A 57,671-nucleotide genomic window follows, 5' to 3' on the forward strand; every position below is an offset into this window, starting at 1 on the left:
CCAGTATTAGGATCATCGGCAGGGGTGTTACTAATATTGGTGTAATCAAGAGTCGGCGGACAGTTATTTACATACTGATATTTTGTAAGTACTAACGCTGCATTCTGGTCAATGACTCTACCGAAGTCGTTACTTGGATAGTTATAGGTACTCGCTGCCAATGAGACAGTCTTTTTCTCACTACTAGTACGGATAGGATAGCTAGTATTGGGACGTGTTTCGATAATGCATACTGAACTTCTATTACCAATAGTACTCGGAAGTATATTAAATTGATATTTGCCAATTTGATTGGCATCCGTTGATGTCAAGGTTTGGGATGCGTATTCTATAGTAGGGTTAGCACAATCATTTACCAGTCTTATAGTACTGCCTGTAATCCCTTTCTCAGTTGTATTAAATATTCCGTTGAAGTAATCCGCATTATTATACATACCACCGATAGTACTAGCATTTGCGTTATTATCGTCTATACCGCCATTATCATTAAATACTGTACCTGAAAAGGTATATAAAGGTTCGCTCTCTACTCCAAAGCTAATCCATTCGTTATAAGTCTCACCCACCACGTCAGCTTCAAGTGCACTATTGCCTCTCATGATGCCTTCGTACGTTAAAGTTACCGACTCTGCATTCCTGACTGCGATTACATAATTGCTTTTTGAGTTTTCAACACCATAGCTGACGTAGCTACCGTTATTAGGGATAACGGTGCTGGTATTGAGAGCAGCGTATGTGTTTTGGTTATTGGGGTTGGTAGAGGTTTCTTTTAGAATATTGGTAAAGGTAGGCGTAGGGGGCAAGGTACCTCTTTTTTGACCAGATGCAAAAGATACTTGTCCATTAGCATTGGTAGTAGGCGTAAACGAGCTGCTATTGCCGCTACCGTTAAGCGCAGTGATTCCGTAATAATATAAACCACTATCCCCACCATTTGAGCTATCGAAGCGTAGCTGTGGCCGACTTAGCGTATTATTAGAACTAAAGCTATTTCCTGCCAGTTTTTTACCCATAAAGTAATCACCCATGGCACCAAAAAAGTAGCCAACATCGGGGTTTTCTCTAACCGTCGCTTGTACAGGCAGATTGATCTGAGTGTTTCTAGTAAAACTTAGTGTTTGGCGGGCAATTTCAGAGTTACCACCTGTGGTATAGCTGGTTTGACCAATTTTTATGGTATGTAAAGATGTGATGTCATCAGGCGTAATAGTTATCGTATAGGTAAACTTATCTTTGTCAGTAGTAGTATTTGCATCACTCTTAATCTCAACACCATTACCTCCAACTGTAACACTAGAGCCATTATAACCGTTTGACGGTCCTGCGGTAACCTTAAACTTACCAGTAGCATTTGCTGCTGTTCTGTAAGTACCTGAAGCAATACTGCCTGCGATTGTATTTGTGTCGCGAGTAAATGTTCCAAAACCTGTAGGGTTAGCTTGTGCAATTAAAGGTGTAGTAGTAATAACGACGAAAGCAAGGACATGTTTTTTCCATATTGAATAAGGTTTTACAATATTAAAAACAGAAATGAAACGGCCAGTCATGAAATATCCTACAAGCATATCTAAAAAATATTAGTTGATAACGAACGTTGATAAGTAATTATTAGTCTTAAAACCCACAAGGCGCATCAATGGATGCAATCACGCCGCCGCCTAAGCATACCTCGTCAATATAGAATACTGCTGATTGACCTGGAGTGACTGCACGTTGCAGTTCGTCAAATACGACTCGGACTTCACTGCCGTCTGTATTGGTTGCAAATACATAGCAGGCTTGATCTGGTTGACGATAGCGTGATTTTGCCATGCAACGTAAGCCTTCAGCGCCAAATATATCCGTAGGGGGCAGACCATCAATCCAGTCGAGCTTATAAGCTTGCAGCTCATTACTCATGAGCATCGGATGTTCATGTCCTTGACCGACGATTAGACGGTTTTTGTCCAAATCTTTTGCTAGTACAAACCATGGCTCTTCTGGACGGTCTTTAACACCGCCGATACCGATACCGCCACGCTGACCTAACGTGTAATACATGAGCCCATCATGAGTACCAATCACTATATTGTCGTCAGTGATAATGTCGCCTTTTTGGGCAGGCAAGTACTGCTGTAAAAAGTCTTTAAAACGACGCTCACCGATAAAGCAAATACCCGTAGAGTCTTTCTTTTTAGCGGTAGCTAGATCATGTTCTTCAGCGATTTGACGTACGACTGGTTTTTCAAGCTCACCAACTGGGAACAAGGTCTTGGCAATTTTGTCGCCGCCAACCGCATGTAAAAAGTAGCTTTGGTCTTTGTTGTTATCTAGGCCACGTAGTAGTCGGGCAACTTCTATACCATCCTCATTTTTATAGTTCACACTGCGACGCGTGTAGTGACCCGTAGCGATGTAATCGGCACCCAGAGTTAGCGCGTAGTCTAAGAACGCTTTGAATTTAATCTCTTTATTGCATAAAATGTCAGGATTGGGCGTGCGTCCAGCTTTATACTCCGCTAAAAAATGCTCAAAAACCCGATCCCAATATTCCATTGCAAAGTTAGCCGTGTGTAGCTTCATACCAATTTTGTCACAAACGGCTTGAGCGTCTGCTAAATCGTCCATTGCGGTACAGTATTCGGTGCCGTCATCTTCTTCCCAATTTTTCATAAATAGACCTTCCACCTTAAAGCCTGCTTGCTGGAGCAAAACGGCAGACACGGAAGAGTCGACCCCACCTGACATACCAACAATCACATGCTTGCTGCTAGGATTGTCGATATCGGCAAGCGTCAAAGGGCGCTGGGCGCTGAAAGAATCAGAAACTGGTATGCTTGATGTATTTGGCATGACTGACATAGAACGGCTCAACTTTTTATACCTTGACCAAATTTGAAATACTACTGAAATCAATACAACACCCGAGGTTAATAGGCTTAGTAAGTTGACAGGGTCATCTCATCTTTTGGACTTATCGCTTAGACTAGGTATTATGATAAAATAAGCGTCATATTATACCAGCTAATTGAAACTGGTGGCGAGCTATGGCATCTTAGAGTCGACAAAACCGCTTTGAAAATTCAGATAGTAGTTTTGAATTATTTTAATCATCTTTAATTTGGAATAATAATGATAAAAATTGGTCAAGGTATTGACGTGCATGCTTTTCATAATAATGGTCAGCAGCAGCAATATGTTATATTAGCAGGCGTGCCTATCGAGCATAGCCATAGTCTCCTAGCCCACTCTGATGGTGATGTAGTACTGCACGCGCTCGCGGATGCACTGCTTGGCGCATTAGCGCTTGGCGATATTGGCCAGCATTTCCCTGATACTGACGCGGCACATGCGGGTATGGACTCGCGAGTATTGCTACGCTATGTCTATAGCAAGGTACAAGAGGCAGGCTACATGCTGGGTAACGCTGACATTACCGTGATGTGTGAACGTCCAAAACTTGCACCACATAGCCAAGCGATGCGCGAAAACATTGCTAGTGATTTGCAAACAGCAGTCAATAATGTCAGCATCAAAGCCACCACAACTGAAAAATTAGGCTTTACCGGTCGGCAAGAGGGTATCATGGCCAATGCCGTGGTATTATTAGTCCCTAATGTCGTCGATCCTAAATAACGATTGTTGAACCAATATGTAGATTTTGCTTGTAATACAGTGGCAATCGCCCCATGTATCAACCATATCTCCATATAACTATTTTGTAATATAAATAATCATTTTCAATGAACCGCTTTATCAATAGGAGCTTTTATGAGTGAGCAAACCCCAAATACCGCTGCAAACGATGTTGAACAACTGATTCGTGATCAAATCAAAGACAACAAAGTTATCTTATATATGAAAGGTACGCCGCAATTTCCGCAGTGTGGTTTTTCAGCGCGCTCTATCGAAGTATTGACCCAAATCGGTCGTCCATTTGCGTTTGTCAATATTTTAGAAAATCCTGAAATTCGTGCAACTTTACCAAAAATTGCCAATTGGCCAACGTTTCCACAACTATGGATCGATGGTGAATTGATGGGCGGGTCAGACATTATTTTAGAGATGTATCAATCAGGCGAGCTTAAGCCATTGGTTGAAGCAAACAGCCCTGCTGCTTAATATTCAAGCGCTTTTATTGGACTGTATTAATGTCTAAATAAACGACCCATAATATTAAAGCACAGCAAACCCGAGTAGCCTTTCCTAATAGATTGGAATGGTTGCTCGGGGTTTTTTATTGTCTTGGTAATTGGTTGTTTTCATAGGTTTTAACCCCATATAGTGTTCAAGATAAATCCAGTTTAAATAATAAGAGATACTTATGAATAATCAATTAAATAATAGTGAATTAACCGAACAGCAAGCCATTGACCAAAAAAACGATCAGCAAAGTGAGCAACAAGAAGCGCTCGAGCAAGCTGCTATCGAAAAGCGCCGTGAACACCTAAAAAATGAATCTACGCGTATTATTGATATTGCGGGCAATGAGCCGAATTCAGCACTCAAATGTATCCATCAGCTTAGTGTGGCAGGTGGTGCGACTGAGAGTACATATGTCGCTATCGAACAACGTGTCATTGCGGATCAAGATACGGCGGGTGCTTATCACCTAGCATTGATGGCGCAAAATACACCAGATTTGCCGATTGATGCGCGTCAGCTAATTGAGTTGGTCGTCAATAAAGGCGATAACGATCAGCGCTTGGCATTACTCAAAAACTTACCACTGCCACCAGTTGAACTGATTAAAGATCAAATTTTAGCCAGTGATGACGGTGATGCGATCGGGCAGATGAATGCCTACTTGCAGATTAATCCAGAGGGTTATGGTAGTCAGCATATGCTAGGTAGTGGTCACGCAGATCGTATTGTGCCGCTGAGTCCTGGTAATAATTTAAGCTAAACCAAAATGATAATGATAATAACAATGACAATTAAACCTTAATTAGATGGCTCTTATGGCCTAACTTTTACTGCCACAGGTTAATTTTAATAGTTTTTACCGTAACGTTTTTTAAGCAGCGAAAAATTGTTATAATTGCCAGTTATCTATTTAGTTTCTTTTGCTTTTAAAGGTTTCTAACAACTTATCTTATCCGTTCTTAAAATACGATTGACGCCCCTCTATCACGCGACAAGTTATATTCAGTAATCGGTAACTTGTCGTTATAAACATCGTCATTCAAGTGAGGCATGCATGCAATATCCAAAACATTACGACGTGGTAGTCATCGGTGGCGGTCACGCCGGTACCGAAGCTGCTCTGGCAGCCGCACGTATGGGCGCGCAGACCTTGCTGTTGACGCATAATATTGAGACGCTCGGTCAGATGAGCTGTAATCCGGCGATTGGCGGTATCGGCAAATCACATTTAGTACGTGAGATTGATGCGTTGGGTGGTGCTATGGCATTGGCAACCGACAAGGCAGGTATCCAGTTTCGCGTATTGAATAGTCGCAAAGGTGCTGCAGTACGTGCCACCCGTGCGCAAGCGGATCGTATTTTGTACAAAGCCGCCATTCGTGAGACGCTTGAAAACCAGCCCAATCTTGATTTATTCCAACAAGGTGCTGATGATATTTTGGTAGAAAACGGTCGTGCGACTGCGGTTGTCACCTCGACAGGCATTATCTTTAAGACTGAAACTGTTGTACTGACTTCAGGTACATTCTTAGGCGGTGTTATTCACATCGGTCTTGAGAACTCAAAAGGCGGACGAGCAGGGGATCAGCCTTCCATTAAGTTGGCAGACCGTTTGCGTGAGCTCAAATTGCCAGTAGGTCGTCTAAAGACAGGCACGCCCGCTCGTATCGATGCGCGTAGCGTTGACTTTAGTGTGATGACCGTACAGCCCGGTGATACACCGTTGCCAGTGATGAGCTACATGGGTGATGTCTCTATGCATCCTGAGCAGGTCAATTGCTATATTACGCATACTAATGCGCGTACCCATGACATTATCCGTGAGAATTTAGACCGCTCGCCGATGTTCTCTGGCAAAATCGAAGGCGTGGGTCCACGTTATTGTCCATCGATTGAAGATAAAATTCACCGCTTTGCCGATAAAGACAGCCATCAAATCTTTATCGAGCCAGAAGGTCTGACCACGCATGAGCTGTATCCAAACGGCATCTCGACCAGCTTACCATTTGATGTGCAACTAGACTTTATTCATAGTATGAAAGGTCTAGAGAATGCGCATATTACCCGTCCCGGTTATGCGATTGAATATGATTATTTTGATCCACAAAATCTAAAACCGACGCTTGAGACCAAATCTATTGATCGCCTGTACTTTGCGGGTCAAATCAACGGTACGACTGGCTATGAAGAAGCGGGCGTGCAGGGTCTGCTAGCAGGGACGAATGCGGCGTTAGTGACCACTAATAATAGTGAGTTTGAAACTTGGACACCGCGCCGTGATGAAGCTTATCTTGGCGTGCTTGTCGATGATCTGATCACTCATGGCACTACTGAGCCGTATCGTATGTTTACTAGCCGTGCAGAGTATCGCTTATTACTACGTGAAGATAATGCGGATCAACGCTTGACTGAGACTGGTCGTAAACTTGGCTTGGTTGATGACGTGCGTTGGCAAGCTTATCAACAAAAAATGGAAGCCATCGCTACAGAATCCTCACGCCTAAAAGACATGTGGGCAACGCCTGCGAATGCTTTGGGACAAAAAGTCACTGAGCAAACAGGCGAAATACTTAGCAAAGAAGCGACTGCTTTTGATTTGCTGAAACGTCCGCAGATTCACTTTGCTGATATCGCTGCTATTACTGATTCGCAAGTCGCTGCACAGGTGGGTGAGCAGATTGAAATTTCTGTCAAGTACGCCGGCTACATTGATCGTCAGCAAGAAGATATTGATCAAATGAAGCGCTTAGAGAATACGGCGCTGCCAATCGATTTTGACTATAGTATCGTGTCAGGGCTATCAAATGAGATTGTGCAAAAGCTAACGCAAGTACGTCCTGCCACGCTTGCCCAAGCTGGGCGCGTGAGTGGTGTGACTCCTGCGGCTATTCAATTATTAGCCATGACAGTCAAAAAGCACAAAAAAGTCGCAGCAGCTTTGAATTTGTCGTAAAACATCACTAAAAAAAGAACACTGAATAAAGAATCTTAAATAGAGCTCATAACGTTGTTTAGTTATGGGCTCTTTTTATGGTCAAGCGCCTAACAATGCTCTTAACAATTTAAAAACAGCATAATACTGCTCTATTCTGTTTTGAGAACAAATAATAGGTAGAATAGGATTGTTAAAGATAATGGCGTTAGTCGATTATAGACAAGGAGTGCTTTTATGCCTTATGATAAATTATCAGACTTACCGGATGCGGTAAAAGACAACTTACCTAAACACGCACAAGAAATCTTTCGCGCGGCGTTCAATAGTGCGAGTAAACAGTATGATGAGGAGTCACGTTGGTTTGCTACCGCATGGGCAGCCGTTGAGAATGTCTACGAAAAAAATTCTGACGGTAAATGGGTAAAAAAACCAGATCATAAATAGATATGAAGTACACTGTAATGTCTCATTCTATAATGCTGTACTCTATGACATTTTAATCTTCCATTATTTAATCCGACCTATAACAAGTATATGCTCATGGCTTTGAAAACATAGCTTTGAGCATATTGCTGATCCGAGCTTATCTATGATCGAAGCCATTGTTTTTGCGATTACTATTGTACTGCCCAACCTTGCTTTAATGGGATTGGGCTTTTTTATGCAAAGACGCGGCGAGGCGAGTCAGACCTTTATCGATCAGTCCTCAAACTTCGTCTTTAATTACTGTTTGCCATGTTTGCTTTTCTTTAGTGTGGTCGATAGTGAGGTTGATTATGGCAAACAAATCACGCTGATAGTTGCTGGTATTTTAGTGACCTTTATTTTATTTATCGGTGCAGAAGTTTATGCCAAGCGTTTTGTCAGTCGTCCAGCGGATCAAGGGGTATTTGTACAAGGTATATTTCGCAGCAATATGGCTATTATCGGACTGGCGACAGTTGCTAACGCCTATGGAGAGCGAGGCTTAAGTATCGGTGCTGTATATATGGGCGTGGTGACAATATTATTTAATATCTTAGCCGTTATTACCCTCAGTCGTGTGTCCAAAAGCGTCGATGATACGTGGGCTAGTCGCAGCACCATGATCATTAAAAAACTATTTACCAATCCACTAATAATCGCCTTACTAGCCGCCTTTGCTTATAAGGCGTTGCCGCTACCACCGATAACTGGTGTTATTCATACGACTGGCGACTTACTAGCAGCTGTAGCATTGCCATTAGCACTGATTTGCGCCGGTGCTAGTATTGATTTAAAGTCGATGCTGCATCCTTCAGGATTATCCATGCAAGCCAGTATTGGTCGCATTGTTGTGGCGCCAATAATCGCTATCGCAGTAGGATTGGGCTTTGGGCTGACGGGTGTACATATGGGCGTGTTGTTTTTGATGGCAGCATCACCGACCGCTGCTGCTAGCTATGTAATGGCAAAGGCCATGGGTGGCAATGACGTGCTAGCAGCCAATATTTTGGCGTTTACCACGGTAGTAGGAATGTTTGGGATGGCGATTGGCGCGGCGATGTTACGTGCTTTAGGGTGGATGTAGTAACCATATGTAATGGCAATCTAGAGAAGCTACCTTCGTAAGTCGCATTTTTTAATTTACCTAAAAAACTGACAAGATTCTTATTTTGAAGTTTTTTTAATAATATAGTATTTACTGGGTGATGTTTCAACTTAGCATTAAAGTGTTATCGTTACGCCTATTGCCTTGCCTGATAGATAAAGGCATGATGATATGTATCTAAGTATTGAATAGATGGAAGTAACAATAACTTTATAATAAATACGATTATAAACTCACAAATTTAATAAACAAGGAGTGCTCATAGTGCAGTTATTAAACAAAGCGGTAGTGACCGAACATCTTAATATGCAAGCAGCCATTGATGCCATTGAAGAATTATTACATCAGCAAGCGGCGCATCCTAATTGGATTAAAGCGCCTGAACGTCTAGTCATTGAAACCTTTAGTGAAGATAAGAAGCATAGCTCAGGCTCGCATTTATCAATGCCAGCAACTATTTATGATGGTGAAAAAGAGTACACTGCCGTAAAGCTCGTCACTATTTGCCCTGATAATCCTAGTCGTGATATGCCAACGACCACTGCTATTATCACCGTATCAAACAATGATACCGGTGAGATATTAGCGATTATGGATGGCATTTATATTACGCAGGTGCGGACGGCAGCTTTATCAGGTATCGCTACTAAGTATATGGCAAAGTCTGATTGCCAAAGTGTCGCTGTTATCGGTTGTGGTGGTATGGCCTATGAGCAGTTAAACGCCGTATTAACAGTACGCCCTGAAATTAAAACAGTGTATTTATGGAATAGAAATCATAAAGGTGCAGAGCAATTTAAAACGAGTTTTGCCCGTGATTATACTCAGTGGGACGTTGAACTTAAGGTTTGCGCAGAGTTAAGTGATGCGGTCCGTGATGCAGATATTATTAACGTAGCAACGCGTGCTACTGAAGGTTTATTTAGTATTGATCAAATTAGATCTGATACACACATCAATGCGGTAGGCGCCTATCAAGCGACAATGAAAGAGATCGGTAACGACGTCGTTTCAAACAGTAGCATGGTTGTCGTTGATGATTTGGCTGGTAGCCGTCACGAAGCAGGCGATTTAATCCAAGCGCATGATAACTCTGATTGTGCATGGACATGGGATGATCTCAGTGGTGATTTGCAAGCGCTAGTAACGGGTGCACTAACAGAAGAGGCCACTAAATCTGATAAGGGAGTAACTTTGTTTAAGTCTGTAGGTGCGGCAAGTTTTGATGCGGCAGTTGCTCTATATGTTGCAAAACAAGCTGAACAAAAGAATCTTGGATCGTCAGTTGATTGGTAAGGCTATTTAAAAACGCTTTGTACTTTGTTATTTATTATAATTATTAGAACCGTAAAAAAGCCACCTTTTCAAATAAGAGAAGGTGGCTTTTTTAACATTAATTTAAAGTACATTAATTTAGGTTATCTCTATCGCGCTTATCTTTTAGCTGCCGTTTCCGTTTTGCAGTAGTATGATACGTCAGATAACCACCCAGTACCATCACTGCGATAAATGCGACAATATATAAAAATATTGATGAACCGATAAAAGTAGATGATTCCATGACCGCAATCTCATTAGAGTTCATCATTAATTATGCAAGCGTCTTATCTTGTTGTAAAGTAAACAAATTTAGCTCAGGTGTAAGTTCAAGTGAACGTAAACGCGCTGCTTGGTCATAAACGTTTGCCGTTACAATCAGCTCATCCGGCTCACATTTCGCAAGGAACTCAGCAAGCTTCGGTTTAACGGTCTCAACAGAGCCAATGAACGATATCGATAGCGCACTGTCTACCATCATCTTTTCTGCTGGACTCCAGATGCTATCCATATCATGAGTCGGTTTTGGCATTTGACCCGTTTCACCGCGGCGCAAGCGCACAAAACTCTGCTGCGCTGAGGTAAAGTGATAATGTGCGGTCGCATCGTCATCAGCAAGTAGTAAGTTCGCTGCTACCATGACATAAGGCTTGTCTAAATTGGCCGAAGGCTGGAATTGCTCACGATACGTAGTAATAGCCTGATTGAGCATTTGCGGTGCAAAATGAGAAGCAAACACATAAGGTAGTCCTAGATGTGCAGCTAGGGTAGCACCAAATAACGATGAGCCTAAAATCCAAATAGGAACGTTTGATTTGGCTCCAGGGAATGCCTGTACAGGACTATTATCTGTGCCATCACCCAAGAAGTACATCAACTCTTGTACATCTTGCGGAAAGCGCTCAGCATCTTTCATTTGCCTACGTAAGGCCTGAAAAGTCGCACCATCTGTACCAGGGGCGCGGCCCAAACCTAAATCAATACGGTCGCCATATAGCGCTTGCAAGGTGCCGAATTGCTCAGCGATGACAAGTGGGGCATGATTGGGAAGCATAACTCCGCCTGCGCCAATACGGATGCGCTTAGTTTGACTACCAATATGCGATAGTAGCACCGAGGTCGCTGCACTAGCGATACCGGGCATATTGTGGTGCTCAGCCATCCAGTAACGGTTGAAGCCGACTTCTTCTGCTTGTTGTGCGGTCTCAACGGTCTGGGCGATACCTTCAGCGATGGTTTTACCTTCAGGAACGGGAGCTAAATCTAAAAAGGATAAAGGAATTGTGTTACTCATAAATCACCTATTTTTTTATGATGCCGCATCTCAACGACATTATTATATTTGTATTTTTTTAAACATCAGCAGTTATAAAAAGCATTAGCCATAATAATGTGTCAGTCTTAAAGTGCTGGTTTTATGGTTCTAAGACGTTACTGCTTACTGATTGTTCAATAGTTAGTATGATGGGGCGGTTATATTGAATATAAAGGTGAGTGTTAATAATGATAACAAATCTCAACGCTTAGGAGGTAGGTCTTATGAAAATGAAAGGAGAGTCATGTTATATATGAAATCGCGGTCAATATATAGGCAAATGGCATTGATTTTTGACATAGAATGCTGACTGAGCGTATAGTTAAGATATTTGAATAAGTTTATGTAGATAATATTAAAAAATTTTTATTGCTTAATATTCAAATATCGCAGTTTTAAGCTTTAAGAATATAATGGTTCAAAATAATAAGGGATACATATTAATATTTCAGCTAGAAACCAGCTTAAGGGCAAAGTTGAAGAAATAAAAAAAAGGCCCTGTTTCTACGGAAGTAGTTATAGATATTAACGGTTCAGAAGTCGTTTCTAGCATCACGACAGGGTCTGCCGAAAGCTTGAGTCTTAACGTTGGAGACGACGTTGTTGCTATCATAAAAGCCAGAAATGTAATGGTCGAAAAAGAGTAGTTTATTAGTAATACAGATACTTAGAAAATTTAAAATTTATGGATTAAACTGTTTTTGACACAGTTATATAAAGTGCGCCCGTATTGACGAATTTTCGTACTATAATTTTTCGCTAAGAGGCATAGTATGATTTAATTATCAGCTCGTATTTACATATAAAGCTACAGTTTTGTATGGTAGTATTTTGTATTTATAATTGAGCTTTTTTTCAAGCTACATATTTTAATATTACGTTAAGCGACTGATGTTTTATTGAAATAAACTTAGAACTATATGTGTAAAACTTTGGAAATATTATAATGGAAAACAGTGGTGTTTTTATTGAGCAGGCTGAATACATTCAGCCTGCTGATTTTATTGAGTGGTCAAGTGATCACCCCAACGAAGATATTATTATAAAAAAGCTGACGCAATCAGGTGCAAAGCTTTTAACTGGTCCTCGAGGATGCGGAAAAACCACATTAATGCTCAAAGCTTACAATAAACTTTCAAAAAAAGGAGTTAGCGGAGCTTTCCCTATATACGTAAATTTTAAATCTTCGTTAAAATTGGAGCCAGTTTATAAAAGCAAAGCCAATGGTGGTTTTTGGTTCTCTCAGTGGATGTACTTGAAAATATATGAAGGTATTTATAATGGCTTTACTGATGTAGGTTTTTCAGATGAACTGCATCTCAGTGTCGAGTTAGATTTTGCGAAGAAAATTTTAGGATTACTGGAATTAGGAGAAATAGCTAAAGCTGAAAAAGAAAGTATCGAATTAACCACATATAATCTTGAAGACGATATCAACTATGTAATGTCCCTAACAGAAAAACCCAGATGTGTCATTCTTTTAGACGATGCAGCACATGCGTTTTCACCAGAACAACAACATGATTTTTTTGAGTTTTTCAGAAAAATTAAAAGTCGAAAAATATCACCAAAAGCAGCGATATATCCAGGTGTTACTAATTTTCCATCAACTTTTAATGTAGGTCATGATGCAGAAGAAATTAATGCATGGGTAAATCCTGAAGGGGAAAATTATATGTGGTTCATGACCACAATGCTCTCTAGAAGGTTGCCACAAGAAGTTTATGAAACGCTTACAAAAGAAGAGTCGTTATTAACAATAATGTGTTATGCAGCTTTCGGAATACCAAGAATATTACTGAATATGGTTAGAAGCTTCTATTTTGAAGAAGAGATTAACAATTTGTATAGATACAATATATCCTTTAATCGTACTAAATTACTTGCGCAAGTTAAGCAAAGTAATAAAAGTACTCTTGCAGTATATACATCACTTGAAAAGAAATTACCTACATATATTAATTATGTAGAGGAAGGAAATGACGTATTTAACAAAATTATTGATTTAATCAAGGTATATAATAAAGATAAAGTAGTAGAAAGAAAAAGTATTTCGATTGCAATTAAAAAGGAATTGAGTTCTGACTTAAAGAAAATATTAGGTTTTTTTCAATATGCTGGTTTGGCTAGTCATAAAGGACAAATTAGTAGAGGAGAAAAGGGGGTTTTTGAAATATACATCATTAACTTAGCTGCTCTTATTGATAATAATGCTATTCTTGCCTCCAAAGCGACTAAAACTGATGATATTGCGATCGCATTGAGAAATCGCAATGCTCATGAGTTTACTAGAACTAAATCTGATTACTTAATACCAGAAAATGGACCAGCACTAAAACTCAAAATGCCTGCGTGTCAAAACTGTGGTAAAGAAAGAAGTAATGACGAAGCGAGATTCTGTTCTAATTGTGGCTCACCTTTAAAAGCAGCTTCAATTTATGAGGAATTAGTAAATGAGGAAATTGACGTGCTTCCATTAACTACTATCAGGATAAAAGCTATTAAATCAAATTCAGGAATTAGACTTGTACGTGATATTTTACATGATATTGGTCACAAAGAGCTCTTATCAGTTCCACAAATTGCAACTCATTGGGCTACTAAGATTTATCACTTAGCAGAAGAGTATATATCATGACACTTGACTGGAAAAAATCAGTGAGTGCATGCGCTTCTACGGTGACAATACAGAACATAACCGACTACGTTGACATTTGCTCAGTATCCAAATCACCTATTGATAGCTTTTATACAGAAAGAAATAACCTTTTGAGAGCGATCACTCCTGACTATGCGATCTCAAATATATCAATACCACCTCTTGTGTTAGTTGGTTTAATTTCTCTTACGGAAAATTATTTTCGTGAGGTCTTAGCTGGTGTTATTACTATTTGTCCTAAAGCAAAGCAAAAAAGTGCAACAAAGAGCTTGAATTTAGCAACAGCTTGGATCGGTTTCGGTGAGATGGAAAAAGGAGCTTTTGAAAATACCTCGTTCTCTGATCCAAAAACAGTAAAGAAAAACCTTAATGATTTAGTTGGGATAAATATTTCAAGCAGTAACCAAATTTCTACTCCTCTAGATGAGTTTGGAAAACTATGTGAATTAAGACATGCCATCGTCCATAGTGCTGGCTTACTAGCAGGAAAAAATGCAGTTAATTTGGAGCTTCCAAACTCTAGGAACTCCGTCAAGATAAAGGTTGGCTATTCTGAACTTCAAGAAGCTGCAGAAGTTTGTACTGCTCTTGTATGTGCGGTCAACATAGAATTGTTTATAAACATAGCTACTAAATGGCTGAAAGAGTGGCCGAGAACACCTGCTTATCAAGGACACAATCTAAATCCCCTTTTCAAAAATGTATGGGGTTTATTTTTTTCTGAATTTGATCAAAGTAATGGATTGATTAGTGATTCTCTTTCGCAAATAAAAGCAAGAAATCAAATTGCTAGAACAAACGCATCATAATATAAAAATGCTTTTCGAAATATTTAATTTCTTGATAATTATTTATTAAAAATCCCAACTATTATGTAGTTCCTATTCTTTATAATCAAACTGCTTTTGACACAGCTCCATAAAAGCACGGCCATATTGGCGAATTTCTGCATCATCACGTACAGCCATCCAGCTGGTAAAGCGACCAAAGTGATCTACTGGAATAGCCGTTAAATTTTGGTAATGACTTGGCTCAAAAGCCATTTCAGCGATAATACCAATTCCTAAACCAAGACCGACGTAGGTGCTTATCACATCAGCATCGAGCGCTGCTAATACAATGTCAGGCTCTAACCCTGCAGCCTCAAAGGTTTTATCAATAGCGCTGCGTCCCGTAAAACCCCCGTGATAGGTTACTATCGGATAGCTGGCGAGAGTAGGTAGGTCGATGGATTCTTGTCCGGCAAGCTCGTGATCACTCGGTACAATAATACGGTGCGTCCAATCGTAATAGCGATAACAGCGTAGATAATTGTTATGGAGCAACGACTCGGTTGCAATACCGATATCGGCCTGCCCACGAATAACCATCTGCGCGATAGTCTCAGGGTCAGCCTGTTGCAGGATTAAATTAACTTTAGGAAAACGCTCTTTAAATTCTTTAACCACTTGTGGCAATACATAACGTGCTTGCGTATGAGTGGTGGCAATCGTTAACGTACCAATATTTGGATTATTAAAATCAAGACTAAGGTTCTCAATCGTACGAATTTCAGCAAAGATAGACTCAATATGCGGCATCAGCGCGGTGCCCATGGTCGTAAGACCAGTTAAGCGTTTGCCTTGACGGACGAACACTTCGGTTTTGAGTTGGTTCTCAAGTGCAGCAATATGCTTTGATAAGCTTGACTGACTGGTATGCAATACCGTCGCTGCTTGACTTAGGTTATAGCCATTAATCACCGTATGCCACACCGTCTCCAACTGTTTGAGTTGGATTTGTAGATGCCGCTGATTGACCACTACGTCGATTGCCATAACTTAATCCTATTGTATAAATATACAAACCCTGTCTGTATATAAAAATAAAAACGTATAAATATGCAGTAAGCGACCAGTGTAAATCAAATCTATTATTCTTGTATATAATAAATAGCTATCAATTTATAATAATTAGGAATATAGAGGAGTTGCTTTGTACAATGTGAAGCAATGAGCCTAAATGAGACCAATATCATAAACAAAAAAACAGCTATCTTCTAGAAGGTAGCTGTTTGTGGAATAAGGGTTATTACGTTAGTGTTAGAAAAAATTTATTCTATATCTAATAATTGCGATTAATCTAGATAAACAAAATCCTTATGCGATATCAAAACGATCCGCGTTCATGACCTTGCTCCAAGCGCGGACGAAATCATTGACGAATTTTTCTAAATTATCGTCTTGCGCATATAGCTCAGCATAAGCACGTAGTATTGAGTTTGAACCAAACACCAAATCTACACGGCTTGCTTGCCATTTTGTTTTTCCGGTACCACGCTCGCGTACTTCATAAAGATTAGAGGTATGAGGTGTATCGTTGCTTGTCTTGACTGGATGCCACGTATAGTTCATATCAGTTAGATTAACAAAGAAATCATTAGTAAGCACACCAGGTCTCTTAGTAAAAACGCCCTGTTGACTTTGACCATGGTTGGTATCTAAAACACGCATACCACCGATTAATACCACCATCTCAGGAGCAGTTAATCCCATTAATTGAGTGCGATCAAGCAGCATTTCTTCAGGCGCTACGGCATAGTTGCCTTGTACCCAATTACGATAACCGTCGTGCAATGGCTCTAAATCTGCGAAAGATTCAGTATCGGTCATTGCTTCTTCAGCATCACCGCGTCCTGCTTTAAATGGCACATTAATATCTACGCCAGCATCAACTGCAGCCTGTTCAATCGCAGCATTACCAGCTAGAACAATGAGGTCAGCTAAGCTAACATCTTTTTCAAACTCAGCTTGAATACGTGTCAATGTTTCAAGCACGCGTTGTAGTTGTGCTGGCTCATTACCGATCCAGTCTTTCTGCGGCGCAAGACGAATGCGCGCACCGTTAGCACCGCCGCGATAGTCTGAGGCACGGAAAGTACGAGCGCTATCCCAAGCAGTGATAATCAACTCTCGGCGGCTCAAATCGCTGTCTAATATTTGCGATTTTAAAGTCGCCATATCATCAATCGTCAATTCAGTATTGCCTGTCGGAATAGGATCTTGCCATACAAAGTCTTCGCTTGGCACATCTGACCCTAAGTAGCGAGCTTTTGGTCCTAAGTCACGATGCGTCAGTTTAAACCAAGCCTTAGCAAATACTTCATCGAAGTACTCTGGATTTTGATGGAATTTTTCTGAAATCTCACGATAGATAGGGTCTTTTTTCAGTGCCATATCAGCATCGGTCATGATCGGATTACGGCGTACACTTGGGTCATGCGCATCTAATGGGCGATCTTCTTCACGAATATCGGTAGGCTCCCATTGCCATGCGCCTGCTGGGCTTTTGGTTAATTCCCAGTTATGACCTAAGAGTAGCTCAAAATAACCATGATCCCATTGGGTTGGGTTGGTAGTCCATGCGCCTTCAATACCACTCGAAACCGTATCGCCTGCATTGCCTTTACCTTTAGGATTATGCCAGCCTAAGCCTTGTTCAGCCATATCCGCAGCTTCTGGCTCATCTTCTAGTATCGTTGCATCGCCATTACCATGACACTTACCAACGGTATGACCACCAGCAGTCAATGCTACCGTTTCTTCGTCATTCATCGACATACGGGCGAAGGTTGTGCGCATATCTTGAGCTGTTTTTAGTGGATCAGGGTTGCCATCGACCCCTTCAGGATTGACATAGATCAAACCCATTTGTACCGCTGCGAGTGGGTTTTCGAGTGATGTGCGCTCTTGGTCACTCTCGTAGCGATTTTCAGTTGCAGCAAGCCATTCACGCTCAGAGCCCCAGTAAATATCTTTTTCTGGATGCCAAATGTCAGCGCGACCACCAGCGAAACCTAAGGTTTTAAATCCCATCGACTCATAGGCCATGTTACCAGCCAAAATCATCAAATCAGCCCATGATAATTTATTGCCATACTTTTTCTTGATAGGCCATAATAAGCGACGTGCTTTGTCTAAGTTAACATTGTCAGGCCAGCTGTTCAGTGGTGCAAAGCGTTGATTGCCTGTATTAGACCCGCCACGACCATCAGCACTACGATAAGTACCAGCCGAATGCCAAGCCATACGAATCATCAGACCACCATAATGACCCCAATCTGCTGGCCACCATTCTTGTGATTCAGTCATCAAAGCTTTCAAATCTTGTTTGACGGCTTCTAAATCTAACTGTTTAAATGCTTCAGCATAGTCAAAGTCAGCACCCATTGGATTAGTTTTTTGGTCTTGCTGATGTAAGATATCTAAATTCAAGCTATTCGGCCACCAGTCGGTTGCTGCAGAAGCAGTGGTGGTGTGCGCTTGATGCATGACAGGGCAGCCGCCCATGCTAGGACGTTGCGGTGCATGTGATTGGTCTACGTTTTCACTATGGATAGTTGGACCTTTATCATCGCCTTGATCGTAGGTCGTGTTAGTTGCGACATTATTGTGAGCATCGTCACTACCGTGTTCAACTGGGCAACGTCCAGTTTCTAGTGGTGCATTTTTGTCAGTTGGGGTCGAGTTGGACATCGTATAACTCCTAGGCTCTTGTGGTAAATAAGATAACTGGCTAATTACGATAATTATCGGTCATACATAAAGCATATATAAAGACTGTTTATTTATAAAACTCATATATAAGAATTATAAGTTTTATATAACTCATCGTAATTCAATCGTCATAAAAAATTTTAGGATTATTTTTTTTCATTCTACTGCTGTATTTTTATTATATTGCGATAGAAAGCTATGACGTTACATTAATCCTTAATGATAGTAATGAAAAATTGTGTAATAAATAGCTATTAATTAATATTTCTGCAAGCTAATGCTACATAGATTTACTATGTAAATTGACATATGGTTGTTGAGATAGTTCTCAAGCGTTTTAATGCAAAAATATCGTTAGAATGTCTAGTCAAGGTAGGCGTTCTGAAGTACCATAATTCAATTTTGCTGCAAGTGTGGCTTTCTTTATGCAACTCTAAGCAACTTTTATCGATTTTTAGTATCAATTATTGCTGCTAACGATTGATAAAAGTTGTGCATAGTTGTGTTCTTTGTCTCAAGTTTTGGTGAGTTGTTATGTCTGCTGTCCAACCTGTGCCCCCAAATCCTCCAGTCGCCAAAAAGTCATGGGGAGACGCGGCCAAAGCCTATCTCGACCGGCGCGCTATTATCATGCTGTTCTTAGGGTTTGTTGCTGGTATTCCCATTTTGCTTATATTTTCAAGTCTTTCATTATGGTTGCGTGAGGCAGGTATTGATCGCGGCGTAGTAACGATGTTTAGTTGGGCAGCGCTTGGTTATTCGTTCAAATTTATTTGGGCGCCATTAGTCGATGCAGTACCACTTCCCATATTAACCAAACTACTAGGTCGACGTCGTAGCTGGATATTAGTCGCTCAGTTGATGATTATTTTGGCGATTTGCCTCATGGCTAGTGTCAACCCAACCAATGAAGGCAGCCTTGTTTATATGGCAATTGGCGCAGTATTGCTTGGTTTTTCTTCTGCTACCCAAGATATTGTCATTGATGCATACCGTATTGAGCTTGCGCCACCAAGCCTCCAGTCAGTGTTATCGGCGATGTATACGGCTGGTTATCGTTTAGGGATGATTGTCGCAGGGGCAGGCGCGCTATATTTAGCAGATTATTTTGGCTCAACTGAAACGTTTTATAGTTATGAGGCGTGGCGTAATACTTACTGGGTCATGGCAGGGGTTATGGGAATTGGTGTAGCGACCACTTTGATCATTCATGAACCAGTCAGTAATCAGGTGCGTGTTGAACGTAAAACCTCGGACTATTCGCGTTTAGTATTGGTATTTGCATTATCGGTCGTAGGCTTTGTATTCATATTTGCTAATTTGGGATCGTTATTGCCCGAAACAGAAAGTGCACTTTTAGGGTTTCTGTATGAATTAGTACGTATGGTATTGAGCTTAATAGTTGCCTTGATTATTGGTTATGGGTTAGTGAAGGTCAATCTTGTAGAAGCAGAAGTCGCCAAAACAACTTGGGTTGAGCCTATTGCTGACTTTTTCCGTCGTTATGGTAAAAAAGCATTATTGCTCCTAGCACTTATTGGTTTATATCGTATTTCAGACATTGTCGCAGGTGTGATTTCCAACGTTTTCTATCAGGATATGGGTTTTACTAAGACTGATATTGCAAATGCTGTCAAATTGGTCGGCGTCATTATGGTGATTGCTGGCGGCTTTTTAGGTGGGTTATTGGCACAAAAACTGCGTATGATGCAGGCAATGATGGTCGGGGCAATATTGGCTTGTACCACCAACTTGTTGTTCGTATTGTTGACATATCATCCAGGTAGCATGCCTTACATGTATCTAGCTGTGATCTTTGATAACCTTGCTGCAGGTCTTGCTAGTGCTGTATTCATTGCTTTCTTGTCTGCACTGACCTCTATTCGCTTTACCGCTGTACAGTATGCGATATTTTCATCACTCATGACCTTATTGCCAAAGGTACTGGGTGGTTATTCTGGTACCATCGTTGATAGCACCAGTTATCCGTTCTTCTTTATCTTTACCTTCGCTATTGGTATTCCTATTTTGGCATTAATTTATTTTGTCGATAAGCATATTGTCATTGGTGATAATGACGACATTTATGGCGACGATGACACTAATAATGATGGTGATAATAATGGTAAACCGATACTAACGAAGGCGAACCCTAATTTGACAAATACCAATGAGCCACCACGGGCTACCGATTAAGCCTGAGATAAGCAAATAAACGATTTTTAAGAGTCAGTAATGATACTACCTAAAGTACAGAACATGACAGTAAAGCAAATCAAGCAGCAAAGCCATCAACCAATGGAAAATGTAGCGGCAGCTGGGGTTTCAGTAAATGAGATGCCTAAGTTTTGGATAACAGACTGGCTACTACATGTGTTGGATAAGCCTGCCATATTCTTAATCACTGATGAAAGCTATGAGCTGACTGAGTCCGAGTATGAGCAGTTCTATGCAGGTGTGGTTCAGATGCAAACAGGTACACCGCTCGCTTATTTAACGGGACAGCAAGAGTTTTGGTCGCTCAACTTTACCGTCAATGAGCATACGTTAATTCCTAGACCTGACACTGAAATTTTGGTCGAACAAGTTTTAAATTGGATACATTCTCAGCTAAAAAATGTAGGTGATGATAATAAACCAAAGCGCTTGTTAGATTTGGGTACTGGATCAGGATGTATTGCCATTAGCTTGGCACATGAGTTAAAACACAAATCGAAACATGGTAATTGGCAAACGGTAGCAGTTGATTTATCGCTAGAAGCGTTGAAAGTTGCTAAACATAATGGCGTTATCAATGATGTCGCCAATATTGAGTTTGTACAAAGCAGCTGGTATGACGAGCTGTCTACTCAGGACGAGAGTTTATTCGATGTGATTGTCTCAAATCCGCCTTATATTGATGAGTCGGACGAGCATTTAACTTGTTTGCAGGCTGAGCCTATTAGTGCTTTGAGTGCACCTAATCATGGATTGGCCGATATAGAGCATATTGTCCAGCAAGCGCCGCAATATTTATATAAAGGTGGACTGTTGGCGATTGAACATGGTTTTGACCAGGGTGAAGCAGTACGTCAAATATTGTCAGATAATAACTTTACAGCGGTACAAACGGTGCAGGATTTTGGCGGCAATGATCGAGTAACGCTTGGACAAATTTGAAGACTGGCTTTAATGTGCAGTTTCCTAAGTAATAACTTTGGTAGTAAATATGACTTATTCAGCAGAGACAGTTGCGCTATCAGATGATGAGTTGATGCGTTATGCGCGGCAGGTATTGCTCGAGGGCTGGGATATCGATGCGCAGCTACGTTTAAAAGTATCGCGAGTGGTCATGATAGGCGCAGGCGGCTTAGGTTGTCCGGCTTCTGAGACCTTAGTACGTGCAGGACTTGGGCAAATTCATCTGATTGATGATGATGAGATTGAGGCAAGCAATTTACAGCGGCAAACGCTATTCTTACCTGAAGATATCGGTAAGCCCAAAGCGTTGACCGCTGCCGAAATGTTAGAGAGGATTAATCCTTTAATAACTGCTCGTGGTACGGTTGCACGGCTGAGTGAAGACAATGCTTATGATTTGCTTGATATGGCGACAGGTAAGCCTGATCTTTTATTGGATTGTACCGATAACTTTGCGACGCGTGACATCATTAATCGCATTAGTGTGCGCTACCAGATCCCTTTATTATCTGCCTCAGCGATAGCCATGCAGGGACAATTAGCGTTGTATGAGCCGCATCTTAATACAGGCTGCTATCATTGCGTGTTTGGCTCAGTAGCAGTTGATGCAGAGGCTGATGAACGTACCTGTGCCAATTCAGGGGTGCTCGCCAGCACGACAGCCATCATGGGTAATTTGCAGGCCAATGCTGCGTTGCAGTATTTGGGATTAACCAAAAATCCACTGACAAACAAACTGCTAATATGGGATGGTAGCCAGATGCAGCAACGGTTGATGGGCTACCGACAAGATGTTCATTGTCCGGTTTGTGCCAATTTTTCCCAATGATTTTTAAGCAGACCATTAGCAAGCGTTCAACTCGTTCATATTTTACTTTACTTATTCTTATCCCTTCTTTTTATTACCATAGTTGTTTCTTATGAAAATTCATCGCCCTCATTTACTAAAGCATTCGTTCAATGTGGTTAACCGTATGCGTCAGACGGTTAGTGTCGCTGGCTTATCTGCGCTAAGAGTCGCAAAAGGCGAGAAGCCTGATGCAAGACTATTAAAGGATACCTTTGAGCAGCTTGGTACTACTTATATTAAAATCGGCCAGTTTATAGCCAGTACGCCATCTTTATTCCCGCGTGAATATGTAGAAGCGTTTCAAGATTGTTTGGATCAAACGACCCCATTATCCTACGCTTACATCAAGCAGGTATTGACGGCTGAGCTGGCAGTCGATGGGCAAACGCTGGCTGATAAGTTTGCATTTATTGATGAAAAACCATTAGCCTCAGCCTCCATCGCCCAAGTGCATGCCGCGCGTTTGCATAATGGTGATGAAGTGGTATTAAAGGTACAAAAGCCTGAAGTCGAAACCATCATGCAAACCGATTTGGGAGTGTTGCATGGGGTGACCAAACTGATTGAGCTGCTAATGCCTTCGATGAGGTTTGCCAGTATTGCACCGATTATCGATGAGATTCGTTTGCGCATGCTTGCCGAAACTGACTTTATTGCTGAAGCTCAAAATATTCGTGATTTTCAGCAGTTTTTGGCTGTATCAGGGAATACCAAGGTGGTTGCGCCAGAAGTCTATGATGAGCTGACCACTAAGCGCGTGCTGACTATGAGTCGGTTACATGGCGTCTCTATGATTGATGAGACGGCAATGCGCCAGTATTGTGATGACCCAGCGCAAGTGATGGCAGATACGTTGAATACGTGGTTTGCAAGCCTTATGTTCTGCAATAGTTTCCACGCTGACCTGCATGCAGGCAACTTAATGCTCTTAACCGATGGCCGAATTGGCTTTTTGGATTTCGGTATTGTGGGCAAACTAAAGGCCGAAAGTTGGCGTGCCTGTATGGGCATGATGCAGGCCTTGCAAGATAATAACTATCAAGCAATGGCACAGCATATGATCGATATGGAGATGACCCGTGGTCGTAGTAATGTCGATGAGCTTGATTTAGCAAATGATTTACAACGCATGATGAAAACCATCATGGCAGAAGATATTACGTTTACAAGCGGTGTGCCTTTTAACAGTAAAGAGCAGGCTGATGAGCTGAATCAAATGATGCTTGAAATCGTTGAAGTGGGTAAGCGTCATGGTATTCATTTCCCACGTGATTTCGCTTTACTGACCAAGCAGCTGTTGTATTTTGATCGGTTTATGCGTACTTTAGCCCCTGATATGGATATGTTTAGCGACCAACGGGTACAGATATTAGGGCAGACCGATACAGAGCAACCTTCAACGCCCGCACTTAACGTTTCGTAGTTTTTAAGTAGCTTTTATTCGGTTTTTATAGTGTATTTCCGATTTTAAGTATTATCTGTAGATTTTTAACACAAAGGATTGTGTGCCCATTACCACAAATTGGCTCTGTCATGATGACTGCTCTCAAAAGCCGCATTCTTCCTATTATTACCAATGAAATTACCATCGCTTGGATAGGTCTTTACTGTCTGGCGGTGGTAATGGGTTATGGGCGCTTTTTATTTACGGCCACCTTGCCTGATATCATGATTCAATTGTCGTTATCGACGGCCATTGCTGGATGGCTAGCTTCAGTTAATTATGTTGGCTACTTTATCGGTGCGCTCATCGCCATGTTTGTCCCGCAGCGACTCACATGGCAAATGCTAATGCTATGGACGATTGTTAGTGTGTTCACGACTATGCTGCTCGTCGTGCCGGAGATGTCATTAAACCTATGGTATGTTATTCGTTTGCTAGCAGGTATCGCGAGTGGGGTGGCGATGATTTTGAGCTCATCATTGGTGATTCAAAGCTTTAGCAATGAGCGCCGCTCTGTGCTTTCGGCATTACATTATGCGGGGATAGGAGTAGGTATTAGCCTCTCAGCCGTATTGACTTGGTGGTTATTGTTGCTTGGCTATCATTTTGATATTATCTGGCTGGTAGCAGGCGTGAGTAGTTTGCCATTGCTCTGGCTACTCTATGGCATACGACTAATAAATGCAGATACAAATACAACTGCATCTGGCGAGACACGGCTGGCAAACTCATCGTCCAATGCTGCGCACCGATCTATACGCCAAACCTATATTAATTTTAAACGTTCATTATACGAAGCAGTCACCGGACATACCAAAGCAATTATGCTGTTGTCAGCAAGCTATGTGCTGGCAGGTTTTGGTTATATTACATCAGCGACCTTTTTGCCAGTAATGGCAGCACAGCGGCTTACAACCCAAAGTTATGCTGGGCTGCTTATTTGGTTGCTGGTTGGTATTTTTGCGATGCTGTCCAATCCTTTGTGGGGCGCGCTTGCTAAACGTATTGGTGAGACCAAAACCTTGATGGGTTTAACCTTATTACAAGCATTTGGGATGCTTTTACCTTTATGGTCCAAGGGTGCATTTGGCTTATACGCGAATGCGGTAATTTTAGGATTAACCTTTGTTGGTATGGTTTCAATGACCTTGAATATTATCAAAAATATCAATCCAGCCTACTCTAATTTGCTGATAGGATTGGCAACTTTGGCCTATGCGCTCGGTCAGTTTATTGGACCATTAGTGACGGTCGCATTAGCAGGGCAGGATGATAATTTTAATGCAGGCCTATTAGTCGCTGCTATTGGGCTGCTAGTTGGACTTTTTCTAATAGCGCTATTTCGTCGGCAACGTAATAGTTATTCTTAAAAGTAGTTTTTTAGACAATGCTGCGGCTAAAAACTTCTCGTAACTCAAAGCTAGTATGTACTTGTGCAACGCCTTCAATACGATTTAGCCGATGTAATAAAAACTCCTCATAGTGTGCCATATCGCGTACTCGTACTTTAATTAAGTAGTCTTCAGAACGGCCTGTAACGATGCTGCAACTGATAACCTCATCGAAGCTTTGCACCTTTTTTTCAAACTGCTCAAAACGCTCAGCTGTGTGGCGATCCATACTAATAGCGATAAATATAGCGAGCGGATAGCCAAGCTTTTCTGCGTCTGTCTGAGTATGATAACCAGTGATAATGCCTGCGTCTTCTAGACGTTTGATACGGCGTGCGCAGGGAGTAGCTGATAGGTTAACGTTTTCAGCCAGCTCAGTAATGCTCATCCGTGCGTCAGTCTGTAATAGACGTAAAAGACGTTTGTCAATATCGTCGATAGTATGTGTAATCTGATGGGCAAATTGATTAACAGTCATCGTTTTTATCTAGTATTAGTGGTTTGCACTGATTATATCTATAAAATTAGCGATAATCACTAATAATGATTATAAAATTGTTTAATAAAGCTGCTTTTCACTTCAAAATCTTTGCTATTATAATGACATAACTATTATCTCTTATGATAACGCCATTTAGTTAGATATATATCTAGCTCATCATATCGTCTAAAAGGATTGATTATGTCTGACCAAGCCACCCGCAATGCGACCACACGTACTGCAAAGATTACGCCCAAAAACGCTGCTTTCGATTTCCGTAAATATCGTCCATTTGCGTTTGCACCTTCATTGTCAGATCGAACATGGCCAAGTAAAACTATTGAAACATCGCCAATATGGGCGAGTGTTGATCTACGTGATGGCAATCAAGCTCTGATTGATCCGATGACTATTGAACAAAAAATGCGCTTTTTCAAAACCTTAGTTGAGGTGGGTTTTAAAGAGATTGAAATTGGTTTCCCGTCAGCGGCGCAAGTTGAATTTGATTTTGCTCGTAAACTTATCGAAGAAAACCATGTGCCAGATGACGTGACGTTGCAGGTATTGGTACAAGCGCGTGAGCATTTGATTGCTCGCACTTTTGAATCATTAAAAGGCGCAAAGCGAGCCATCGTCCATGTCTATAACTCAACCTGCCGCGTACAGCGTGAAAAGGTCTATGGTAAAGATAAGTCTGAGATTAAAGAAATTGCAATCACTGGTGCCAAGCTATTGCAGCAGTATGCAGCAAAATATCCAGAGACAGAATGGGTATTCCAGTATTCACCTGAAAGCTTTAGCCAAACTGAAACTGAATATGCGGTAGAAGTCTGTAATGCTGTGTGTGAAGTTTGGCAGCCGCAGAACGGTCAGGAAGTTATTCTTAACTTACCAGCGACCGTTGAAGCGTCTATGCCTAATGTCTTTGCCGATCAGGTTGAATACTTTTGCCGTAATCTTGCGCAGCGTGAGCATGTTATTATTAGTCTTCATACTCATAATGACCGAGGCTGTGCGGTTGCTGCTGCTGAGCTTGGTGTGCTTGCTGGCGCAGATCGTATCGAAGGCACCTTACTTGGTAACGGTGAGCGTACTGGTAATATGGATATCATGGTCATGGCGATGAACTTGTTCAGCCAAGGTATCGATCCTGAGCTTGATTTTAGTAATATGAGTGAAATTGTACAAGTAGTTAGCGAATGTAATAATTTACCGCTACATCCACGTCATCCGTATGTGGGTGAGCTAGTATTTACTGCCTTTAGTGGCTCGCATCAAGACGCCATCAAGAAGTCTCTTGATTATAATGAGAAGCATCAAGATGAGACTGATAATGTATGGGATGTCGCTTATCTACCCATTGATCCTGCGCATATTGGTCGTAGCTACCAAGATGTAGTACGTATCAATAGTCAGTCTGGTAAAGGCGGCGTCGCTTATATCTTGCAACGCAACTATGGATTTAACTTGCCGCGCTGGATGCAAATTGACTTTAGCGGTGTGGTACAAAAGCAAGCTGAAACTGCTGCCCGCGAATTACAGAACGATGAAATCTTGCAGACCTTTGAAGATACGTATTTGCAGCAAGGAAACTTTGAGTTATTAGACTATAGTGTCAATAACAAAGGCGGTGAAGTTTACTTCAATGGTCAAGTACAGATGAATAGCGATACCATTATAATTGATGGAACAGGTAATGGGCCATTGTCATCATTCATTGACGGACTTGCGCAGCACACTGGTAAATCAATACACGTTATCAATTATGCCGAGCATGCTATCAATCCGCAGCATAATAGTGGTAATGGTATCGATGATGACAATAACAGCGATAACAAAACCAATGCCAATGCAGCAGCTTACATTCAGCTTAATGTTGACGGAGAAGTTTACTCTGGTATCGGTACTTGTAGCAGCACAGTATCGGCGATGTTAAAAGGGGCATTATCTGCATTTGCTCAAGCGCCAAGCACGACGGCAGCTTAAGTTTAAATAGTTAGACTTGAATTAAAGTACCGCCATATCTTTTAAAGGGACATGGCGGTATTTTTTACGGTTAATAAATATTAACTATGAACATCAACTATAAATAACAACTGTGTTTTTTGTTACTTTTTCAATATATAGATATATTAATGTAAACGTCATTGGATGACTTATTGGTTGTACATCCGACTACCTATAGCATAATGTTACTTGTGTGTTTGGTATCTAGGACTTACACTAATGTATGTACATAACTCATTATTATAAGTATAAGGTTAATTATGGAACCTATTTCGTTTGCTTCATTTACGTTAGCAGCTGTTTTAGCCTCACTACCTTCGAATAGCGAGCCTATTAGTCAGTCGGTAATTACAACGCATATTAGTCCTGCCATCGCTGGTCAATGGGAGATAGATTTAGATAGTGATGTTACCATGACCAAAGAAGCTGCAGCGAAGCAAATAGCGTCGGGTAATATTCAAAATATAGAAAGTAACGAGCCTGAGGTATCGGCTGGGGCAGTAGATGGTGTTTTGGGTCAAAGTGAACGCCGTGTCTTTAAGGTCGCACCCAATACAGCGACCAGCACTAATGTAAAAACAAAAAAATCTACTCAGTGCCGAGAGTTGTATAACTTTGGCTCAGACAATGAGATGTGGGCTGTGAGTGGTAAAGAATGGACTTACGGTCGCTATTTGGTGACGCATCGTGAAGAAGGTTTACCTATTATTGCTATCAAAACTGTCTATGATAATAATGAAGTAGATTGCTCAGGTAATAAAATTGATCAGACTGACGAGGCACTAATTGCTTACTTGAACCATGATGGTAATCAAATGCAGTGGTGTGCTGATCCTGATGGTAAGGAATGCTTTATGAATTTCCATAGAGTACTGCCCTAAATAGTTTGTTTTATATTTAAAACCCTCTAATAATTTATTTATAACGCATAAAAAACCCGCTTTCTGATAAGAAAGCGGGTTTTTTATGTTTGCCACAATACCGATAAAAAGTTTTGGCTATTTCGCTGTTTTAGTTGTTTGCGATTTGAGCAGCTCTTCTTCAAGGTAATGTATATTTTGAGCCTCATTGACAAAATCTTCATCAGCTAAGATTACATCACGATGCATGGGGATATTGGTTTTAATCCCTTCAATGACAAGCTCATCAAGCGCATGCAACGTCTTTGCAATCGCTTGTTGACGCGTTTGTCCATGACAAATAAGCTTACCAATAAGTGAGTCATAATAACTAGGGATTTCGTATCCCGGATACAGATGTGAGTCAAAGCGAACGCCAGCCCCACTAGGAGTATATAGCTGGGTGACCTTGCCAGGTGATGGCATAAAAGTCACTGGATCTTCAGCATTAATACGACATTCTATTGCATGACCTTGGACTTCAATCTCGCTTTGACGATACGATAAACCGTACCCTGCTGCAATTTTGAGCTGCTCAACGACCACATCAATACCAGTAATCATCTCGGTGATAGTATGCTCAACTTGCACCCGTGTATTCATCTCGATAAAGAAGAATTCGTTGTTTTCGAATAAGAACTCAAAGGTTCCAGCGCCACGATAATTAACCAGTTTACAAGCTTTGACACAAGCTTGTAAAATAGGTTCGCGCACATCATCAGGGATATCAGGAGCAGGGGCTTCTTCTAGTACCTTTTGATGACGACGTTGTAGTGAGCAATCACGATCATACAGATGAATAGCATTACCATTACCATCGCCAAGTACTTGAATTTCAACGTGACGTGGGTTTTGTAGGTAGCGTTCCATATAGACTGTATCATCGCCAAACCAAAGCTCAGCTTCTTGTCTAGCGGCTTGCACCTGACCGATAAGGTCATCAAAACGCTCAACGACACGCATACCACGACCACCACCACCGGAAGCCGCTTTAACTATTAGCGGAAAGCCAATATTACGTGCTTGCTCTTCAGCATTGTGCATCGTAACGGCGCCAACTGAACCGGGAACAGTCGGTACGCCTGCTTTTTTCATCGCATTGATAGCAGAAACCTTATTGCCCATCAGACGAATATGATCTGCAGTAGGACCTACGAAGGTTAAGCCAGCTTCTTCAATACGTTCAGCAAATTCAGCATTTTCAGCCAAAAAACCATAACCAGGATGAATGGCGTCAGCACCAGAGATTTCAGCAGCCGTCAAAATAGTATTGATATTTAAGTAGCTTTCGCTAGCATTTGGTTTGCCAATACAGATGGCTTCATCAACGAAGCGTAGATGCATGAGGTTTTCATCAGCGGTGGAGTAGACACCGACAGTCTCGATACCAAGTGCTTTACACGCACGTACGATACGTAGAGCAATCTCACCTCGGTTGGCGATGAGCAGTTTTTTTATCATAGGGTCATCCTTGTCAAAGCGGCGTTGATCAATTCAATCGTTATGGATTATTCATATAGTATGAATATTAACGAGATATTGAGCGTAACAAAGTAAGGTATAGCAGTACAATTAGGCTTTATAGCGTATAACTGGCTGGCCAAACTGTACAACCTCAGAGTTGTCCACTAAGATTTCATCGATGACACCACTTTGAGTGGCCTCAAGCGGGTTCATAATCTTCATCGCTTCGATAATACCAAGCGTATCGCCAGCCTGTACTTTTTGGCCAACTTTGGCAAACGGTGGATCGTTAGGGCTAGGAGCAGAATAGAATACTCCAACCATTGGTGAAGTCTCAACGCTACCGGCTTTGACAGCTGCTTTGGCTTCAGTAGCGATAGGTGCTGCACCAACAGTAGGCGCTGCCATCATCGTTGGGGCTGGCGCATCGTAGTGACGGGTTAAACTGATATGCTCATCGTCTGAACTAACTTCTAGATTAACTAGTTCATTTTCTTCCATGAGGGCGATTAACGTGCGTATTTTTTCGATATCCATAATTTTAATGATGCCTTTTTCTAAAATTGAAGAAAGAAATAGTGTAACAAAATATTGTGTAATTGATTGCTAATGATACCTATATTCGGTGCAATGAGCAATCAATGTACAGTTGTTAACTGGAATTTTTACATATTTTTGACTCTAAGGCGAGTATTAGTAACATGCGTCTTATTTTTATCGAGCTTTTTTTGACAACATTGAGCTTTTCTTAACAGTCTTTTGGTTATGGTTTACGTACTAGATATAGGTTAAAAGGAAGAACTATTTTATAAAAGGTACGTTGTTCATCATAATCGATGTCGCTAAGGAGCGCTAGCATTGGTTACTAGAAGCTACGATAGAAAATTATGCTAGAAAGCTGAAAACCACTCTTAATGTTATCTTAAAAAGCAGTCATTAGCTTGTTATCAAAATAAACAAAACGAATTGTTTAAGCCCACATTGCCGTTAAGCGTTTTTGTTGGTAGCGTAAGCGCAGGGTGAGTAGAATGGAAGATAGGAATAAACCAGTAATCAATGCCATCCAAAACCCTTGTGCACCAACATCTGTAAAACGCACTAGGTAAACCCCCAGTGGCAAAGCGACTACCCAATAGCAGAAAAGCGTTACCCACATCGGTATCGTTGTATCTTGCATTCCGCGTAATATACCAGCTACGTTGACCTGCCAGCCATCAAAAAGTTGATAAGCCAACGCAAAGATTAACAGGTGCATGGCCTGCGCTCGTAACTCAAGATTGTCCGTAAATGCTGCTGCCAGCTGTGGTCTGAACAGCCATATTCCAAGCATACAGACAAGGGCGATCAGCACTGTCCAAATAAGTCCCGTTGCTTGAACATGGCGTAAAGCCAGCAGATTCTTTTCGCCAAAGCGATTAGAGACCATAATAGTCAATGCCATCGCAACCGATATAGGAATCATAAATAGCTGTGAGGTTACCGATAGAGCGACTTGATGTGACGCTGTGGCTAATTCACCTAATGGACTGATAACCAATGCGCCTAAGCTAAATAAGCTGGCCTCAAAGAAGATGGAGAGACCAATTGGAATACCAAGCTTAAGTAGTTTAGTTATTTGCTCACGATTGGGAGCCGTAAAGCTATAAAAAAAGCGCGTGCTAGCAAATTGCTGACGTTTAGAAAAAGTAGTATAAGCGCCTAAAAGTAGCACGTTAATCCATAGTACTAATGCCGTTGCAACTCCGCAACCCGCACCGCCCATCTCTGGCATACCAAATAGCCCGTGGATAAAGATATAGTTGAGCGGAATATCTGCTAATAGGCCGATGATACTAATAACTGTGACTGGTTCAGGTCGACCGAGCGCCTCGCAGTAACTACGCAACACAGCATAAATGGCAAGGGCAGGGAAGCCAAAAGAAACGCCATGCAGATATTGAGTAGCTATCGGTTGGATATTTTCGGGGACGCCCATTATACTTAGGACATTTGGCATCAAATTAACGATAATAAAACCGCAAAGACCGATAACACTAGCCGTCCATATCGACTGCTGAGTGATATGTGGGACTTGGCTGTGTTTGTTTTGCCCTATCGCTTCCCCAATTAGAGGAGTGGTGGCGATTAAAATACCTGTTGCCAATAAGAACAGCGGTAGCCAAATACCAGCGCCAACAGCGACAGCAGCCAAATCGAGCGCTGAGACGCGTCCCGCCATAATGGAGTCAACGACACCCAGTGCGGCTTGGCAAAATTGGGTAATCAAAATCGGTAGCGCCAGCACGCCTAAACGTAAGCTGTAGCTTTTAAAATCTATAAAGGATAATGGCAAAACCATAGTTAGCAACTTTTCATTATTCACGTTGGTTATTGTTAATATTCAAGTACTGCGATCAGTAAATCGTTAGCGAGGCAGTAACATAGGAATCGTGTCGATGATAATACTCCGATAAATAATATGAGCAAGTCTATATAAGCAGAGTATGAAAGAAATGCAGATGCTAAAACAAAAATAACCCGTCAATCTACGAGATGCATTGACAGGTCAAAAGTAGATAGGATAATAAAGAGCTAGGGTATGATATCAACGCTTAAGAAGCGTCTGACATTTTTTAGAATAATTATAAATTTAACACTATGTTTATACTTCTAAAACCAAGGTCTATAACGATTCAGGTAAATCTTGCACCACTGCTTGATAACCAATCAGTTTATTATTCGCGTCAAATGCTTGCACGACAATAGCGTAATTAGTCGAAATATTTGGAATTACAGGCGTAAACAGGGTTTCGTGGTTGGTTAAGACAACATTCTGTACGTAACCGTTAGCACCAGACTCTGCTTTATTGACATTGATTTGACTGACCAATACCTGTTTGGTATTACTTGGATTCTGCCAAGTAACGATTTTTTGGCTACCATTACCAGTAATGTCGAGCATCATAGTACCCAGCTTATAATCAAGCGTATAGGTGGTAAAGTTAGAACGATCACTGAGGGTATAAGTCACTTTACAGTTATCTTCAGCAGCTGAAAGGGTAGTGCCACCTAGACTATCTTGATACTCAAAGCTACCGCGCCATGGTTTACCTGTTTGCTTATCTTCAAAACTACCTGCAAATGTAGTCATTAAGTTTGGCGTTTCAAGATTTAAATCATTGATATATTTTATATCTAAAAATTCTGCTGTATCGAGGCTACCAGTTACCTTACCTGTAATATAATTATCTACTTTAAAACCAGTATTAACATCGAGTGTGCGGTTTTGTTGGCAAATCTGCTGTTGATAACTAATGCGCCCATCAACACTGCCCGCGCCGTCGTTACTAATATCGAAATATATCGCCCCGATATCAATATCGCTATTATCACCATTATTGAGCTCGACGAAGTGACCGACATAGAGACCGCCACGACCACCCTCTGGTGTTAATTTATCTAAGAAATTATCCAATGATTCCTCTGGTAAAAATACAGACTCCAGAATCTCAGCCATACTTTTTTCATCATCAGTCAGCTTGTCTTCGACTTCTTTGACTTTATCTTCCACACGATCGTATTCGTTTTTAACTTGGTCTTCGATACGGTCGTACTCTTCTTTGACTTTATCACCATCGCTGCCACAGGCGCTTAGCGTAAGCCCCAATATACTGACAGTTAATACAGATAGTACGAGTTTGGGTGCGCTCATAAATGAGTCCTAGAATGTGAAAATAGTTTAGACAAAAGAACTAAGGCGTAAATCTAGGGCGTAAATATAGCAAACTTTGATAAGATAGTGATAGAAAAACCTTAAAGTGGTTTTATCTCATATAACTACGTAAAAAACTTGTTTGTTTTTTATATATGCAAATTATATATTGTCGATACAAGCGTTCATTACTCGCACTCATTACTATCTGGCACTAGCTCCAATGTCTCCGCCATATCTATAATAGCCTGCCAGTGTTTGGGCTCAAGCGGTATAACTGTCAATTGCTCGCAGCCCTTTCTAAGTAGTAATGAATCCTCAAGTGTAGGGATAAATTTCAGTTCAGATAGTGGTAAGGTTTCTTTAAAAGCTTGTTCAAAAGTCACATCGACCATATACCAGCGTGGTTCTTCTTCGGTTGCGATGGGGTCGTAATGCCGATGTTCAGGATGAAACTGGGTAGGATCAGGGTAACCAGCTTGGCTTACAGTCATGATGCCAGCGACGCCAGATGGTTTTGCGCTTGAATGATAAAAAAACACTTTATCACCTACCTTCATATCATCGCGCATAAAGTTACGAGCGCGGTAGTTGCGCACGCCGTCCCAACATTCTGTGCCCAAACGTTGTAGGTCTTCAATTCCAAAAAAGCTTGGATTAGACTTCATTAGCCAATATGCCATATCGTGTATCCTAATATTTGTCATGTGATATTAAAGCTGTTACGTAGGTTGTTATAAGAGTGTTTGCACGATTTTCTATAACCTGCGCCTTATAAGTAAAGTTTATATATTTTGCCTGTCAGATGGCATTGTTGATAGTAACGTTTGTTGATACTAGCGTTTATGAATAGTTATAGTTAGTTCAATATAAAAAAGACACGTTAATAGACTAAATTAGTAAAGACAGTGCTTTTCTTTCATGTACGTAGCCGTTATCCTAGCCGTATTTTTTGCGGTTTGCCGCCGCTTTTTATTGAATAAGTTTACGTTATGTCCATATCTGAGTTCGATAATATTACAACGCCATCTAATGTTACGAGTACTTCTTGTATAGAAGCAATAGTCATACCGTTGGCGCTATACATTCATATTCCGTGGTGTGTGAAAAAATGCCCTTATTGTGATTTTAACTCGCACGAGTTGGGCGCTGATGTACAGTTATCAATGTATGATGAGTACGTAGATACGCTCTTGCTAGATGCGCAGATGCAGCAGCCTCTAACTCAAGGACGCCAGATTAGCTCAATATTTATTGGTGGTGGTACACCGTCATTATTACCGATTGTACAGTATCAACGTTTATTTGCCGGTTTACGAGCCTGCTTTGAATTTGCGGATGATATTGAAGTTACCATGGAGGCGAATCCTGGAACTTTGGAACATGCGCCATTCGCTGAGTATCTAAAAGTAGGTATTAATCGCTTATCTATTGGGGTACAGAGCTTCGCTGCTGATAAGTTGCAAACACTTGGACGTATTCACGATCCTAAGCAGGCAACAGCAGCTATTCATGCTGCGCGCGCTGCTGGTTTTGAGCGGGTAAATGTAGACTTAATGCATGGTTTGCCGCAGCAGTCACTCAGCGAGGCATTATATGATATCCAAACAGCGCACGATGCTGGCGCAACGCACATCTCTTGGTATCAGCTGACAATTGAGCCAAATACCGTATTCTATCGCAGTCAGCCTATCCTACCTGATGAAGATAGCTTGGCTGATATTGAGGATGCAGGGCAGGCGCTGCTACAGCGTCTGGGTTATGATAACTATGAAGTATCAGCATGGGCAGGTGAGTCAGATAAGCCATGTCGACATAATGTCAATTACTGGCAGTTTGGCGATTATTTAGCAATTGGTGCTGGCGCGCACGGTAAAATAACCATAAATGATGGTTCGTTAGATAACAGTGTGTCAGGTTTATCAAAAGATAATGAGACGCTCTTAGAAGCAGGTATTTACCGTTTTAGCAAATCACGCTCTCCGAAAGACTATATGACTTATCAAGATACCCCAAAAATGGTCAATTGGCTGCCAATTGCTGATGATGAGTTGGTCAGTGAGTTTATGCTTAATGCGCTACGTTTACATGAAGGAGTGACATGGTCGCTATTTGAATCGAGAACAGGACTGAGCTATGAGAGCATAGCGCTGCAAGTGAATAAGCTAGTCGAGCAAGGCTTATTAATGAATAATACTGAGCTGTTACAACCAACTTTATTAGGTCGTCGCTATTTAAATCAGATATTGCACGCATTTTTATAAGGCTTACATGCTTAACATTTTATATATGTGCTTATAATAACAGTGATTCATCAATTACTGTTATTAAGAATCAAAAAAAGGCTTACCAAATGGCAAGCCCTTCAAACATTTAATCTAAAATGTGAAACTTAGATTTTGTTTTGAACTTCTTGAGCACTACCACTAACAGCGTTACCAGCACTTGATACGTCTTGGCCTAGACCTTTGAAAGTGTTGCAACCAGTTAATACAAACATAGCGGTCAATGATGCGATAATTACTTTTTTCATAATAATGTCCTCAAAGTGAATAGATTCATACGATGGAAGTAGTAACACTAAGCATTTTGGCTAAGTATTACTAACTAGATACAGGATAAAACTGCAAAATCATGATATCAGCCAAACATTGATATAAATGCTGTTCTGATGTCATCAAACTGTCTTGATATCCATTGCAGCCATGATAATCAAAGTTAAAATCTGTGCACAGTATCAAAATGTAATTATTGACAATAAACTGTAACTTTTAATTACGAAAGGTAGCAATCTATTTTACCTATCTGTTATTTGATAAGAGCTAATGAAACATAATTTAAGCGGGTAATAGCCTGTAGATGTCGTGAATAAAATCAATCTTCTCTAACCCTATTTATGGAAAATCTATGACCATTCATATTGTGCTAGTAGCGCCCAAAATGCCTAGCAATACTGGCAATATTATTCGTTTATGTGCCAATAGTGGCGCGCAGTTGCATTTGGTGCAACCGTTAGGCTTTGAGCTGGATGATAAAAAGTTGCGACGTGCTGGATTGGATTATCATGAATACGCACACCTGCAAGTACACGCTGATTGGTCGGCAGCGAAGCAGGCGTTACTTGAGTCAGGTTGCCGAGCAATCACAGCGTTGACGACTAAACTTAGTAAACCATTTTATGATTATAATTTCATGGCGCAAACAAATACTAATACCGACAATACACCAGCGGTAGCGCCTAGCGTAGCACTGGTTTTTGGTTCTGAAACTGCAGGTCTAGCGGATGATATACGTGAAGATATTGGTGTTGATAACTGGTTAAGATTGCCAATGTTGCCCGACTCCCGCAGTCTTAACTTGTCTAATAGTGTGGCAATATGCCTCTATGAGGTATGGCGGCAGCAAGGCTTTAATGGCGATGAAGGTCGCAGTATTGGCTATGAGACCCTCACTGTCTATGATCCAAAATAGTACTTTATAAAGAAGTGGTTTTTATAAACAGTTAGGCGGCTTTGGTAGGCCAGCCAAGCGATTGACATGACGGGCGACTAAACCAGTATGAAATAATTGCTGCAGTTTTTGGTTGCTGATATCGTGATCAGGCAAAGTCTTCTGCAACCATTTAATTAATGGACGGGTAGCTGGCGAGTGATTGAACTTAGCAAAAAAAGCACGTACCTGTTGTAGGATGGCAATATGCTCGTCATTTAGATTTACATCTAATGTATCTGCCAGTTGTTGAGCGATATCAGATGTCCAGATGCTATGGTCACAAAGATGACCGTCTTGATCTAGAGCGATGTTAGATATAGTAATATTAGATACAGTCATAAGGCGATTGTCACTACTTTATCAAACTGTGGGTCTTGGGTCATGGTTACCCAATCATCATCAGTTAAAACACCAGTTAGCTTGGCGTTTAAGTTTAGCTTGGCAGTCGTGTTGTTACTAAGCTGTGCGACATCATCAGCTAGAGCATAAATGCCAGCGATACCTTCTATATCACTATCACTTAAATAGGCATGCAGCCATTCAATAAAAGCGACAGTCGCGCCTAACAAGATAATGCTGTCACCAGCGCGCCATGTTAGTGCCATTTCTTCTGTGCTGTGCCTGAGTCTATCCATTGTGCTGTGTAATTGGTATAAAGTTGCCATATTGAGTTTCCGAATGATTGCAGATCGCAAGTTAATATATAGAAATATATACCGTTAAAAGGCTAAAATCTGCTCAAAATCTTGTGAGTTAACGACTTCTGGTATTAGCGTAAGCTGCGAGGCCAAGTCACTTGGTACCATTCCTGTAAGCCAACCGCTAAATACATCCTCAGGTAGCCAAGCTGGTGGCATGTCATATAGTTCAAGAGATTGAATCATACCGTGCAAACGAGACTTCGGCTGCATTAATAATCCAAAGACAGGGGCGTCTAAATAAAGCTGTACCTCATGACCGAAAGTTGCAAGCGTCAAGGCGAGGGCACAGCCTTCATAACTTGCCATCTCCGTTGCAATGCGCAGCTGAATGAGTAATTTCATAGGTTACTTCTCATTATTCATGATTAATATTCGTGCTCAATTGGCACTTAAAACTGTATTAGACGGCAGTTGCCTTGCATCATCATCGCAAGCTCGCTAAGTCCAACTAAATGAAAGCCATCGGCGATATTTTCACCATTCAGCTGATGGCGTGCGCTGTTATCGTTATCACTAATACCGCGACTAAGCGCGGTGCTGACGCATACAGGTAGCGAGAGCTGGTATTGCTTAGCAAGCGCTTGCCATTCTTGAGTTAAGTCGGTCTGGTCGGCTGACTGCCAGCGTAAACGATTGGCCATATGCGCCGCATCAGCATAAAAAAAGACATTTAACGACTGCGTATCGTTTTCAACGACTTCCTGCTCATTATTCTTATCAGCAGGTTGTATTTGTTGCAGCTTTACTTGTTCTAAAAGGGCACGGGCATAACGCAGCGCCAACTGAGCAAGCGGCTGGCTCGGATCAGTAGTAAGTAGGAGTAGCGGGGTCGGTTTGTTAATTGTAGGCATGGTCATATACGTAGTATCGCCAGTTATCGGTTATTATTAATATTGAAAGAAAGATGGTTGAATATAAATAACGAGATTTTATCTCTATTCAGCTTTGCATTTATGTTGATTATCATGCATTTTAGTTGTCTATCTAGTATTCTTCAACATCTTACTATCAAAAGAGTTGTCCCTAGTTTAAGTTTTAAGTATTCATGCTACCATAAAGTTGACCCAGTCAAATGCTGTATGTATTTTAATAAGCAAACTTATAAAAATACAACGACTTATCTAGTGTGACCATCTCGTAAGAAAAAACTATGAACAATCATGCTTGGTTCAGGTAGTCTTATAGTCCTATGCTGTACGGAGCTCTTATCATTATGTCACCAGCTATGCCATCTAATAAATCTAATAACCAAGGTTATCAGCCCACACCCGAACAGATACAAGTCTTAAGCACTGCAAGTGCTTTTGCCTATCAGATTTGGGAAAGTCGAACGATCTCTTGCCAGACGTTTTTGCGCAGTTATTCACTTAATCAAACGTTGACGCGTCAGCAGATAGATGACCTTATTCAGGATTATACTTTAGATGATAACTATCAGCTTGGTGATGAAACAACAGTGATGAGAGGTCTGCGCAATCTGCGAAATCTATTAATGATGCGCTGGATTTGGCAAGATGCATTGGGAATGATTGAGCTTGAGCAGTTGACTGATGAGCTTTCTGAGCTTGCTGACGGCTGTATTCTATTTGCCAAGGATTATACTTATCAGCATCTAGTCGCCCAATATGGTCAACCGACTTTTATTGATGCAAAAGGTGTAAAGCACATGGACGATATGGCAATTATGGCCATGGGTAAGCTTGGCGCGCATGAACTAAATTTATCGAGCGATATTGATTTAATATTCGTCCATCAAGCACGTGGCGAGACTGATGGAGATAAGGCACAGGGCACGCGAAGTATTGATAATAAGCGCTTTATGACCCGTCTTGGTCAAGGCATTATTAAGCTCTTGGATAATTGTACGGCAGATGGTTTTGTGTTCCGAGTAGATATGCGTTTGCGTCCATGGGGTGATGGTAGTGATTTGGCTATTCATCTGTCAGCATTACAAAAGTATTTCGCCAATCATGGTCGGGCATGGGAACGTTTTGCTTGGCTAAAAGCACGCGTAGTTGGTCAGATTACGCCACCGTTTTATGACGAGCTACAATCGCTCATCAAGCCATTCGTTTTTCGGTATTACGTTGATTATAGTGCCTTTTCAGCGCTGCGTGAGATGAAGTCGCTCATTCAAAACCAAGTCGCACAGCGAGAAGACTTAGATAATATTAAGCTTGGTGCCGGTGGTATTCGTGATATCGAGTTTATTGTACAAGCCTTTCAGCTTATTTATGGCGGTCGTCATCCACAACTGCAGGTTAAGTCCTGCCTGCAAGCAATGGAGGCACTATGTGAGCTTGAATATCTTGAGCCTCCTACCTATGAGCAGCTACAGGCGGCTTATCGGTTTTTACGTCGACTTGAGCATGGCATCCAAGCGATTAATGATCAGCAGACCCAGCGCCTGCCACATGATCTACAGTGGCAGCACAATTTGGCCATTACTTTAGGCTTTGAGAATTGGGAAGCATTATTAACAACGCTTAATCATCATCGAGACAATGTAAACGTACCATTTGAACGTATGGTAACTGAACGACAAGTACCAGCTCAAGAAGATAATAAGCTTGAGCCTGTTAATCTTGATGAACAAATTGCAAAGCTTGACACGGTATTGACAGAACAGAACCGCGCAAAACTAGAAACTTTCTGGCAATCGAAAATGGTAGCCAACCTAAGCGATGAAGCTAGAACGCGTCTAGATGATGCTTATCCAGTAATCATTCATGCTTTGCTTGCGCATCAAGAACAACAGCAGTTGGCCAATAGCGCACTACCGCGCCTGATCGCTTTGCTTGAGGCAATTTGTCGGCGCTCAATCTATCTAGTAATGATTGCAGAAAACCCTAATGCCACGGTTGAGTTGATTCCGATGTTGTCTGCCAGCCCTTGGATTGCCAATGAGCTGGCACGTTATCCTGTGTTACTTGATACCTTTTTACAGCAGCGCTATCGTCATCTGCCGGACAAGCTAGAGCTACACGACATCTTGCGTCAGCGTCTTTTGCGAGTAGAGCCTGATGACGAAGAAGAGTTGCTTAGTGTGTTGCGTTTGTTTAAAAAGAACCAAGTACTGGCCGTTGCGGCTAGTGACGTCTTGGCTGAACGGCCCATTATGAAAGTATCAGACTCCTTGACCTACATTGCAGCCGTTGTGCTAGAAGCCGCACTTGAACGTGCTTTTGCAGAATTGGTCAAGCGTTATGGTTATCCTATCGCTCAAAACGGTGATCCAGTAACCGAAGCGGATTGTGGTTTTGCTATTATTGGTTATGGTAAGCTTGGTGGCCTTGAGCTGTCTTATTCCTCTGATTTAGATTTGGTGTTTTTACACAAGATAAAAGAGCAGGGAATGACGACTGGTGAAAAGTCAGTAAGCGGGATGAAGTTCGCCGCACGCCTGGCTCAAAAGCTCATGACTTATCTCAATACGCAAACGCGTGATGGACGCGCTTATGAGATTGATATGCGTCTGCGACCATCGGGTAATGCAGGTATGATGGTGGTTTCTTGTCATGCCTTTGAGACTTATCAGCGTGAAAAAGCATGGGCTTGGGAGCATCAAGCATTGGTTCGAGCACGGGCAATATGTGGCGACAAACGTGTAACGGCACTTTTCTGTGATATTCGCCGTACAATATTATCACTGCCACGTACGCTTGATGAAGTGCGTACAGAAGTAACAAGTATGCGCATCAAGATGCAAAAGCATCTAGGTACTAGTCAGTGGCAGCAGCAAGCAGGCAAGTTCCATCTCAAGCAAGACGCTGGTGGCATCATTGATATTGAGTTTTTAGCGCAATTTGCGGTACTCGCGTATTCGCATGAGTATCCAAGCCTGACTAAGTGGAGCGACAACGTGCGTATCTTTGAAGAGGTCGCGCTGCTTGGCATTTGGGAGGAGCAAGTCTGTCAAGATTTGACAGATGCTTATTTGCGTATTCGCGCTGCCACCCATCAGTTAGCATTGGCTGAGCAATCATTGTTGGTGGATGAGTCATTGTGGACAGAGACGCGTGCGCTGGTGCAAGCTCAGTGGCAACATCTTATGGGTGTTCCCCCAAGAGAAGAGAAATAAGTTTTTCTACCAAAAGTGATATAAACAAAAGCCATGCAGTGACAAACCAAAATATTTCATTTGCTTGGCCTGCCGATGATATAATCATTTGCACACTAATACGGACTCAGTGTAAGCATGCAATTTTAATTAAAATACTTACTTAAAACTCAACAAAAAAGTTAGTCGTCAGTACTAACATAAGGATCTTTACATGAATATGGCAACACAGGAAGGCAAGCTTTGGATGAATGGCACAATGGTTGAACAGCCCGATGCCAAAGTTCATGTACTTACCCATAGTTTGCATTATGGTATGGCTGTGTTTGAAGGCGTACGTGCCTACCAGACCGCTGACAAGCGCACGGCGATTTTCCGTTTAAAAGACCATACCGACCGTCTGCTAGGTTCTGCAAAAATCTTCCAAATGGACGTACCTTTTGATGCCGCTACTTTAGAACAAGCGCATAAAGATGTAGTTAAACAAAATAACTTAGCAGAAGCTTATATTCGTCCACTTATTTGGGTTGGCGCAGAAAAGCTAGGTCTATCTTCGCATGGCAACAGTATCAATGCGATGGTTGCTGCTTGGCATTGGGGCGCTTATTTGGGCGACGAAGGTATCCAAAACGGTATCCGCGTCAAGACATCATCGTACACACATCACTTGCCTAATGTCACGATGTGCAAAGCAAAAGCCTCTAGTAACTATCCAGTATCTATTATGGCAAACCAAGAGGTTACTCGTAATGGTTACGACGAAGCTATCTTGATGGATCCGCAAGGCTATGTCTGTCAAGGTGCAGGTGAGAACTTGTTTTTGGTTAAGAATGGTGAGTTACATACTCCAGATCTAGCTGGTGGTGCACTTGACGGTATCACTCGTCGCACTATTATTCAGTTCGCTGCTGACCTAGGTATTAAAGTTACTGAACGTCGTATCACTCGTGATGAATTCTATTTAGCAGATGAAATCTTTATGACGGGCACAGCTGCTGAAGTAACACCTATCCGTGAATATGATGATCGTACTATTGGTAACGGCGGCCGCGGTGAGATCACCGAAAAGCTACAATCCTTATATTTTGATGTGGTGCATGGTCGTAATGAAAAATATATGGATTGGTTAGACTTTATTGATTAAAGTTTAGAGTAATTGAAGTGTTTCTATGTTAAAAAGCTAAGACTGTTTATTGTCTTAGCTTTTTTTATAACTACTTTTATAAAGTATAGCTACTTAAACTTTTCTCGCCATTTTATTTTTTTATTTGTTTTATAAGGATTAGGGTAGTCACTATTAAGCCCGATACTATTTTCATAATAATGGTACATTTCTTTGATATTATCTAACTTATATTCGATCAAAGTCTCATAAAACAAATGCCAAAAAAACTCATCTTTTTCAAATGGACGTGAAAGGGTAACTGCAAAGTAAGCAAGCTTATGATAAAGAGATTCTAAAGCTTGATTGTCTATAAAAGTTATTTTTTTATACAGCTCAATGTATTTATCCCAATTATCGATAGAAAGCTCATGTTTTAATTTTTGATAGAGGTGTTGACTATTCTCAGGAGTGTGACGTTCGAGCTGTTTGGATAGCTCTTGATTGTCAATTGCTACAAGTCCTTTGCCAGTGAAATTGTAATTTTTAAGACGTGTAAAGTTATATGTAGTCACTAAGCCGATTAAACTGCCTTCAGGAGAAATAATACACACTGGCTTTTGACAAGCTAAGCCTTCTATAGCGACACGCCCCATTCCAGCAACACCTAAATACCCTGGTATCAGTTCCGCTATATCTCTAACTTCACCTAAAAACCTTACTTGAGTTTTGATATCAAGAGCATTGATACGTTTGCGTAATTCTAATGGATCACCGCCGCCTGCGATGTCAATATTAGCTATATTACAACTATTTGCTGCTTGCAAAAAACGTAAAATTGACTCGTACTTTTCAGCACTTATACGACTTATTAATAGCCAAGCTGGTGTTATTTCACTTGTTTGATGTCGATATTCATTTAAATTAATTAAGTTGGGAATTACTTTAATCAAAGGTGCTTGAGAGAAATATATACCTTCTAAGTGTTTAGAGACACTGACTGATAAACTGAAACTATTACCTGTTAGACTCTGAATAAATAACCGATTAAATGGTGCGCGGTATATATCTGGTGTTCCATGAACAGTAGAGATGACAGGGATACGACAAAGTTGAGCGGCCATTACAGCTGCACAGGCAAACAAATCAAGCATATGTATGCTCAGTAATTCAATATCATGACTCTCGATAGTATCAACAACATGATCGACCAGTTTGATGAAGTCAGTCGCTAAAGACACGCTTTCTATATCAACTGTAGTAAAATGACAGGTATTGAATAGCTTAGCAATATTCGGATCAAAAGCTCTCTTGTTGGTTAGCAAGTAGACCTGATAATTGTATTTATTTAAATATTGAAATTCATCTATCCAGCGAGTCTCAATACCACCAATACCATCAATGCGGTGATAAATGAAAAGAATGTTGGTGGGTTTATTAGAGTCATTAATAGACAATTCAGATAACATAAATTATTTCCTATCCATAAATTTTATCACAGAGATTATAGTCGCTTAGTAAGTACATGAACTTAAAATATGAAACAGTAGATGCAACAACTGATTATCTTATTGCCTACTACTTAACCAACCTTACATTCTTGCACTCCATTGACTCTGCAAACGAATGATTCAATAGTCAGCTTTATTCAATAACCATGGTTCCTACAGTGTGGTTAGCTCTTGGTAAATAGAGTCAAAAATGTGGACACTGACAAACTTATCTTTGGTAGCAATAGGATGATAGCTGCACAATTTGCGCCAACTATAACCGTCTGATCTATAAATAATCTAGGGTTTAAGTCCATTAATTAGCAATTTAGTAACACTCGAACTTATGTTGGTTTGGAAATTATTAACCCCATAAAATCTCATGATAAAGGTTATTAAGAAAGGAATGGCATTTGTCCAAGTGAGGGTAATAGTCGTAATTCTTATGATGCTAACCAGTATTAAAGTACCAAGGCGGCACTGGCACCAACAATTAAAAACTAAAATGCTTACTGAGAGGCTGTTGTTTTACCTATGCAATTAAAAGTGTCAGCTTATTCATCAGAGTACAGTTTAGTAATAATAGAGTGTTTATTGCTGATCGTCTCATCAATCAGTACAGATACGGCGCGAATATTGCAAGTTTAATGAATGTTATCATTTACGGCTGCGTTTGTTTTGGTAATGCCCATTGCTTTGGTAAAAATGGATACATTGGCAATAGCAAAGATGTGACATTACAATTGGTAAGTATGACAATATCACCAAGCACCCCACACGTTAAGCAATCTCTTAAATGATTTTATGCCAGCGCATAAAATGAGGTCAGACATAATGCTGTTAAGATAGATTGATAAAAGCTGTATAATACCCATGATAATAAAGGGGAGGTGATACTTGTAAGAGTTCAATTGCCACTCGCTACCCTAATTAAGGCCTTCGATAACGTCGAGCGGGACGGCTCCTGGGAATAAAGGTTGGTACTATAGAATTAACTAAGAAGCAATTATATTCAGTCTTGTTTCTTACTAGAGCCAATGTACAATTTTTTTAATTGCTGGCTCAAAAACTTACTCTAAATATTTGCTATAAGAGCTCGATATATAAAACCAAACTGCGATACAATTCAACTATTTATTGTTTTTACACTATTGATTTATGAGGATGGTATATGGATATCGATACTATTAAGGTATTTGTTGGTTGTGATCCTAATAATTGTGATTTAGAACAGATGATGGTACTAGATTATAGTATTCATAAATATACAAGCTTGCCGGTAGAGATTGTGTGGATGCAACTGTCACGTGATCCGCAAAGTTTTTGGTATTCAAATCCTGAGACCGGTGAAGGCTGGAATACCACTAAATGGCCAACTCCTTTTTCAGGGTTTCGCTGGGCGATACCTGAATATTGCAATTATTCAGGACGAGCAATCTATATGGATGCAGATATGATTGTACTGTCTGATCTAGCCGAATTATGGGCACATCCTATAAATGGTAAATCCATTGTAGCAGCTAAGACAAAAGCTGATATGACGCGTCTTTGTACTTGTGTTTGGGATTGCGATCTTGCAAAAAATACTATTCCATCAGTAACCAAACTAAGAAAAGATCCTAAAGGTCATCGTAAAATGATGAAGCTAATCAAAAAAGATCCTGCGCTTGTTGAACCTTATCAAGATAGCTTCAACTGTGTGGATGGAGAAGGTTTAGCGATTGAAGATATTAGGATATTACATTATTCAGATATGGGTACTCAGTTTAGCCATAAACATTCATTAAATAGATTGAGTGAAGAAGGGCGCGAGCATTGGTTTGATGGAGAGATAATGTCACATCCAAGACAGGATTTGGCGGATCTATTCGATAAGTACTATGACGAAGCGATAACTAATGGTTATCAGTTAGATAGTTATCGTGTTAAGCCTTTCGGAGATTTTCCAAAAAAGACCCAGCAACGTTATACCGGTAATAAGGTTACACGCCCAGAAGCTTCTAAATCTTTTTTTTCGAAAGTTTTTAAACGTTAAATAGAAATCTCTAATTAAGACTTTATAGCACTTTGCAAATGCTTGCGTATACTTATTAGTGATACATTAGAAATGTGAAATTAAGGTTACTCCTTGATCATTGATAAAGTAGATACCACTTTACGAATAGGTCATTATTTATGAATAAACGTACCAAAATAGCGGTACTTGTTATTAACTGCCTACAAGGCGGTGGTGCAGAGCGTTCTGTACTCACACTAGGGCAAGGCTTTTATGATTTAGGCTATGATGTACATGTTTTGAGGTTTAAGCCGCTTGTAGAGTATGATCTAAACTCGAACTTAAACTATCACTTACTCAGGTTTAAGCCTTATAAGTTGATTCCAGGAGTAGCGCGACGTCACAAGATTTTTGCGCGTGCTGTTGATAACTATATTTTAAATAAAATTGGCCAACCTGATATTGTACTATCGAACCTAGAACGCCCAGATAATATTTTTCGCTATAGTCAGCTATCAAACGTAGCTTATGTAATTCATAGTACATTGTCGTTATATTATAAATTTAGCCAAGTAAATGACATTGATAAGCTTAAATCTAAACTGAAAGACATCTACTCTCAACATCCATGCGTATGCGTTAGTGATGGAGTCAGAGATGACTTTATTCATCATCTTGGTGACATCACGCCTATAAAGACTATCAACAACCCTATCGATAGAGATGGTATTCAAGAATTAGCCAAAGCATTTGTTCCTGAATATCAAAATTATATTATCCATGTTGGTAGTTTTAAAGAGGCTAAACGCCATGATATTTTATTGAAGGCTTATGCTAAAACCGACCAATCCTTACCATTGTTACTTCTAGGGCAGGGTAAGCTCAAAAGTGATATAGAGCAGTTGATTACTGATCTTGACTTAACAGATAAAGTAAAACTTTTAGGCTTCCATAAAAACTCATATCCTTACGTCAAACATGCCCAATTTGAAGTAATGACTTCTAATAGAGAAGGGTTTCCGATGGTTCTTGCAGAAGCACTAGCACTAGGAACACCAATTATAAGTACGGACTGTCAGTCTGGCCCTAAAGAGATGCTCCCTGAACAAAACCTTATGCCAGTAGATGATATTGATGCTATTGCTGATAAATTAAGCCAAGCTATGAAAAATTCAAACCAATTTTACGCAACTTTTGATGAGTCACTTCTCCCTAAGGAAATCGCTAAGCAATACCTTGCGTTTTTGAAAGAAGTTTCTAATTAATAGCATATTTCTTAATGGTATACCTTGGCTCATTTTCAACAGATCGTAATATTATCTTGATGAAAATATAAATAAATTTACTGATAGTACCAGCAAAAAAAGAGAAAACTTAGGATGAAAAAAGCAGTTGTAGTTAGCCTTATTAATGAACATGAACGCCGTAAACATATTGATGACTTGTTCAATGAGCATAGTATTGATTTTAGCTATTTTGATGCTATCAATAAAGCTCAAGTTGAAAATACCCTGCAGAAGTATGGTCTTGCTGTTACTTCAGAAAGAATATCGAAAGGAGAAGTTGCTTGTTATTTAAGTCACTATTGTTTGTGGGAGCAAGTCATAGAAAATGAAATGCCATACTTGATGGTGTTTGAGGATGACGTTTATTTTTCAAAAGAAGCTAAAGATCTATTAAACAGTTCGGAATGGCTACCAAGTGATTTCGATGTGATTAAACTTGAAACTATGCATGGAAGAGTATTGGTTAATAAAGGTACTAACTTAACATCAGATCATAAGTTATGTCGGATGAAAAGCAGTCATATGGGTATGGCGGGATACATTGTTAGCCAAAAAGGTGCTCAAAAGCTAGTTAAAATGACACGAGAGCTAGGAGTGGATAGACCTGTTGATCATATAATGTTCGATAGACTGATTGAGCAGAAAACAAGCAATGTATATCAAGTATCCCCAGCATTATGTATTCAAGATAAAATATATAATGAACAATCTACGCGCTTTGGAAGCTGTCTTGAAGAAGAAAGGCAGTCACGACCCGTTGTCAAAATCAAACTCTCTGCACAGCAAAAAATTAATAGAGAGTTAACTAGACTATGGACACAGATGAATTTAGCTAATCTATCACGCTCATTACTATTGACTATTAACGGCTATAAAAGGCAAGAAATAGAATATAAAGAGTAGTGCTGATGCATTAGCTTGCAAATAGGGTTATCTCAGTCAATAAGCTCTAAGTATCTGGCAGCAGCATAATCAGGATAAAACTTCTCATCTAAAGCCACTGCAAAAATTTCAGGCCTACCTATAACCTCTATCATTTTTTGTGCTAAAGCCTCAGTATAACCTACAGGGACCAAGTTTTTGGAAGGTAATACTTCAGGAGGACCTGATGGACAAGCAGTACTAATGACCGGAGTTCCTAAAGAAATGGCTTCAAGCATGGCAATATTCAAGCCTTCATAGTCTGACGATATCACCATCGCAGTAGCATTTTTAATGTAAGGATAGGGGTTGGAAGTCAATCCTATAAAATGAACACGATCAGCGACACCCAGTTGTCTAGTCAGCGCTTCACATGCTGGACGTTCTACTCCATCACCGACTAATACTAAATCAACGTCTAAGTTGCTTTTTGCATAAGCTTCGATTAATACGTCATGTCTTTTTGCCATTTTAAAAGTACTGACGTTTATTAAGTAGTCTTGATACGTAGGTGTAAATAGCGCTGATAGATCATCAGCCTTTTGTACATCAACAGGATCATAAATGGTCGTTATATTAATAGTTTGCTCTAACAGAGTAGGTAAGTCTGCGGTTACACCTTCGCTTACACCTATGCATGGCTTTGATAAGTAGATATCTTTCAATTGCTTCAACGATCTGGGTGACATACTGTGAAGCTTAGACAACGTATTGTGAACCACTAGATAGACGTTGTCTAACTGACTGTATGCCAAAAACTGATCGATAGATTTCAAGTTAGACAGCAATAAGTCTGGAGCGCCTATATTCTTTATAACAAACGCATCCATTGCTCTTGCTATGATTTTCTTTCGCATGAATCTTGGTATCTTGCGATAATTATCATATGGAAAGATATGTATAGGTATATCGCTAGGAACAGGTAATGCAACTTCTTCTCGTAGTAGTAAAATATGTACGTTATGTTGTGCTTTTTTCAAAGCTTTGGCTAAAGTAATTACAAATTGCTCGGCACCTCCAATACTTAGAGAAGGTATGGCTAAAATAATAGTCTTTGGATTCTTATTTAGATTGGCAGGTATTGTCATAATTTTTGTCTATAATTAAATATGAATAATAGTCAGAGTCATTCTTAAGTAGTGCATACAATATACTTAATCAAAATTAAATAGCTTTTTAGATACTGAAGAATGGTTGATTAAGGGGACACCCAGTTTGTTATAAACTTTACCCATTAAATTAAAAGAGGGCACAATGCGATCAGCGACTGCTTTATCGAGTTTAGATGGAGCATTATTGCTATTATCTTCATAAAAACGTGGTTTATTACTGTTTAATAGATCAATACCATACAAATGGATAGCCCCAGCTTGCCGTGAAAATGCTAATTGAGCTGCGATATAAGCAACCGTTCCTGCTTCAATAAAACCATCAGTGACATCTAATGATACTCCAATAGCCTCTGGCTCGTGAGAAGAGTCGATAACAAAGCTAGAATGATTAGCAAATTTACTAAGCTCTATCTTTTTACTCATGATTTTTTTAATGATAGGTAAGGAAGTTAGCCAGCGCGTATTAGTTTTATCACTTAGCGGTCTGTCAGCAGGAAATATTACCCTCATGTTTTCGTGATACTGAGAGATTAAATTAGGTAAACTGGCTCTGATTGCATCATAAACAGCGACGGTAGCGTATAAAGGTTGTCCTTTGTAATATTGACTCAAAACCTCAGGGTTATTTTTAATGAATCTAGCATCACTGATTACATAACCTACAATATTAGAAAAAGAATGCTCTCTAGTTAAGCTCAAGCTACCATTGACGAATATACTTGGTTCAGAAATTAATGACTCATGGAAAACTAAATCTGCAATAGAAGGACCAGATGCAAAAATATTTACCACTTGTTTATTTAAGTTTTGATTAGCCTCATTTGCGTTAAAAGTTTTGATGACAATAGTTTTTTCATCAACACTTAGATCTATGGTGTTGGGGAGGTTCAAGGCTTTTTTTATATTATCATCCAATATAATACTTCCTGTATGGGGTTGGGAATTAGCCAGCGCCTAGTGCTTGTAATTAGATACTTGGTTACAGCCAATACTTTTTTAGCCAAGGACTTGGCTTCACATGGCGATACCATTTACCACCGCCTCCAGCTATCGCATCTGGTGGATTAATCTCCCCGTGGAAGATAACGATTTTTGCACCGTCAGGAAGTTTTGGTGCTCGCATAAAATTAAAAGGAATGGGCGCAATGCATTGATATTTAAAGCTGACGCACCATTCCTTATCCCAGTATTCTAAATGATGATGTTCACGTAAATAGTTAGATAGATAAGCCTGTTCATGGCGTACTTCCGAGCTGATTTTAGCAAAATTCTGCTCAAAATTATTTAGTAAGTTGGTGTAAGTGTTTTGACCGATTTTAAATCGATACACTGAGCTATTACCTACCATGCGCCATGGCTTTTTCCAGTCACGGATAATCACGACACTATCATCATGTTCGGCTTTATAAGTGAAGAAGCTATCAATATTGTCAACGATAACGATATCAATATCTAAAAATAGCGCGATACCTTTTAGACCATATAATTCAGGCTTAAAAGTAGTGAGCTTTTTCCAGCCGCGCTCAGGTAGCCCAGATGGTAGATTAAGTTCAGGGATAGGATAGCATTTTACTGCAGGATCAATACCGCTACTATCATCAGTTAGGCAAACCATTTGAAAGTCTAAAGTCAGATGCCTACTGACCATATTGTACAAGCGGTTGACGTATTCAGGACCATACTTGTTACCCCATTTCATACAGATGATATAACGCTGTTCAGTCTTACTATCGCTGGTATGAACTTGAACGGTAGATAAGGATTCAGTTGTGTCAGTTGCCATAATAGACTCGTATGGATATCAAGGAAGGATTGAGAATGCTGCTAATCTTAGCATAGATGTGATTATCTGTACGTTAGCAAGCTTAAGCGTACGTACTAGGTATCTACACTATCGTTACGATGCTCAGCCTGATTGACACGAATAAAATCAGCTAAAGCAGTCTCACTAGCGCGATAAGGGTTGCCCAAGACAGGTAAGTTTTTGAAACGTCGATAACCCCACATATAATGGTTAAAGTTATCGGTAATCATATTTTCCATAGCCTGATTTAGTGCATCTGCAGCAATAGAGGCATCACGATCGTATAGTGTTGGGTCATCTAGCTTATAACAATAAATATCAAAACCGCGCCCATCATCGCGGCGGATACAAGATATTCCGACCAATGCACATTTGGTTTTGCTGGCAAGTTTTGAGGCAAGCGTGCTGGTCAAAGTCTTAACACCAAAGAAGGGTACAACGACACCACCTGAAGGATCAGGAACGTGATCGGGCAGTACAATACTAAAACCACCTTGTTTGAGGGTTTTAAATACTGCTTTGACACCACTACCATCGGTAGGTACTAGCGTTGCATTAAGACGTGCACGGCCTTGGAGGACAAAGTTATTTGTGATATTACCCTTGACAGGCTTGTACATGATAGTCGGCGCGCCAAATTGATTAAGCCAAGCGTTCATCATCTCCCATGTACCGAGATGCGGTACGATAGCGAGCATGCCATTAGGGTTGGCAAGTCCTTCTAATAAAATATCTATATTATGGACATCACAAATTTGAGCAATGCTCCATTCGGGCAACATTGCCCAGCTTTTGATAGATTCGACGCTACTTAAGCACTGATGACGAACAATATCTTTAACTAAAGTTTGTTTCTGAGATTCAGATAGTTTAGGGGCGATAAGCCTCATATTGATTTTGATAGTGCGCACCAAACTCGAATTTGGTAGCCACATTATAATCAAAGCCACAAAACGTGCCAGCATCTGTAATACAGACAGTGGCACGTACTTGAAAATATGATACGGATTCATAAACATTCACATAGTGATGAATCACATAATAAGACATTGAATGAATAACCGTTCATTATCAAACCATCTATTGAGAAGGTTTGTTGGTGTCGGCTTGCGCTTTTTCGCGCACACGAATACCAAGATCACGTAGCTGCTTGCTATCGACTTCAGCAGGTGCTTGGGTCAATGGGCACTCAGCAGTTTTGGTTTTTGGGAAGGCAATGACATCACGAATAGAGTCCGCACCGACCATGAGCATAATTAAGCGATCTAAACCAAAGGCCAAACCACCATGCGGAGGCGCACCGAATTTTAATGCGTCAAGCAAGAAACCAAACTTGTCTTCAGCCTCTTGCTCGCCGATACCTAAAGCATCAAGTACGGCTTGCTGCATATCAAAGGTATTAATACGTAAGCTACCACCGCCAACTTCTGTACCATTCAGTACCATATCATAAGCAATAGATAGAGCGTTTTCTGGACTATCTTTTAGCTCCTGCACTGATCCTTTAGGCTTAGTAAACGGATGGTGCATTGATGTCCAGCGACCATCATCAGTTTGCTCAAACATTGGGAAGTCAGTCACCCAAAGTGGTGCCCACTTACACGTCGTCATTTCTAAATCTAGACCAATTTTCTGACGTAGTGCACCGATTGCATCATTGACGATACTGGCTTTATCCGCACCGAAGAAGATAATATCGTTGCTTTCAGCACCAGTACGCTCAATCAAGCTGACCAATACATCATCAGTCATGTTTTTGATGATAGGAGACTGTAGGCCAGATTCTTGCTCCACGCCGTTGTTGATGTTGCTGGCGTCATTGACTTTAATGTACGCCAAACCGCGCGCACCATAGATACCAACAAACTTGGTATAGGCTTCAATCTGCTTACGACTTAATGAGGCGCCACCAGGGATGCGTAGGGCAGCAACGCGACCTTTAGGATCGTTAGCAGGACCGGAAAATACTTTAAATTCAACGTCTTTCATCAAGTCTGCAACGTCGACCAATTTTAATGGAATACGTAAGTCAGGCTTGTCTGACGCATAGTCACGCATTGCTTCAGCATAAGTCATACGTGGGAATTGCTCAAATTCAACATCCATCATAGTTTTAAATAGATGCTTGATAAGACCTTCGTTGATATTCATGATTTCTTCTTCATTTAAGAAAGAAGTCTCAATATCGACTTGGGTAAATTCAGGCTGACGGTCAGCACGTAAATCTTCATCACGGAAACACTTAGCGATTTGATAATAGCGATCAAATCCTGACACCATTAATAACTGCTTGAACAACTGCGGTGATTGCGGTAAGGCAAAGAAGTTACCTGGGCGCGTACGTGAAGGTACAAGATAGTCACGAGCACCTTCAGGCGTAGCACGAGTCAAAATAGGGGTTTCAACATCCAAAAAGCCATGATCGTCTAAATAACGACGAATTGCTGAAGTGGCTTTGGCGCGGAACACCATACGCTCTTGCATTTGCGGACGACGCATATCAAGATAGCGATACTTTAAACGCAAATCTTCTGAAACCGTTGTATTTTCATCATTCAAAGGAAAAGGCGGGGTTTCAGATTTGGCTAATACTTCAATCTCTTTGCCCAATAGCTCAATTTGACCGCTGGTCATATTAGCGTTTTCAGTACCTTCATAACGACGACGAACGCGGCCAGTGATTTTAAGTACATATTCAGGGCGTACCGCATCAGCAGTGGCAAATGCTTCTGGGGTATCGGGATCGACCACTACCTGCAGAAGGCCTGCACGGTCACGCATGTCTAAGAAGATCACCCCACCATGATCGCGACGACGATGTACCCAGCCTACGATACTAATAGTTTGTTCCAGCAAGCTTTCAGTGACAGCACCACAATATTCGTCTCGGTATTCGCTGTGCATCGCCATTTCGCTATCCGTTGTAATACTCTGCGTCATAATATTAGTTATCCAGTTGTCAGCCCAGTTCAAAGTACAATAATGCAGCCATCGCTATGTGATTTCAACCATCGCTATTTTTTGATTAACCCAGTACAAACTATTATGGCAACTATAGCCATTTAGTAAGCTTGGCGTAGTTTGTCGATTGAAATTATTGGTTCAAATGGCGCCGCTATCTTAATGCATGTTGTATTCATGTCATTAAAAAATAGCAAATAAAACGCGATCAAGACAAATCCTCGTCGCGTTGGCTGCATAAAAATAGATGTAAGCGCATATTATGCCTAAAGTGCTTTTGTTATACAACTCTCCTCGCGCAATCCTAGTACAATCAACCATTACTGATGAGGTGACATAAGATTATTACAGTACTCTTATACCGTTAGCTCATAAAGTGATTAAATATTGCCACCTTGCTTGAAAACTATCTATAACGTGCACATATCAAGCTAACGCTAACCCTATAATGTAAACAAGCTAGCATCTTATTTAAGGAAACCGCTTCATGCTATTTCATCCTTCTAAAAACCCTGTTGAGTTAAGAATTATTCATCTAAATAAAAGCCAAGAACAACGTCGCCAAGATTTAATGGAAGCGACGCAAGGCAAAGCTGCATTAAAACAGTTAAAAAAGCGCATGGCCAAAAAAGCCAAGCAAGCTCTAAAAGATAAAGCCAAAGGTAAAAATAAAGGCCAGCAAGTATTCGTACTCGACTTCGATGGTGATCTTAAAGCGACTGCTGTTAAGCATTTACGTGAAGAGATTAGTACGCTAATAAGTACGGCTAATGAAGGTGATGAGGTCGTTGTGCGTCTCGAATCAGGTGGTGGCTTAGTGCATGGATATGGGCTTGCAGCAGCGCAGTTAGCTCGTCTAAAAGATGCGGAGCTTAAGTTGACCGTCTGTGTGGATAAAGTAGCTGCGAGCGGCGGTTACATGATGGCCTGTGTTGCTGATAAGATTATCGCAGCACCATTCGCTGTTATCGGTTCGATTGGCGTAGTCTCGCAGCTACCGAACTTCCATAAATGGCTCAAAAACCACGATGTTGATTACGAGATGTTCACAGCAGGTAACTACAAGCGTACCGTGACCGTGTTTGGTGAAAATGATGCTGAAGATCGAGCCAAATATCAAGAAGAGCTTGAGCAAACGCATGTGCTATTTAAACATTTTGTCAATCGCTATCGCTCAATGCTAGATTTAGATAAAGTGGCTACCGGCGAGCATTGGTATGGTGAAGATGCTTTGCATCTCAATTTGGTTGATAAACTCCAAACCTCGGATAGCTACCTTTTAGAGCTGATGGATAATAATGAAGTCTATGCACTGCATTCACGCCAAAAGCCAACCTTGGCAGAAAAATTAGGGCTGTCGCAAGCGGCAGAAGCAACTTTGAGTATGGCTGCTGATAAGCTACCTGATGCTTTGATGCGCTTTGATTTTAACAGTCGTTTAAATATTTTAAAATAGAATATTAGCGATTAGATGCAATCATAAGACACGAAATTATTGCTGAAAATTGTGTATTGATTTAACAAATTTGTTTAGTAAATATAAAGGTGTGGCCTAGTCGGTCGCGCCTTTTTTGCTGTTTATTCATAATGGCTATGTTATAAATGTAGCAGATGGGAAAGAGTAAACGTACGTACACCGTAAAAGCTAAACTAGATCTTTATATAAAATATATAACAAGGAAGAGGAATATAATAATGTCTACCAATACATCTACTGCTATGTTTACCGCAACGCCACATGGCCAAGCTATGTATGAGCAAGTCAAAGACTTTATCGCTACTCAAATTGAGCCGATAGAAGCGCAGTTTTGGCAAGATTGTCACGAGCAAAATCCTGATGGCAATTGGAAAAACTGGCAATGGCCTGAAAAATACGAAAGCTTACGTAAACAAGCTCGTGAAGCTGGTCTATGGAATCTGTTTCTACCTGATGACACGTTAGGTGCTGGGTTATCAGTTACTGATTATGCACCGATTGCGGAGTTGACAGGACGTAGCTTATTAGCGCCTTATGTCTTTAACTGCAACGCTCCTGATAGCGGCAATATGGAGCTGCTATGGCGTTATGGTTCTGAGGAGCAGCAGGACAGATGGTTGACGCCATTATTAGAAGGTAAAACCCGCTCGGTATTTTGTATGACTGAGCCTGAAGTAGCGTCAAGTGATGCGACCAATATGCAGGCAACTGCTGTGGTTGAAGGTGATGAAATAGTCATTAATGGTAGCAAATGGTGGTCATCTGGCCTTGGTGACCCTGCCGTTGATGTATTGATTGTTATGGCTTATACCCCTGACGAGAGTAAAGATCGTCACCATCAGCATTCTATGGTATTGGTACCAGCGAAAAATGCAGGGGTCAATATCGAGCGCATGCTAAAAGTATTCGGTGATTATGATGCACCGCATGGTCATGGCGAAGTTAGCTTTGACAATGTTCGCGTACCTGTCGATAGCTTTATCGGCGGACCGGGTATGGGCTTTGAGATTGCTCAAGGTCGACTAGGGCCAGGTCGCATTCATCACTGCATGCGTTGTATTGGTGCAGCGGAGAAGTCGTTAGAATTGGCAGTGAAACGCGGCATGGAACGTACCGCATTTGGCCAGCCGCTATTACAACTAGGTGGTAACCTCGAGCGTATCGCTGAGGCACGTATCAAAATCGATCAAGCACGTCTGCTTACATTATATGCCGCGCAAAAAATGGATGCACAAGGCACTAAAGCCGCATTGACTGAGATATCAGCCATTAAAGTTGTAGCGCCAACGGTATTACAAGAAGTTGTCGATATGGCGATTCAAATTCATGGCGGTATGGGCGTGTGCCAAGATACGCTGTTGCCAAGCTTTTTTGCACAAGCGCGCGCGCTGCGCTTAGCCGATGGT

48 protein-coding genes (2 of these 48 only partly in view) are annotated in these 57,671 nt (G+C 40.8%); 25 read left to right on the top strand and 23 right to left on the bottom strand.

The annotated features are described in order from the left end of the window. Both AK823_RS06275 and mnmA read right to left on the bottom strand, forming a co-directional pair. Positions 1-1,547, bottom strand: the 5' portion of a protein-coding gene (locus AK823_RS06275) for a hypothetical protein (RefSeq protein ID WP_068327381.1). It extends 325 nt beyond the left edge of the window; 1,547 of the gene's 1,872 nt are visible here — the first part of the coding sequence; its start codon is at positions 1,545-1,547; the stop codon falls past the left edge of the window. 67 nt (positions 1,548-1,614) lie between these two features. Beyond that, positions 1,615-2,841 (bottom strand): tRNA 2-thiouridine(34) synthase MnmA, encoded by a 1,227-nt coding sequence (mnmA, locus tag AK823_RS06280; RefSeq protein WP_068327384.1) that lies wholly within the window; start codon positions 2,839-2,841, stop codon positions 1,615-1,617. A 270-nt stretch (positions 2,842-3,111) separates the two neighbouring features. Between mnmA and ispF the strand changes: the two genes are divergently transcribed. From ispF to AK823_RS06315, 7 genes are all read left to right on the top strand, one after another. Further along, the gene (gene ispF / locus AK823_RS06285) at positions 3,112-3,615 is read left to right on the top strand and encodes a 2-C-methyl-D-erythritol 2,4-cyclodiphosphate synthase (protein WP_068035542.1); all 504 of its coding nucleotides are present in this window, start codon (positions 3,112-3,114) and stop codon (positions 3,613-3,615) included. A 135-nt stretch (positions 3,616-3,750) separates the two neighbouring features. Further along, positions 3,751-4,101, top strand: coding sequence for a Grx4 family monothiol glutaredoxin (gene grxD / locus AK823_RS06290; protein WP_068035543.1), 351 nt, complete (start codon positions 3,751-3,753; stop codon positions 4,099-4,101). A 202-nt stretch (positions 4,102-4,303) separates the two neighbouring features. Then, positions 4,304-4,885 (top strand): hypothetical protein, encoded by a 582-nt coding sequence (locus AK823_RS06295; protein WP_068327387.1) that lies wholly within the window; start codon positions 4,304-4,306, stop codon positions 4,883-4,885. A gap of 294 nt (positions 4,886-5,179) precedes the next feature. Continuing rightward, positions 5,180-7,078 carry a tRNA uridine-5-carboxymethylaminomethyl(34) synthesis enzyme MnmG gene (gene mnmG / locus AK823_RS06300; RefSeq protein ID WP_068327390.1) on the top strand — a complete coding sequence of 633 codons (1,899 nt, stop codon included), beginning with the start codon at positions 5,180-5,182 and terminating at the stop codon, positions 7,076-7,078. A gap of 216 nt (positions 7,079-7,294) precedes the next feature. Next, a complete protein-coding gene (locus tag AK823_RS06305; protein ID WP_068035549.1) occupies positions 7,295-7,504 on the top strand; it encodes a ChaB family protein in 210 nt (69 codons plus the stop codon). A gap of 145 nt (positions 7,505-7,649) precedes the next feature. Next, complete coding sequence (locus AK823_RS06310; RefSeq protein ID WP_068327393.1) at positions 7,650-8,609, top strand: AEC family transporter; 960 nt, start codon at positions 7,650-7,652, stop codon at positions 8,607-8,609. A gap of 285 nt (positions 8,610-8,894) precedes the next feature. Then, positions 8,895-9,926 (top strand): ornithine cyclodeaminase family protein, encoded by a 1,032-nt coding sequence (locus AK823_RS06315; RefSeq protein WP_068327396.1) that lies wholly within the window; start codon positions 8,895-8,897, stop codon positions 9,924-9,926. Positions 9,927-10,038: 112 nt separating this feature from the next. Here the strand turns inward: AK823_RS06315 and AK823_RS06320 are convergent, their stop codons facing one another. Continuing rightward, on the bottom strand, positions 10,039-10,218 hold the full coding sequence (locus AK823_RS06320) for a hypothetical protein (protein ID WP_068035554.1): 180 nt from the start codon (positions 10,216-10,218) through the stop codon (positions 10,039-10,041). A gap of 3 nt (positions 10,219-10,221) precedes the next feature. After that, positions 10,222-11,241 (bottom strand): LLM class flavin-dependent oxidoreductase, encoded by a 1,020-nt coding sequence (locus tag AK823_RS06325; protein WP_068035556.1) that lies wholly within the window; start codon positions 11,239-11,241, stop codon positions 10,222-10,224. 967 nt (positions 11,242-12,208) lie between these two features. Between AK823_RS06325 and AK823_RS06330 the strand changes: the two genes are divergently transcribed. Together AK823_RS06330 and AK823_RS06335 are read left to right on the top strand one after the other, a co-directional pair. After that, positions 12,209-13,900 (top strand): zinc-ribbon domain-containing protein, encoded by a 1,692-nt coding sequence (locus AK823_RS06330; RefSeq protein WP_068327398.1) that lies wholly within the window; start codon positions 12,209-12,211, stop codon positions 13,898-13,900. After that, the gene (locus AK823_RS06335) at positions 13,897-14,730 is read left to right on the top strand and encodes a hypothetical protein (RefSeq protein WP_068327401.1); all 834 of its coding nucleotides are present in this window, start codon (positions 13,897-13,899) and stop codon (positions 14,728-14,730) included. The genes AK823_RS06330 and AK823_RS06335 overlap by 4 nt, the downstream gene beginning before the upstream one ends. Before the next feature lie 72 nt (positions 14,731-14,802). Here AK823_RS06335 and AK823_RS06340 read toward each other — a convergent pair whose 3' ends face one another. Then, the gene (locus AK823_RS06340; protein ID WP_068327405.1) at positions 14,803-15,738 is read right to left on the bottom strand and encodes a LysR substrate-binding domain-containing protein; all 936 of its coding nucleotides are present in this window, start codon (positions 15,736-15,738) and stop codon (positions 14,803-14,805) included. 321 nt (positions 15,739-16,059) lie between these two features. Continuing rightward, a complete protein-coding gene (katG, locus tag AK823_RS06345; RefSeq protein WP_068330189.1) occupies positions 16,060-18,249 on the bottom strand; it encodes a catalase/peroxidase HPI in 2,190 nt (729 codons plus the stop codon). A 741-nt stretch (positions 18,250-18,990) separates the two neighbouring features. Here katG and AK823_RS06350 point away from each other — a divergent pair. The 5 genes from AK823_RS06350 to AK823_RS06370 all read left to right on the top strand — a co-directional run bounded on the left by AK823_RS06350 (position 18,991) and on the right by AK823_RS06370 (position 25,300). Continuing rightward, positions 18,991-20,652: an MFS transporter gene (locus tag AK823_RS06350; RefSeq protein WP_068035559.1), complete on the top strand. Its 1,662-nt coding sequence runs from the start codon at positions 18,991-18,993 to the stop codon at positions 20,650-20,652. Positions 20,653-20,691: 39 nt separating this feature from the next. Further along, a complete protein-coding gene (gene prmC / locus AK823_RS06355) occupies positions 20,692-21,615 on the top strand; it encodes a peptide chain release factor N(5)-glutamine methyltransferase (protein ID WP_068327408.1) in 924 nt (307 codons plus the stop codon). A 49-nt stretch (positions 21,616-21,664) separates the two neighbouring features. Continuing rightward, on the top strand, positions 21,665-22,465 hold the full coding sequence (locus AK823_RS06360; protein WP_068035563.1) for a HesA/MoeB/ThiF family protein: 801 nt from the start codon (positions 21,665-21,667) through the stop codon (positions 22,463-22,465). Positions 22,466-22,556: 91 nt separating this feature from the next. Beyond that, on the top strand, positions 22,557-23,909 hold the full coding sequence (locus AK823_RS06365) for an AarF/ABC1/UbiB kinase family protein (RefSeq protein WP_068327411.1): 1,353 nt from the start codon (positions 22,557-22,559) through the stop codon (positions 23,907-23,909). Between the two features lie 110 nt (positions 23,910-24,019). Continuing rightward, positions 24,020-25,300: a YbfB/YjiJ family MFS transporter gene (locus tag AK823_RS06370; protein ID WP_068327414.1), complete on the top strand. Its 1,281-nt coding sequence runs from the start codon at positions 24,020-24,022 to the stop codon at positions 25,298-25,300. A 10-nt stretch (positions 25,301-25,310) separates the two neighbouring features. Here the strand turns inward: AK823_RS06370 and AK823_RS06375 are convergent, their stop codons facing one another. Then, a complete protein-coding gene (locus AK823_RS06375; RefSeq protein WP_068327417.1) occupies positions 25,311-25,799 on the bottom strand; it encodes an Lrp/AsnC family transcriptional regulator in 489 nt (162 codons plus the stop codon). A 204-nt stretch (positions 25,800-26,003) separates the two neighbouring features. Between AK823_RS06375 and leuA the strand changes: the two genes are divergently transcribed. Next, the gene (gene leuA / locus AK823_RS06380) at positions 26,004-27,788 is read left to right on the top strand and encodes a 2-isopropylmalate synthase (protein WP_068327419.1); all 1,785 of its coding nucleotides are present in this window, start codon (positions 26,004-26,006) and stop codon (positions 27,786-27,788) included. Positions 27,789-28,069: 281 nt separating this feature from the next. Further along, positions 28,070-28,690 carry a hypothetical protein gene (locus tag AK823_RS06385; RefSeq protein ID WP_068035573.1) on the top strand — a complete coding sequence of 207 codons (621 nt, stop codon included), beginning with the start codon at positions 28,070-28,072 and terminating at the stop codon, positions 28,688-28,690. A gap of 117 nt (positions 28,691-28,807) precedes the next feature. Here the strand turns inward: AK823_RS06385 and accC are convergent, their stop codons facing one another. The 5 genes from accC to AK823_RS06410 all read right to left on the bottom strand — a co-directional run bounded on the left by accC (position 28,808) and on the right by AK823_RS06410 (position 34,546). Further along, complete coding sequence (gene accC / locus AK823_RS06390) at positions 28,808-30,169, bottom strand: acetyl-CoA carboxylase biotin carboxylase subunit (protein ID WP_068327422.1); 1,362 nt, start codon at positions 30,167-30,169, stop codon at positions 28,808-28,810. Between the two features lie 111 nt (positions 30,170-30,280). Next, the gene (gene accB, locus AK823_RS06395) at positions 30,281-30,709 is read right to left on the bottom strand and encodes an acetyl-CoA carboxylase biotin carboxyl carrier protein (protein WP_068035577.1); all 429 of its coding nucleotides are present in this window, start codon (positions 30,707-30,709) and stop codon (positions 30,281-30,283) included. Positions 30,710-31,142: 433 nt separating this feature from the next. Further along, positions 31,143-32,510, bottom strand: coding sequence for an MATE family efflux transporter (locus AK823_RS06400; RefSeq protein ID WP_068035579.1), 1,368 nt, complete (start codon positions 32,508-32,510; stop codon positions 31,143-31,145). Between the two features lie 324 nt (positions 32,511-32,834). Next, complete coding sequence (locus AK823_RS06405) at positions 32,835-33,863, bottom strand: hypothetical protein (RefSeq protein WP_068327425.1); 1,029 nt, start codon at positions 33,861-33,863, stop codon at positions 32,835-32,837. 188 nt (positions 33,864-34,051) lie between these two features. Further along, positions 34,052-34,546: an EVE domain-containing protein gene (locus AK823_RS06410; RefSeq protein WP_068327428.1), complete on the bottom strand. Its 495-nt coding sequence runs from the start codon at positions 34,544-34,546 to the stop codon at positions 34,052-34,054. Positions 34,547-34,855: 309 nt separating this feature from the next. Here AK823_RS06410 and hemW point away from each other — a divergent pair, with 309 nt between their 5' ends. Further along, a complete protein-coding gene (gene hemW / locus AK823_RS06415; RefSeq protein WP_068327431.1) occupies positions 34,856-36,127 on the top strand; it encodes a radical SAM family heme chaperone HemW in 1,272 nt (423 codons plus the stop codon). A 128-nt stretch (positions 36,128-36,255) separates the two neighbouring features. On the opposite strand, the gene AK823_RS06420 is transcribed toward hemW, so the two are convergent. Beyond that, on the bottom strand, positions 36,256-36,396 hold the full coding sequence (locus tag AK823_RS06420; RefSeq protein WP_068035587.1) for an entericidin A/B family lipoprotein: 141 nt from the start codon (positions 36,394-36,396) through the stop codon (positions 36,256-36,258). A gap of 374 nt (positions 36,397-36,770) precedes the next feature. On the opposite strand from AK823_RS06420, the gene AK823_RS06425 reads away from it, so the two are divergent. Continuing rightward, entirely contained in the window at positions 36,771-37,334 is a 564-nt protein-coding gene (locus AK823_RS06425; protein ID WP_068327434.1) for a tRNA (cytidine(34)-2'-O)-methyltransferase, read from the top strand. A gap of 21 nt (positions 37,335-37,355) precedes the next feature. Here the strand turns inward: AK823_RS06425 and AK823_RS06430 are convergent, their stop codons facing one another. From AK823_RS06430 to tusD, 4 genes are read right to left on the bottom strand one after another with little or no spacing between them, the layout of a single operon-like run. Continuing rightward, complete coding sequence (locus tag AK823_RS06430) at positions 37,356-37,694, bottom strand: TusE/DsrC/DsvC family sulfur relay protein (protein WP_068327437.1); 339 nt, start codon at positions 37,692-37,694, stop codon at positions 37,356-37,358. Continuing rightward, positions 37,691-38,020, bottom strand: a complete 330-nt coding sequence (locus AK823_RS06435; RefSeq protein ID WP_068327440.1) for a hypothetical protein — start codon at positions 38,018-38,020, stop codon at positions 37,691-37,693. The genes AK823_RS06430 and AK823_RS06435 overlap by 4 nt, the downstream gene beginning before the upstream one ends. Before the next feature lie 54 nt (positions 38,021-38,074). After that, complete coding sequence (locus AK823_RS06440; protein WP_068327443.1) at positions 38,075-38,398, bottom strand: hypothetical protein; 324 nt, start codon at positions 38,396-38,398, stop codon at positions 38,075-38,077. 47 nt (positions 38,399-38,445) lie between these two features. Beyond that, on the bottom strand, positions 38,446-38,913 hold the full coding sequence (tusD, locus tag AK823_RS06445) for a sulfurtransferase complex subunit TusD (protein WP_343286418.1): 468 nt from the start codon (positions 38,911-38,913) through the stop codon (positions 38,446-38,448). A 356-nt stretch (positions 38,914-39,269) separates the two neighbouring features. Here tusD and glnE point away from each other — a divergent pair, with 356 nt between their 5' ends. Both glnE and AK823_RS06455 read left to right on the top strand, forming a co-directional pair. After that, positions 39,270-42,137, top strand: coding sequence for a bifunctional [glutamate--ammonia ligase]-adenylyl-L-tyrosine phosphorylase/[glutamate--ammonia-ligase] adenylyltransferase (glnE, locus tag AK823_RS06450; protein WP_068327451.1), 2,868 nt, complete (start codon positions 39,270-39,272; stop codon positions 42,135-42,137). Between the two features lie 193 nt (positions 42,138-42,330). Continuing rightward, positions 42,331-43,260, top strand: coding sequence for a branched-chain amino acid transaminase (locus tag AK823_RS06455; RefSeq protein WP_068327454.1), 930 nt, complete (start codon positions 42,331-42,333; stop codon positions 43,258-43,260). 89 nt (positions 43,261-43,349) lie between these two features. On the opposite strand, the gene AK823_RS06460 is transcribed toward AK823_RS06455, so the two are convergent. After that, positions 43,350-44,687, bottom strand: coding sequence for a glycosyltransferase (locus tag AK823_RS06460; RefSeq protein ID WP_068327457.1), 1,338 nt, complete (start codon positions 44,685-44,687; stop codon positions 43,350-43,352). A gap of 1,192 nt (positions 44,688-45,879) precedes the next feature. Between AK823_RS06460 and AK823_RS06465 the strand changes: the two genes are divergently transcribed. From AK823_RS06465 to AK823_RS06475, 3 genes are all read left to right on the top strand, one after another. Beyond that, positions 45,880-46,743 (top strand): glycosyltransferase, encoded by an 864-nt coding sequence (locus AK823_RS06465; protein WP_068327459.1) that lies wholly within the window; start codon positions 45,880-45,882, stop codon positions 46,741-46,743. A 140-nt stretch (positions 46,744-46,883) separates the two neighbouring features. Further along, the gene (locus tag AK823_RS06470; protein WP_068327462.1) at positions 46,884-47,969 is read left to right on the top strand and encodes a glycosyltransferase; all 1,086 of its coding nucleotides are present in this window, start codon (positions 46,884-46,886) and stop codon (positions 47,967-47,969) included. A gap of 114 nt (positions 47,970-48,083) precedes the next feature. After that, positions 48,084-48,893, top strand: coding sequence for a glycosyltransferase family 25 protein (locus tag AK823_RS06475; RefSeq protein ID WP_068327465.1), 810 nt, complete (start codon positions 48,084-48,086; stop codon positions 48,891-48,893). A gap of 32 nt (positions 48,894-48,925) precedes the next feature. Here the strand turns inward: AK823_RS06475 and AK823_RS06480 are convergent, their stop codons facing one another. From AK823_RS06480 to aspS, 5 genes are all read right to left on the bottom strand, one after another. Next, entirely contained in the window at positions 48,926-49,999 is a 1,074-nt protein-coding gene (locus AK823_RS06480) for a glycosyltransferase (RefSeq protein ID WP_068327467.1), read from the bottom strand. A 66-nt stretch (positions 50,000-50,065) separates the two neighbouring features. Next, positions 50,066-50,938 (bottom strand): hypothetical protein, encoded by an 873-nt coding sequence (locus AK823_RS06485; protein WP_228138925.1) that lies wholly within the window; start codon positions 50,936-50,938, stop codon positions 50,066-50,068. A 64-nt stretch (positions 50,939-51,002) separates the two neighbouring features. After that, entirely contained in the window at positions 51,003-51,806 is an 804-nt protein-coding gene (locus AK823_RS06490; protein WP_068327469.1) for a glycosyltransferase, read from the bottom strand. 95 nt (positions 51,807-51,901) lie between these two features. Beyond that, entirely contained in the window at positions 51,902-52,840 is a 939-nt protein-coding gene (locus AK823_RS06495; RefSeq protein ID WP_068327472.1) for a lysophospholipid acyltransferase family protein, read from the bottom strand. A gap of 67 nt (positions 52,841-52,907) precedes the next feature. Then, a complete protein-coding gene (aspS, locus tag AK823_RS06500; protein WP_228138926.1) occupies positions 52,908-54,767 on the bottom strand; it encodes an aspartate--tRNA ligase in 1,860 nt (619 codons plus the stop codon). A gap of 508 nt (positions 54,768-55,275) precedes the next feature. Here aspS and sohB point away from each other — a divergent pair. Together sohB and AK823_RS06510 are read left to right on the top strand one after the other, a co-directional pair. Continuing rightward, positions 55,276-56,244 carry a protease SohB gene (gene sohB, locus AK823_RS06505; RefSeq protein WP_068327475.1) on the top strand — a complete coding sequence of 323 codons (969 nt, stop codon included), beginning with the start codon at positions 55,276-55,278 and terminating at the stop codon, positions 56,242-56,244. A gap of 263 nt (positions 56,245-56,507) precedes the next feature. Further along, positions 56,508-57,671: the 5' portion of an acyl-CoA dehydrogenase family protein gene (locus AK823_RS06510; RefSeq protein WP_068039123.1), read on the top strand. The gene runs 72 nt beyond the window's last position; only the first 1,164 of its 1,236 coding nucleotides appear in the window; the start codon lies at positions 56,508-56,510; its stop codon lies beyond the right edge, outside the window.

Source organism: Psychrobacter sp. P2G3 (assembly GCF_001593285.1).
In the GTDB taxonomy this organism is placed as follows: Bacteria; Pseudomonadota; Gammaproteobacteria; order Pseudomonadales; family Moraxellaceae; genus Psychrobacter.

What these genes read in the sequence shown, in the direction of transcription:
- AK823_RS06470 (WP_068327462.1), top strand. Translation starts at nt 46,884, where the DNA reads ATGAATAAACGTACCAAAATAGCGGTACTTGTTATTAACTGCCTACAA.
- leuA (WP_068327419.1), top strand. Translation starts at nt 26,004, where the DNA reads ATGTCTGACCAAGCCACCCGCAATGCGACCACACGTACTGCAAAGATT.
- AK823_RS06455 (WP_068327454.1), top strand. Translation starts at nt 42,331, where the DNA reads ATGAATATGGCAACACAGGAAGGCAAGCTTTGGATGAATGGCACAATG.
- AK823_RS06295 (WP_068327387.1), top strand. Translation starts at nt 4,304, where the DNA reads ATGAATAATCAATTAAATAATAGTGAATTAACCGAACAGCAAGCCATT.
- sohB (WP_068327475.1), top strand. Translation starts at nt 55,276, where the DNA reads ATGCTATTTCATCCTTCTAAAAACCCTGTTGAGTTAAGAATTATTCAT.
- hemW (WP_068327431.1), top strand. Translation starts at nt 34,856, where the DNA reads ATGTCCATATCTGAGTTCGATAATATTACAACGCCATCTAATGTTACG.
- AK823_RS06430 (WP_068327437.1), bottom strand. Translation starts at nt 37,694, where the DNA reads ATGACTGTATCTAATATTACTATATCTAACATCGCTCTAGATCAAGAC.
- AK823_RS06475 (WP_068327465.1), top strand. Translation starts at nt 48,084, where the DNA reads ATGAAAAAAGCAGTTGTAGTTAGCCTTATTAATGAACATGAACGCCGT.
- grxD (WP_068035543.1), top strand. Translation starts at nt 3,751, where the DNA reads ATGAGTGAGCAAACCCCAAATACCGCTGCAAACGATGTTGAACAACTG.
- AK823_RS06495 (WP_068327472.1), bottom strand. Translation starts at nt 52,840, where the DNA reads ATGAATCCGTATCATATTTTCAAGTACGTGCCACTGTCTGTATTACAG.
- katG (WP_068330189.1), bottom strand. Translation starts at nt 18,249, where the DNA reads ATGGGCGGCTGCCCTGTCATGCATCAAGCGCACACCACCACTGCTTCT.
- AK823_RS06405 (WP_068327425.1), bottom strand. Translation starts at nt 33,863, where the DNA reads ATGAGCGCACCCAAACTCGTACTATCTGTATTAACTGTCAGTATATTG.
- mnmG (WP_068327390.1), top strand. Translation starts at nt 5,180, where the DNA reads ATGCAATATCCAAAACATTACGACGTGGTAGTCATCGGTGGCGGTCAC.
- accB (WP_068035577.1), bottom strand. Translation starts at nt 30,709, where the DNA reads ATGGATATCGAAAAAATACGCACGTTAATCGCCCTCATGGAAGAAAAT.
- prmC (WP_068327408.1), top strand. Translation starts at nt 20,692, where the DNA reads ATGATACTACCTAAAGTACAGAACATGACAGTAAAGCAAATCAAGCAG.
- AK823_RS06350 (WP_068035559.1), top strand. Translation starts at nt 18,991, where the DNA reads ATGTCTGCTGTCCAACCTGTGCCCCCAAATCCTCCAGTCGCCAAAAAG.
- AK823_RS06425 (WP_068327434.1), top strand. Translation starts at nt 36,771, where the DNA reads ATGACCATTCATATTGTGCTAGTAGCGCCCAAAATGCCTAGCAATACT.
- AK823_RS06370 (WP_068327414.1), top strand. Translation starts at nt 24,020, where the DNA reads ATGATGACTGCTCTCAAAAGCCGCATTCTTCCTATTATTACCAATGAA.
- aspS (WP_228138926.1), bottom strand. Translation starts at nt 54,767, where the DNA reads ATGACGCAGAGTATTACAACGGATAGCGAAATGGCGATGCACAGCGAA.
- tusD (WP_343286418.1), bottom strand. Translation starts at nt 38,913, where the DNA reads ATGACCATGCCTACAATTAACAAACCGACCCCGCTACTCCTACTTACT.
- AK823_RS06365 (WP_068327411.1), top strand. Translation starts at nt 22,557, where the DNA reads ATGAAAATTCATCGCCCTCATTTACTAAAGCATTCGTTCAATGTGGTT.
- glnE (WP_068327451.1), top strand. Translation starts at nt 39,270, where the DNA reads ATGTCACCAGCTATGCCATCTAATAAATCTAATAACCAAGGTTATCAG.
- AK823_RS06360 (WP_068035563.1), top strand. Translation starts at nt 21,665, where the DNA reads ATGACTTATTCAGCAGAGACAGTTGCGCTATCAGATGATGAGTTGATG.
- accC (WP_068327422.1), bottom strand. Translation starts at nt 30,169, where the DNA reads ATGATAAAAAAACTGCTCATCGCCAACCGAGGTGAGATTGCTCTACGT.
- AK823_RS06420 (WP_068035587.1), bottom strand. Translation starts at nt 36,396, where the DNA reads ATGAAAAAAGTAATTATCGCATCATTGACCGCTATGTTTGTATTAACT.
- AK823_RS06490 (WP_068327469.1), bottom strand. Translation starts at nt 51,806, where the DNA reads ATGGCAACTGACACAACTGAATCCTTATCTACCGTTCAAGTTCATACC.
- mnmA (WP_068327384.1), bottom strand. Translation starts at nt 2,841, where the DNA reads ATGTCAGTCATGCCAAATACATCAAGCATACCAGTTTCTGATTCTTTC.
- AK823_RS06335 (WP_068327401.1), top strand. Translation starts at nt 13,897, where the DNA reads ATGACACTTGACTGGAAAAAATCAGTGAGTGCATGCGCTTCTACGGTG.
- AK823_RS06460 (WP_068327457.1), bottom strand. Translation starts at nt 44,687, where the DNA reads ATGTTATCTGAATTGTCTATTAATGACTCTAATAAACCCACCAACATT.
- ispF (WP_068035542.1), top strand. Translation starts at nt 3,112, where the DNA reads ATGATAAAAATTGGTCAAGGTATTGACGTGCATGCTTTTCATAATAAT.
- AK823_RS06340 (WP_068327405.1), bottom strand. Translation starts at nt 15,738, where the DNA reads ATGGCAATCGACGTAGTGGTCAATCAGCGGCATCTACAAATCCAACTC.
- AK823_RS06480 (WP_068327467.1), bottom strand. Translation starts at nt 49,999, where the DNA reads ATGACAATACCTGCCAATCTAAATAAGAATCCAAAGACTATTATTTTA.
- AK823_RS06320 (WP_068035554.1), bottom strand. Translation starts at nt 10,218, where the DNA reads ATGATGAACTCTAATGAGATTGCGGTCATGGAATCATCTACTTTTATC.
- AK823_RS06310 (WP_068327393.1), top strand. Translation starts at nt 7,650, where the DNA reads ATGATCGAAGCCATTGTTTTTGCGATTACTATTGTACTGCCCAACCTT.
- AK823_RS06325 (WP_068035556.1), bottom strand. Translation starts at nt 11,241, where the DNA reads ATGAGTAACACAATTCCTTTATCCTTTTTAGATTTAGCTCCCGTTCCT.
- AK823_RS06330 (WP_068327398.1), top strand. Translation starts at nt 12,209, where the DNA reads ATGGAAAACAGTGGTGTTTTTATTGAGCAGGCTGAATACATTCAGCCT.
- AK823_RS06465 (WP_068327459.1), top strand. Translation starts at nt 45,880, where the DNA reads ATGGATATCGATACTATTAAGGTATTTGTTGGTTGTGATCCTAATAAT.
- AK823_RS06375 (WP_068327417.1), bottom strand. Translation starts at nt 25,799, where the DNA reads ATGACTGTTAATCAATTTGCCCATCAGATTACACATACTATCGACGAT.
- AK823_RS06410 (WP_068327428.1), bottom strand. Translation starts at nt 34,546, where the DNA reads ATGGCATATTGGCTAATGAAGTCTAATCCAAGCTTTTTTGGAATTGAA.
- AK823_RS06440 (WP_068327443.1), bottom strand. Translation starts at nt 38,398, where the DNA reads ATGAAATTACTCATTCAGCTGCGCATTGCAACGGAGATGGCAAGTTAT.
- AK823_RS06435 (WP_068327440.1), bottom strand. Translation starts at nt 38,020, where the DNA reads ATGGCAACTTTATACCAATTACACAGCACAATGGATAGACTCAGGCAC.
- AK823_RS06400 (WP_068035579.1), bottom strand. Translation starts at nt 32,510, where the DNA reads ATGGTTTTGCCATTATCCTTTATAGATTTTAAAAGCTACAGCTTACGT.
- AK823_RS06385 (WP_068035573.1), top strand. Translation starts at nt 28,070, where the DNA reads ATGGAACCTATTTCGTTTGCTTCATTTACGTTAGCAGCTGTTTTAGCC.
- AK823_RS06305 (WP_068035549.1), top strand. Translation starts at nt 7,295, where the DNA reads ATGCCTTATGATAAATTATCAGACTTACCGGATGCGGTAAAAGACAAC.